Annotated in this window: 48 protein-coding genes; 20 read left to right on the plus strand and 28 right to left on the minus strand. The window is 37.2% G+C overall.

Annotation, left to right across the window (positions count from 1 at the left end; translation table 11 throughout):
* From MM214_RS16675 to MM214_RS16700, 6 genes are all read right to left on the minus strand, one after another.
* The coding region (locus MM214_RS16675; protein WP_241297201.1) for a hypothetical protein at window positions 1-235 on the minus strand (235 nt) is incomplete at its 3' end.
* A 309-nt stretch (window positions 236-544) separates the two neighbouring features.
* Complete coding sequence (locus MM214_RS16680) at window positions 545-691, minus strand: hypothetical protein (RefSeq protein ID WP_241297203.1); 147 nt, start codon at window positions 689-691, stop codon at window positions 545-547.
* A 68-nt stretch (window positions 692-759) separates the two neighbouring features.
* Window positions 760-1,797, minus strand: coding sequence for a hypothetical protein (locus tag MM214_RS16685; protein ID WP_241297205.1), 1,038 nt, complete (start codon window positions 1,795-1,797; stop codon window positions 760-762).
* A 703-nt stretch (window positions 1,798-2,500) separates the two neighbouring features.
* Entirely contained in the window at window positions 2,501-2,950 is a 450-nt protein-coding gene (locus MM214_RS16690) for a type II secretion system protein GspG (RefSeq protein ID WP_241297207.1), read from the minus strand.
* A 480-nt stretch (window positions 2,951-3,430) separates the two neighbouring features.
* On the minus strand, window positions 3,431-4,114 hold the full coding sequence (locus tag MM214_RS16695) for a DUF4166 domain-containing protein (RefSeq protein ID WP_241297209.1): 684 nt from the start codon (window positions 4,112-4,114) through the stop codon (window positions 3,431-3,433).
* The gene (locus tag MM214_RS16700; RefSeq protein WP_241297211.1) at window positions 4,114-5,016 is read right to left on the minus strand and encodes a DoxX-like family protein; all 903 of its coding nucleotides are present in this window, start codon (window positions 5,014-5,016) and stop codon (window positions 4,114-4,116) included. Before MM214_RS16700 ends, MM214_RS16695 begins: the two co-directional genes overlap by 1 nt.
* A gap of 370 nt (window positions 5,017-5,386) precedes the next feature.
* Here MM214_RS16700 and MM214_RS16705 point away from each other — a divergent pair, with 370 nt between their 5' ends.
* Window positions 5,387-5,728, plus strand: a complete 342-nt coding sequence (locus MM214_RS16705) for a single-stranded DNA-binding protein (RefSeq protein WP_241297212.1) — start codon at window positions 5,387-5,389, stop codon at window positions 5,726-5,728.
* 204 nt (window positions 5,729-5,932) lie between these two features.
* On the opposite strand, the gene MM214_RS16710 is transcribed toward MM214_RS16705, so the two are convergent.
* A complete protein-coding gene (locus MM214_RS16710; protein ID WP_241297214.1) occupies window positions 5,933-6,364 on the minus strand; it encodes a response regulator in 432 nt (143 codons plus the stop codon).
* A 242-nt stretch (window positions 6,365-6,606) separates the two neighbouring features.
* On the opposite strand from MM214_RS16710, the gene MM214_RS16715 reads away from it, so the two are divergent.
* The gene (locus MM214_RS16715) at window positions 6,607-7,656 is read left to right on the plus strand and encodes an endonuclease/exonuclease/phosphatase family protein (protein WP_241297216.1); all 1,050 of its coding nucleotides are present in this window, start codon (window positions 6,607-6,609) and stop codon (window positions 7,654-7,656) included.
* A gap of 24 nt (window positions 7,657-7,680) precedes the next feature.
* Here MM214_RS16715 and mnhG read toward each other — a convergent pair whose 3' ends face one another.
* The 7 genes from mnhG to MM214_RS16750 are packed head-to-tail and all read right to left on the minus strand — an operon-like array spanning window position 7,681 to window position 13,384.
* Window positions 7,681-8,046, minus strand: a complete 366-nt coding sequence (gene mnhG / locus MM214_RS16720) for a monovalent cation/H(+) antiporter subunit G (protein WP_241297218.1) — start codon at window positions 8,044-8,046, stop codon at window positions 7,681-7,683.
* Window positions 8,039-8,314, minus strand: coding sequence for a cation:proton antiporter (locus MM214_RS16725; RefSeq protein WP_241297220.1), 276 nt, complete (start codon window positions 8,312-8,314; stop codon window positions 8,039-8,041). The genes mnhG and MM214_RS16725 overlap by 8 nt, the downstream gene beginning before the upstream one ends.
* On the minus strand, window positions 8,311-8,790 hold the full coding sequence (locus MM214_RS16730) for a Na+/H+ antiporter subunit E (protein WP_241297222.1): 480 nt from the start codon (window positions 8,788-8,790) through the stop codon (window positions 8,311-8,313). The genes MM214_RS16725 and MM214_RS16730 overlap by 4 nt, the downstream gene beginning before the upstream one ends.
* The gene (locus MM214_RS16735) at window positions 8,787-10,310 is read right to left on the minus strand and encodes a proton-conducting transporter transmembrane domain-containing protein (RefSeq protein ID WP_241297228.1); all 1,524 of its coding nucleotides are present in this window, start codon (window positions 10,308-10,310) and stop codon (window positions 8,787-8,789) included. Before MM214_RS16735 ends, MM214_RS16730 begins: the two co-directional genes overlap by 4 nt.
* On the minus strand, window positions 10,303-10,659 hold the full coding sequence (locus tag MM214_RS16740) for a Na+/H+ antiporter subunit C (RefSeq protein ID WP_241297235.1): 357 nt from the start codon (window positions 10,657-10,659) through the stop codon (window positions 10,303-10,305). Before MM214_RS16740 ends, MM214_RS16735 begins: the two co-directional genes overlap by 8 nt.
* 1 nt (window position 10,660) lies before the next feature.
* Window positions 10,661-11,071, minus strand: coding sequence for a Na+/H+ antiporter subunit B (locus MM214_RS16745; protein WP_241297242.1), 411 nt, complete (start codon window positions 11,069-11,071; stop codon window positions 10,661-10,663).
* Between the two features lie 6 nt (window positions 11,072-11,077).
* Window positions 11,078-13,384: a putative monovalent cation/H+ antiporter subunit A gene (locus MM214_RS16750; RefSeq protein ID WP_241297248.1), complete on the minus strand. Its 2,307-nt coding sequence runs from the start codon at window positions 13,382-13,384 to the stop codon at window positions 11,078-11,080.
* A gap of 263 nt (window positions 13,385-13,647) precedes the next feature.
* Between MM214_RS16750 and MM214_RS16755 the strand changes: the two genes are divergently transcribed.
* The gene (locus MM214_RS16755) at window positions 13,648-16,203 is read left to right on the plus strand and encodes a phosphoenolpyruvate carboxylase (RefSeq protein ID WP_241297250.1); all 2,556 of its coding nucleotides are present in this window, start codon (window positions 13,648-13,650) and stop codon (window positions 16,201-16,203) included.
* A 115-nt stretch (window positions 16,204-16,318) separates the two neighbouring features.
* Here the strand turns inward: MM214_RS16755 and MM214_RS16760 are convergent, their stop codons facing one another.
* On the minus strand, window positions 16,319-17,806 hold the full coding sequence (locus tag MM214_RS16760) for a potassium/proton antiporter (protein ID WP_241297252.1): 1,488 nt from the start codon (window positions 17,804-17,806) through the stop codon (window positions 16,319-16,321).
* Between the two features lie 328 nt (window positions 17,807-18,134).
* On the opposite strand from MM214_RS16760, the gene MM214_RS16765 reads away from it, so the two are divergent.
* Window positions 18,135-18,821 carry a potassium channel family protein gene (locus MM214_RS16765; protein WP_241297254.1) on the plus strand — a complete coding sequence of 229 codons (687 nt, stop codon included), beginning with the start codon at window positions 18,135-18,137 and terminating at the stop codon, window positions 18,819-18,821.
* A 92-nt stretch (window positions 18,822-18,913) separates the two neighbouring features.
* On the plus strand, window positions 18,914-20,398 hold the full coding sequence (locus tag MM214_RS16770) for a S10 family peptidase (RefSeq protein WP_241297256.1): 1,485 nt from the start codon (window positions 18,914-18,916) through the stop codon (window positions 20,396-20,398).
* Between the two features lie 69 nt (window positions 20,399-20,467).
* On the opposite strand, the gene MM214_RS16775 is transcribed toward MM214_RS16770, so the two are convergent.
* Both MM214_RS16775 and MM214_RS16780 read right to left on the minus strand, forming a co-directional pair.
* The gene (locus tag MM214_RS16775) at window positions 20,468-21,112 is read right to left on the minus strand and encodes a YdeI/OmpD-associated family protein (RefSeq protein ID WP_241297258.1); all 645 of its coding nucleotides are present in this window, start codon (window positions 21,110-21,112) and stop codon (window positions 20,468-20,470) included.
* A gap of 87 nt (window positions 21,113-21,199) precedes the next feature.
* A complete protein-coding gene (locus MM214_RS16780) occupies window positions 21,200-21,538 on the minus strand; it encodes an ArsR/SmtB family transcription factor (protein ID WP_241297267.1) in 339 nt (112 codons plus the stop codon).
* A gap of 324 nt (window positions 21,539-21,862) precedes the next feature.
* On the opposite strand from MM214_RS16780, the gene MM214_RS16785 reads away from it, so the two are divergent.
* The gene (locus MM214_RS16785; protein ID WP_241297269.1) at window positions 21,863-22,687 is read left to right on the plus strand and encodes an endonuclease/exonuclease/phosphatase family protein; all 825 of its coding nucleotides are present in this window, start codon (window positions 21,863-21,865) and stop codon (window positions 22,685-22,687) included.
* Between the two features lie 284 nt (window positions 22,688-22,971).
* Here MM214_RS16785 and MM214_RS16790 read toward each other — a convergent pair whose 3' ends face one another.
* The 5 genes from MM214_RS16790 to MM214_RS16810 all read right to left on the minus strand — a co-directional run bounded on the left by MM214_RS16790 (window position 22,972) and on the right by MM214_RS16810 (window position 29,499).
* Window positions 22,972-23,406 carry a hypothetical protein gene (locus MM214_RS16790; RefSeq protein WP_241297271.1) on the minus strand — a complete coding sequence of 145 codons (435 nt, stop codon included), beginning with the start codon at window positions 23,404-23,406 and terminating at the stop codon, window positions 22,972-22,974.
* 275 nt (window positions 23,407-23,681) lie between these two features.
* Complete coding sequence (locus MM214_RS16795; protein WP_241297272.1) at window positions 23,682-24,989, minus strand: mechanosensitive ion channel family protein; 1,308 nt, start codon at window positions 24,987-24,989, stop codon at window positions 23,682-23,684.
* Between the two features lie 61 nt (window positions 24,990-25,050).
* Window positions 25,051-26,238 carry a class I SAM-dependent rRNA methyltransferase gene (locus MM214_RS16800; protein WP_241297273.1) on the minus strand — a complete coding sequence of 396 codons (1,188 nt, stop codon included), beginning with the start codon at window positions 26,236-26,238 and terminating at the stop codon, window positions 25,051-25,053.
* A complete protein-coding gene (locus MM214_RS16805) occupies window positions 26,238-27,620 on the minus strand; it encodes a sodium:solute symporter family protein (protein WP_241297275.1) in 1,383 nt (460 codons plus the stop codon). The genes MM214_RS16800 and MM214_RS16805 overlap by 1 nt, the downstream gene beginning before the upstream one ends.
* Before the next feature lie 265 nt (window positions 27,621-27,885).
* The gene (locus tag MM214_RS16810) at window positions 27,886-29,499 is read right to left on the minus strand and encodes an ABC-F family ATP-binding cassette domain-containing protein (protein WP_241297277.1); all 1,614 of its coding nucleotides are present in this window, start codon (window positions 29,497-29,499) and stop codon (window positions 27,886-27,888) included.
* 566 nt (window positions 29,500-30,065) lie between these two features.
* Here MM214_RS16810 and MM214_RS16815 point away from each other — a divergent pair.
* Window positions 30,066-31,931, plus strand: coding sequence for a glycoside hydrolase family 2 protein (locus tag MM214_RS16815; RefSeq protein ID WP_376856762.1), 1,866 nt, complete (start codon window positions 30,066-30,068; stop codon window positions 31,929-31,931).
* A 7-nt stretch (window positions 31,932-31,938) separates the two neighbouring features.
* On the opposite strand, the gene MM214_RS16820 is transcribed toward MM214_RS16815, so the two are convergent.
* The 4 genes from MM214_RS16820 to MM214_RS16835 all read right to left on the minus strand — a co-directional run bounded on the left by MM214_RS16820 (window position 31,939) and on the right by MM214_RS16835 (window position 38,081).
* The gene (locus MM214_RS16820; protein ID WP_241297279.1) at window positions 31,939-32,967 is read right to left on the minus strand and encodes a PAS domain S-box protein; all 1,029 of its coding nucleotides are present in this window, start codon (window positions 32,965-32,967) and stop codon (window positions 31,939-31,941) included.
* 6 nt (window positions 32,968-32,973) lie between these two features.
* Window positions 32,974-33,405, minus strand: a complete 432-nt coding sequence (locus MM214_RS16825) for a response regulator (protein WP_241297287.1) — start codon at window positions 33,403-33,405, stop codon at window positions 32,974-32,976.
* Window positions 33,406-33,620: 215 nt separating this feature from the next.
* On the minus strand, window positions 33,621-35,618 hold the full coding sequence (locus tag MM214_RS16830; RefSeq protein ID WP_241297288.1) for an ATP-binding protein: 1,998 nt from the start codon (window positions 35,616-35,618) through the stop codon (window positions 33,621-33,623).
* Window positions 35,619-35,924: 306 nt separating this feature from the next.
* Entirely contained in the window at window positions 35,925-38,081 is a 2,157-nt protein-coding gene (locus MM214_RS16835) for a PAS domain-containing sensor histidine kinase (RefSeq protein ID WP_241297290.1), read from the minus strand.
* A 209-nt stretch (window positions 38,082-38,290) separates the two neighbouring features.
* Here MM214_RS16835 and MM214_RS16840 point away from each other — a divergent pair, with 209 nt between their 5' ends.
* The 5 genes from MM214_RS16840 (at window position 38,291) to MM214_RS16860 (ending at window position 45,436) form a co-directional block, all read left to right on the plus strand.
* Complete coding sequence (locus MM214_RS16840) at window positions 38,291-40,690, plus strand: TonB-dependent receptor (RefSeq protein WP_241297292.1); 2,400 nt, start codon at window positions 38,291-38,293, stop codon at window positions 40,688-40,690.
* Entirely contained in the window at window positions 40,690-41,523 is an 834-nt protein-coding gene (locus MM214_RS16845; protein ID WP_241297296.1) for a DUF4249 family protein, read from the plus strand. The genes MM214_RS16840 and MM214_RS16845 overlap by 1 nt, the downstream gene beginning before the upstream one ends.
* Before the next feature lie 18 nt (window positions 41,524-41,541).
* Entirely contained in the window at window positions 41,542-42,699 is a 1,158-nt protein-coding gene (locus MM214_RS16850) for a THUMP domain-containing class I SAM-dependent RNA methyltransferase (protein WP_241297300.1), read from the plus strand.
* A gap of 113 nt (window positions 42,700-42,812) precedes the next feature.
* Window positions 42,813-44,624 (plus strand): hypothetical protein, encoded by a 1,812-nt coding sequence (locus MM214_RS16855; RefSeq protein ID WP_241297302.1) that lies wholly within the window; start codon window positions 42,813-42,815, stop codon window positions 44,622-44,624.
* A gap of 71 nt (window positions 44,625-44,695) precedes the next feature.
* On the plus strand, window positions 44,696-45,436 hold the full coding sequence (locus tag MM214_RS16860) for a hypothetical protein (protein WP_241297304.1): 741 nt from the start codon (window positions 44,696-44,698) through the stop codon (window positions 45,434-45,436).
* 5 nt (window positions 45,437-45,441) lie between these two features.
* On the opposite strand, the gene MM214_RS16865 is transcribed toward MM214_RS16860, so the two are convergent.
* Window positions 45,442-45,921, minus strand: coding sequence for a DUF4442 domain-containing protein (locus MM214_RS16865; protein ID WP_241297306.1), 480 nt, complete (start codon window positions 45,919-45,921; stop codon window positions 45,442-45,444).
* A gap of 103 nt (window positions 45,922-46,024) precedes the next feature.
* On the opposite strand from MM214_RS16865, the gene MM214_RS16870 reads away from it, so the two are divergent.
* Window positions 46,025-46,831 (plus strand): M48 family metallopeptidase, encoded by an 807-nt coding sequence (locus MM214_RS16870; protein WP_241297308.1) that lies wholly within the window; start codon window positions 46,025-46,027, stop codon window positions 46,829-46,831.
* Window positions 46,832-46,883: 52 nt separating this feature from the next.
* Here MM214_RS16870 and MM214_RS16875 read toward each other — a convergent pair whose 3' ends face one another.
* Window positions 46,884-48,530 carry a UxaA family hydrolase gene (locus MM214_RS16875; protein WP_241297310.1) on the minus strand — a complete coding sequence of 549 codons (1,647 nt, stop codon included), beginning with the start codon at window positions 48,528-48,530 and terminating at the stop codon, window positions 46,884-46,886.
* Between the two features lie 104 nt (window positions 48,531-48,634).
* Between MM214_RS16875 and MM214_RS16880 the strand changes: the two genes are divergently transcribed.
* From MM214_RS16880 to MM214_RS16910, 7 genes are all read left to right on the plus strand, one after another.
* The gene (locus tag MM214_RS16880) at window positions 48,635-49,630 is read left to right on the plus strand and encodes a sugar kinase (protein WP_241297312.1); all 996 of its coding nucleotides are present in this window, start codon (window positions 48,635-48,637) and stop codon (window positions 49,628-49,630) included.
* A gap of 186 nt (window positions 49,631-49,816) precedes the next feature.
* Window positions 49,817-50,476 (plus strand): beta/alpha barrel domain-containing protein, encoded by a 660-nt coding sequence (locus MM214_RS16885; protein WP_241297314.1) that lies wholly within the window; start codon window positions 49,817-49,819, stop codon window positions 50,474-50,476.
* Window positions 50,477-50,500: 24 nt separating this feature from the next.
* A complete protein-coding gene (locus MM214_RS16890) occupies window positions 50,501-51,481 on the plus strand; it encodes a TRAP transporter substrate-binding protein (RefSeq protein ID WP_241297316.1) in 981 nt (326 codons plus the stop codon).
* A gap of 20 nt (window positions 51,482-51,501) precedes the next feature.
* Window positions 51,502-51,990, plus strand: a complete 489-nt coding sequence (locus MM214_RS16895; protein ID WP_241297318.1) for a TRAP transporter small permease — start codon at window positions 51,502-51,504, stop codon at window positions 51,988-51,990.
* 1 nt (window position 51,991) lies between these two features.
* On the plus strand, window positions 51,992-53,287 hold the full coding sequence (locus tag MM214_RS16900) for a TRAP transporter large permease (RefSeq protein ID WP_241297320.1): 1,296 nt from the start codon (window positions 51,992-51,994) through the stop codon (window positions 53,285-53,287).
* 419 nt (window positions 53,288-53,706) lie between these two features.
* Window positions 53,707-54,600, plus strand: coding sequence for a DUF1684 domain-containing protein (locus tag MM214_RS16905; protein ID WP_241297322.1), 894 nt, complete (start codon window positions 53,707-53,709; stop codon window positions 54,598-54,600).
* A 280-nt stretch (window positions 54,601-54,880) separates the two neighbouring features.
* A complete protein-coding gene (locus MM214_RS16910; protein ID WP_241297324.1) occupies window positions 54,881-57,112 on the plus strand; it encodes a sodium-translocating pyrophosphatase in 2,232 nt (743 codons plus the stop codon).
* Window positions 57,113-57,671 lie beyond the last annotated feature (559 nt).

Genomic DNA, 57,671 nt, shown 5'->3' on the forward strand with positions numbered 1-57,671 from the left:
CTCTAACAGGATCAGTTATAGAACAAACTTCGTTTCCATTGTCATAACCTGTTGACATTTGATATTCGTTTCTACCAAATTTCCAACTAATGGATTGTGAATTAAGCTTACCTGTTAAACTTGGTGTACGATTATTAAGAAATACAGAGTAATTTGGTTGTGCATTTTGCGTTTCATCATCGTTAATACAACTTATTAGCGAAATTGTCAGTAATAAAATTAAAATTTTTTTCATAATATTTTGTTTTTAATGTTAAATTCCAGTTTACATATTTTTAAAATTTTGACTAACGCAAAGAAAATCGCTTAATTTGGGCTCAATTCGAGGCCTAAATCCTCATTAGTCAGACCGAATTTATCGATTTTTTTTTATTCTCTTAACTAAGCCCAACTTTTTTTTTAGAAACCTTTCAAACCAAATCCCGAACCTTCTTGATCCAATTACTGAATTAATGAAAACGATGGTTGGATCCAAGACATACCGAAAATTCAAATCCCAACACATAGGGTGGGGGAAGTCATCCTCAAAGCAAACAACCAAAAACTAAAATAACCGATTCCTAAAATCCACCAACCAGCCTACTATTCCACCTAGCAAACCCTTCACCTTGCGCATGTCAGTCAATACACCATAAGCGTACACGGCAGCCACTATTCCGATAGCTATCGGAACTATGATAGATGAATGCATCAATCAAGGATTTTTTGAGGGCTTTTGGCTAGTGGGCTAAATGTTCGCAGCTGCTTTTGGGTCACTTTCTAATCGTCCCACTTCAGCATAACATCTGCAACACTTTGATGAACCTTTTTCAACTCGGCAGTCAGTTCTTCATCGTCTAAATTTGCCTGATTTTCCTGTAAAGTTTTCCATAATTTTACAAAAGTGGAAACACCTCCTGCATCATATATGTCTGCTGCGGCTGAGTGCCAACGACATTGATACCAACCGTAGTTTTGCGGGTGTTTGGTTCCTATTTCATGGTATTTTTCTTCTATGTCTTTTAAAGAAGTGAAGGCTAAGTTATCTGTTCCACTCGAAATTACCATTTGTGGAAAAACGGTAAGTGCAGGTAACTTGTGGGGTTCATTCTCTGCGATATATGTGTGAAGGAATACGTTGCAAAAAAGTTCCCCTAACCACAAGCGTTGCATATTTAAATTGCCTTGAAAGTGAAATGCATGACCAAGTTCGTGAATGGCCAACAGGTCAAAAAATGCCCGCATGGTTAGATTGCCGTTTTTGTCAGAATAGGTATTTTTGATTTGGTCAGACAGTTCCGTAGGTAGTTGGCCAACAGCTGGAATAAAACTTTTCCAAAAATCATTGTCTTCTGAAGCGACTACCAATGTTTGTGTATTAGCGAAATGTGGCATGCCGTAAACAGGAAATGTGGTAAACTTTTCCCAATCTTTCGGCGAAAGTACCAAAATTGTAATGGAAGGGTCTAAATCAATTAGTGGTTTGTAAAAGGCGATTACGTTGTTACAGGTTTCAGTCATTGAAGTTGCCTGATCTTTTGCCCCATCGCTATAGTAGGTCTTTGTTTCTCCAGAACTTTCCAAATGGTTTAGCTCATCATATGATTGCGCCTTAAGACATAACGGCAATGCTAAAATCAAGCAAAATACAGATCTTAAATCCATTGTGAATGACATTTTTATTTTTAGCGATTCCATATTTTTATGTTTATTAGATTGAACCAAATTTGTCAGAGGAGTTGCAGTAAACTTTTGACTAATGCTAAGAAAACCTCTCAAATTTGAGCTGAATTCGAGGCCTAAATCCTGATTAGTCATGCCTAATTTATCGATTTGTTTTTTATTATCTTAACCATAAGCTTAACTTTATTCATAAAACTTATTTTTTAAAATGGTATTCATGAATGCTTTGCATTTGTTTTTCTGGTATCATACTCTTGATTAGAATAGGGTTTAGAGCTAATATAGAACTTTTGGTTTCTGGAAAACTTCTTGTACTCATAAGATAGCTGTCCAAAACTTTCAAAACTGAAAAGCAAAAGCAAAATGATAAGATGTGTTTTCCTGATAGTGGCCATCGAAAAGTGTTTAAGACACAGTCTAACTAAAATAATAACTATAATAAATAGATAATTCAAGATTGGATTTAAACATAGTTGGATTAAGTCGCATCATAGCTATCTTTAATCTTATTTTTTAATCCACTTATAACTTCACAGATTTTTTAAGAATTATCAATTGTTTTATCTGACTCATTGTTTTTTGTTTTCCAGCCATGTGATTAAAGTTAGAGATTTTTTAAAAGTATCCGCTATAAAATCAAAACCATTCATTCGAGGGGTCAACATCCGCCAGAATGTCAGTCGATTCTGGCCATTCAGGACACTTGCTCTGATCAAAATCATTCTGGGTTAGGGGGATCCCGAGAATCGGGACAAGCTATGCTCCAGAATATTCAACAGATTACTAGAGCTCTGTGAGCGATATAGGAAGAGGTTTTTTCTTTGCTTATTCATTTGAATCAGTCTATAATTATAATACGTAAATCATCTTTAGTTCCAAATTGTCGGTCAGAACCAGCAGATATGAGCTCCATAGATTGATCACCTTTTTTAGATAGTTTGTAAGGAGTTTCCCAATAATCTTCTTTCCAATTCTTTTTCAAAGGATTCTTCCTAATGAGTTCCTCTATAGAATCTGGAAAACCCTTGTTGTCCTTTTTAAACTTAATTATAGACTTTTTCATCTCTGACATTTCTTTTTCAGTTCTCTTTTGCTCCATTGGAAAATCATTGCTAAAAAACATCACTATTGCGAAGATTCCCATCAAAAGAAATCCAAAAAAAACGAGAAAATCGCTCGGTAGGATCCAACCAGCGAACCATGGCAAGTCCTTTCCTTTTTTTCTTCGATATTTATACCAAATATCTAGAATGATAAGATTAATTATGAGGATTAGTAAGTACGACATTTTTAATTTGAACTAACGAGGTCAAAAACCCTCAAGTCACTCTAATTTATCATTTCCCTTTTCAATCTCCTCAACAAAAACCAATTTTCTTTCACAAAACCATTCAAACCAAATCCCGCACCTTTCTGATCCACTTATAGAACCTAAAAATCAATCATTAGATTCAACACATACCATATAATCCAATTCCAACACAGAAGCTAGAGACGACCATACGCAAAGCAAAGCAAAACAAAAACTCCTAAATACAACCAAAAACCAAAACAAGCGCTACCTAAAATCCACCAACCAGCCTACTATTCCACCTAGCAAACCCTTCACCCTGCGGATGTCAGTCAATACGCCATAGGCGCACACGGCAGCCACTATTCCGATAGCTATCGGGACCCTGATAGATTTTTTATCCTATCAGGGCTTTTTTGTAAGGGCTTTCGGCTAGTTGGCTAAATGTTATAGGGCGTTTTAATTTCCATTTTCATTTTATTCCCTTATTTCTTCTCTTACTGGCATAACGTCTTTTGGAATGTCCGCTTTTGAATTCACGATTATGTATTCAGTATCAAAAGTTCCTTCATAGCCAAATAATTTCCCCCAAGTTTTGTTACTTACCACTACAGATATTTTAAATTTTTGCTCTTTGTCGTCATACCATTCGCAAACATTCGCTTCGCCTGAAAACAGCATTGGAAATTTAAAACCTAAAAATCCTTCATAAAATCTTTGTTCACCTGACCGTAATTTTATACCACCGTTTTCCGCCACAGTCATTTCAATGTCAACTGCAAGATGTTGATGCGTACCCAAGTAGTCAACAATTCTATTTCTTTGTTCGCTGTATATCATTGTTGCGTCAAATCTTCTCACTCGCTTTGGAAATTGATATTTACGAACCCAAGTAATGGTTTCTCTTCCAAACTTGTCTTTGTAGGCGTAGTTTTCAATAGTAAATGGAATTTCTTTCCCTTTCTGCGGGAACATAATGTTTCTCCACGTCCCCATGTATAGAAACGGAAGTGTATATGGTTTTCCATACCAGACACTTTGCATAACTCCTTTTCCAATCGAGGCAATTTTGTCATTGCTGTTGAAGCCAAAACGCTTCTGAATTTGTGGATGAAGTTTGTTAAAGTCCGAACCTAAAACTTGTCGGTATATTGATTTCATTATTTCTGTTTTGTTATACAATTTGAAGCCTTTGGTAAAAAGCGGAAATTCAAAATTGCTATTATCGAAAGAGCTATCATTGATATGTTTAGCGAAAATGGATTAAATGGAAATGTGAAAATCATCAAGTCGCTAAAAATTGCTCCAACTGTGAGGATACAAAGCCCTAAAATATTTAAATACTGAAGAACTTTTCTATGAATGAAAATCAATGCAACTCCAAAAGCAATTTCCGCAATTCCTATGATGGTCAAAATATTTTCTTCGTTTCCATTAAATAACCCTGATTGTCTTAATATTTCAATTTCCCCTGTGTCAGTAAAAAGTATTTTTGGAATTAGTCCCTGATAAATCCAAATAATTCCTAAAGTTAAATTCACAAGCAAAACAGAAATTTGAGCATTTAAAGCTTGCTTTGGGTGAAGTCCTTTTTCAATCCAATTTTTCAGGCAATCAAAACTCCAAGCAGTTGCCCAAATCATTAATGGTCTGAAAGTAAATTTGTCAATGAGTTTTCCGAAAAGTCCCCAACGTGTTTCATAGTCATAACCTGTAAAAAACTTTATTCCGCCCGATTTTGGGACATATTTCCAATAACCTGAACCTTGTTTGATTAATGAAAATTTACTGTCTGATGAAAATTTTAAAACTGATGTGCTTTCCCCGTTGTCTTTGGTTTTAGTCGCAACACTTTCTCCGATTCCGTCTACCTTAATTCCAAAGCCAACTTTTGTTGAGTAAAGAAATTTTTGCGGGTCTGTCGGGTCATTTTTTGGTAAGTATTCAATCTCTGTAAAACGTAAGTCCCATTGTTGATGAATAGAAGGTTCTTGCGTATTCGTCCACAAAGTGTCAAAGTCACATTTAATTTTCGTTTCAATATATAGAGGTCGTCTTTTCAATTACTGTCGTCTTTTAAAATGCCCTATAACTCAAAAATCTACCTTTAAAACCGGACTTTATTTACTAGTATGAAGAGAGACATGTCGGGTTTTTCTCAAACTTATACAATTCATTTCAAACAAAAAATACCCCGATCAGGGTATTTTTATGCTATTTCATTTTATTTGCTGCTATCTGTAGCATACTATTATTTTGATACGGTATGATGCTAAGATATACCATGAAAGCTGTTAAAACCGTTGTCGATGGCTAATCGATTATAATCGGTTATAAACGAATAGAACCCGACAGTTTAATTACTTTTTGAAGAATTTTGGTTCATGCTAAATAATTAAGCAGTAAAATCTTAAACCAATAATAACATATATTATGAGCGGAATTAGAAACAGGGTTCAGCTAATCGGGAGATTGGCTGCCAAACCAGAACTTACTCAGTTCGAAAGTGGAAAGAAAAAGGCTTCTTTTCGCATGGCCACCAATGAGTATTACAAAAATGCCAATGGTGAAAAGGTAGAGGAGACTACATGGCACAATGTGGTAGCTTGGGACAAAGCTGCAAGTATATTGGAAAAATACACAGATAAAGGATCTGAAATTGGTATTGTAGGCAAATTGACCAATAGATCCTATGATGACAAAGATGGGAATAAAAGATATGTGACTGAAGTGCTAGCTGATGAAATCCTCTTGCTAGGTGAAAAAGCCACTTAAATCAGAAATTTCTTGTCAAAGGTGGGATACTGATAAATAGGCTTATTTAGCTGATTGCATGCATCAAAATACAGTGTTTCCCACGGTGAATTTTGTTACAAATATGCACATGTAACCTTCAGAATATTAAACTCTGAAGGTTACTTTTATTTTTGAAGTATGTGCTTTTTCATGATTTCATTCTTGATCTGCTGATTTTTTCATTTATCTGGCAAACACAAAGAATTTATCGATACTATCGATTGTTTCGATATTTTTAGGTTTGATGATGTAGCCTTGTACATTTTGATTGACATTGATTCTATGTACATCTTCATGGTCTTCGGAGCTACTGAGCACAATGATTTTGAATCTCTCTTTCACCGATTGTTCTAACTCATCAAACATCTCTAAAAATTCATAGCCATTGAAATCAGGCATGTTTAAGTCTAGAATGATGAGAATGGGCTTTTTGTGGTAATATTCTTTTTGCAAAGTCATGAGATGTCCCATGTAGTAAAGTGCCTCTAATCCATTGGTAAATCTCCAAAGTTTATGAAAATAACCTGTTTTACGAAAAAGTTTAGAAACCAAAGTACTGATGACAGGGTCATCATCTACGAGTAACACCGTTTCGTATTGACTTATATTATTCATGGTAATAATACAAAATAAATTGAAAATGAAAAGAGATGATAGTATCGGTTGGGTGATTCGTACTATGACTACTCAAATTACCTAAAATATTAAATCAAATGCAAATCTGCCCAAATAATTCTACTTCTTGTAAAAGATTTTAATAACTTTGATAGGATTTTCAGAATCATCTTATAAAAATCTCTTTTCCATCGCTTAGATCCCAATAATTTATTATTTGACGCTTCCCTATGTATTATTCTATGATGAATACGCTACTGATTATATTATCATCACTTGTAGTCATAGTTGTGGCTTTACCTATGATTAGGCATAGCAATTGGAAATTTAGAGTTTTTGAATATTTGAGGATTCAGAAGCTTATCGCTGTGATTATCCTGGTCGTGATTTGGACAATAGTATATTCAAATGACCAGAAAACAATTTCTTTGATTTATTTAATCACCTTGGTGATTTTAGGGATATTTTTAATTTATCAGATATTTCCATTTACCATATTGGCAAAAAAAATGATTGCTGATAATAGTTGCACAGACCTTCCATCTATCAAGTTGATGGTCATCAATGTATATCAATACAATACGGAGTACCAGCAGACAATTGATTTGATCAAAAAAGTAGATCCAGATATGTTTTTTTTGGTAGAGACAGATCAAAAATGGGCTGATAGCATAAGCATCTTCAAGGAATCTTATACTTATCAGATCGAAAAACCTTTGGATAACACCTACGGTTTGCTTTTTTATTCTAAGCTCGAGATAATAGATCCCAAAATCCATTACCTTATCAAAGAGGAAATTCCATCGATAGAGCTAGATTTAAAACTTTCATCAGGGCAAATGATCAAGGTATACGGGATTCATCCAGAACCTCCAGTACCAAGTGAAAACCCAGATAGTACTGAAAGAGATGCGGAGATCCTAAAAGTAGGAAAAAAAGTAAAAGAACTTTCAAGTCCATGCATTGTCATCGGAGACCTCAATGATGTGGGCTGGTCTTACTCTAGTGAGTTGTTCCTAAAGATAAGTGGAATGCTAGATTTGAGAAGGGGCAGGGGATTATACAATACTTTTCATGCCAAATACTTTTTCTTGCGCTGGCCTTTGGATCATATATTTGTCAGTGAGCACTTCACTCTAGGGGAGATCAAGAGGTATAGAAATGTGGGTTCTGACCATTTTCCGATAGGTTGTACACTTTACTTAGAGAAGAGTAGTAATAATGAGCAACTAGACGTATGCGCTGATGATTTAGAAAAGATGGATGAAAAAATAGCTGACGCAGAAAAGTAATGGACTACTGATTACATCGACAACCTATTGGTTTTCTTCTCCACTTTTAAGTTTGTGAGTCTTTTTATCATACATGCCTTTGAGATCGTCCACTTTGGATTTTTTCCACATTTTTACTCCTGTAAAATAGGACGCTCTACCGATCATGTGTGCTCCCACAGGTGCCGTTAATAGCATAAAGATAATAATCGCCACAACTCTAGCAGTAATAGCCGTATCATTGAAATAGCATGCAGCTGATAACAGAATCAATCCTATCCCTAAGGTAGCAGCCTTGGTAGTGACAGATATCCTTAGGTATAAATCAGGCATTTTTACAATTCCTACAGCAGCCAACAAAATAAAAACTGCTCCTGATGTACTCAATATGTATACTAATAACTCAGTCATTTCTTTCTCTTTTTTCAAGGTAATATGCAAAAGCAACTGTGCCCAAAAAGGCGATCAATGCCATGATCATGGCTATATCTAGGAAAGCAGGCTGATCAGAAAGGATACTGTAGACCGCTATAATCCCTATACCAGTGGTAAGTAATAGATCTAGAGCAACCACCCTGTCAGAAAGCTTTGGGCCAATCAAAAATCTGACAAATATAATCAGGATTGAAATGGACAAAGTCGGGAGGATGATATAGTAAAGGTAGTCGTATATACTCATCTTGTTATTTCTAATAATTTTCTTTCAAAACCATTTTTGATACTGGAAATAAATTCCTCTTTGTCTTTAATATACATTGCATGCACATAGAGTACCTTTCTGTCTTCTGATACATCAAGGCTACATGTTCCAGGAGTAAGAGTTATCAAATTGGCTAGTAAAGTAATTTCTAAGTCAGACTCTGCGTCCAGAGGGATTTTTACTATACCAGGTTCCATATAGTGCCTTGGAGTGATGACATCATATGCCACTTGAATATTTGCTTTTATCAATTCATATAAGAAAAAGAAAATAAAAGAAACAAGTTTAGGTATTCGATTGAAGTACTTATTGTCCCTTCTATCGGTCGCTGATACCCATAACAGAAAGAAGCTTAGTGCAAAACCAAAAAGAAAGTTTTCTACGGTAAATGCACCAGTAATGGCCACCCAAATCAAGGATAAAAGTAAGTTGCTAAGGAATTTAGTTTTGATCATGGTGTTTGAGATTTGATTCCTAAAACTGCATCTAAATAAGCGGTTGGATTGATAAGTTCAGCGGCAATCTGCTTACTTAATACGATGATATGTTCAGCCGCTAGGCCAATATACAGAGATGTACCAGCAAGCAAAATGATAGGGATGACCATGGCCCAGCGCTTGAAGGGTTTGAGTTCATGAAAATACTTTACATTTATTTTTTTTGGAAGATCCACAGCATCTTTCCAAAATACTTCCGACCAAAGTTTTGCAATTACCCACAACGTGAGAAAGCTTCCTAATATGATAAAACCAATAAGCATCCATTCATTTTCCTTATATCCACCTTCTATCAAAAACACTTTTGCCCAAAATCCTGAAAGTGGGGGGATTCCAGCAAGAGAAAATAAAGGAATGGCGATCAGTAAAGAAAACTTTGGGTATTTTTTATATAAACCTCCCAATTTTTCAATATTCAATGTGCCTTTAAGTTTGAAAATCAAGCCTGAAGCCAAAAACAAGTTAGTTTTTACAATAATGTCATGAATTAGGTAAAATATTGCACCCATGATGGCTAGTTCCGTATATATGCCAAGCCCAGCTAGCATGAATCCGATGTGGCAGACGATCAGATAGGAGAAAATTTTCCTCATATTCACCTGTAAGATCGCCCCTAATCCACCTGATAGTATCGTCATACAGGCCAATACAATAAGCAAGTTGCCGAGGAATTCATCTGGTATAAATATCAAAGTAAAAATCCTTAACAGCGCATATACACCAACCTTGGTGAGCAAGCCACCAAACACTGCGGATATGGCGGGTGGTGGAGTATGATATGATGCAGGCAGCCAAAAGTAGAGAGGGAATATGGCTGACTTTATTCCGAACCCTACCAGGAATAGTATGGCCACTACATTGACGAGCCCCCTGTTTTCAATTTCTGCGACTTGTATGGATAAGTCGGCCATGTTCAAGCTTCCAGCGAGTCCATACAAGATGGCAATAGCAGTTAGAAAAATGGCTGATGCCAGTAGGTTCATCGTGACATATTTGATTGCACCTTCAATTTGAGCTTTTTCACCTCCTATAGTAATGAGTACAAAGGAGGCTATGATGATGATCTCAAACCATACATACAAGTTGAATATATCTCCAGTCAGAAAAGCACCATGAAGTCCCATCAATAAGAAATTGAGAATTGGGAAGTACCCAAATTTCAAGCGTGCATTTCGGATACTTCCTGTGGAAAATATTCCTACGGCCATTCCAGAAATGGCAGTCAGCAATACCATCGTGGTACTGAAAAGGTCTGCTACAAAGGTGATTCCAAATGGAGCTTGCCATTCTCCAGCTTGCATGGTCAAGATGCCATTTTGGTAGACTTCTTTGAAAAGCCATGTGGCAATACCTACAGATATGATGCTACAGATAATCGTAATCAATCTTTGGGCATTGACTCGATACCAAAAAAACATCAGTAAGACTGAAGTGAGTAGTTGGAAAATTACTGGTAATACGATGTAAGGGTTATTCATAGATTTCGTCTGTAGTATTCAGTTCGTCTAAGTCGTCCGTTTGTGTGATTTTATAAGCTCTCTTTACCAAAATGATGGCAAAAGACTGCAAGCCAAAGCTAATGACAATGGCTGTAAGTATAAGGGCTTGTGGAACAGGATCCGCATAGATTTCGGTTAGCATTTTTGCGGTAGAATCTATGATAGGAGGTTTTCCTTTGACGATTCTTCCAAGCAAAAATATTAGCATGTTTGCCCCATTTCCTAAAAGGATCAAGCCTATGATGAGCTTTACCATGCTTCTTCTTAGCATCATGTAAATCCCCGAAGCATAGAGTAACCCGATGATGACTACTAAAATTAATTCCATGTTACAGTGTTTCAGATATGGTAAATATGATAGTCAACGTCACGCCTATCACTACTAAATAAACCCCAGCATCAAAAAACAAGGCAGAGCCAACCATTCCTATAACAGGAATAGGATTCTCAAACCATAATCCAGTCATGAAGCTTTGCTCAATAAATAAGGGTGCAGCACCACTGATCAATGCGATACATAGGCCCACTGGCATCAAAAATCCAGGGTGGAATTTGATCAAGTTTTTGGTCTGTTCAAGTCCATTTGCAAAGGAATGAATCACAAATGCAATAGATGCTATCAGTCCACCTACAAATCCTCCTCCAGGTAAATAATGCCCTCTCAAAAGGATGAATACCGAAAACAATACCAAAAGTGGTAAAAGGTAGGTCGAAGCTGTTTTAAATATTAGGGTTTTCATATGTGACTACTCTTTTTCTATGCTTTTCAATCTCAATTTTAAAAGACTAAACACTCCAATGGCAGCTATCACCAATACGGTGATTTCGACCATAGTATCAAAGCCCCTAAAATCCACTAAAATTACATTGACTACATTTTTTCCTTTTGCTAGGAGGTAAGCACTCTCTGCATAAAATATAGAAGTCTCTCTGTTCAAAGGCTCTGAAAGTACTTCTAAAGTCAATATAGCAATCAAACTCCCAAAGAAAACAGATAAAATACCATCTCTTATTCTTACTGCTTTGCTAGAGAAGTTTTTGTATTTGGGTAAATTGTATATCACCAATACGAACAATATCACTGTCAAAGTATCAATGGAAAACTGTGTCATGGCGAGATCTGGTGCAGAATAGAAGAGGAAAATCAAACATATCGTATAGCCCATCACACCAAGTGAAGCCACTGCTACTAGTCTGGATCGAGAAAATACCGTGAAAACAATTGCAACAATCATCATTAGTGCCACGATGACTTCATAGATCGTCAAAGCAGTCAGTTGCTTCGTGTCGATGTATAAATTTACCCCTTGGTATAGCCTATATGCCAAAAGAATCGTCAAGAATCCTAAGATGGTAATTACATAATTTCTCAAATAGCCATTTTGGAATAGTCCTGTCCAAAATCTTGCAAATGCATTGAAAAATTTACCAAATATCTCAAATAGCGTTTGAGGAGCAATCATTTCAAATTTGAGTGTTTTGGAAAATAGCGAAGATGAAGGCTTAACAATCATGTAAAGTATCACCCCAAGTGTCAAAGTAAGTAAACTCAATCCAAGAACTAAATTGAATCCATGCCATAACTTGATATGGACTGGAGCGCCATCTATTACCATACTGCTAAACACTGGCTGAACTATGAGACCTTCTACAAGGCTAGGAAATAGCCCAAATACCAAACCCAACCCTGCTAAAATCAACGGTGGAATCCACATGGTAGGATGTGGTAAATGTAGAGAAGTGAAATTGCTCGGAAGGGAGCCTACGAATGGTTTGACTCCAGCCAATAGACCAGCGAATAGCAAGCATACATTGGTAACAACAGCAGCTATGGTCAGAACCATAGCCCAGTCTCCGTAGGCCAAAGTTGCCTCATATATCAAGTCCTTGCCTATAAAGCCAAAGAAAGGAGGTGCGCCTGCATTAGATAACGCAGCAAGTCCTGCCGCTATGGCTACTGGCATCAATACCTTGCTCAAGCCAGAGAGTACTGTGACATCTCGGGTGCCAGTCTCATGATCTACTATACCAGTGATCAAGAATAGTGTAGCTTTATAAAGTGCATGTACCAAAATGAAAACTCCTGCAGCAAGTAGGGAAGCTTCAGTTCCCAAGCCAATTAAGAAAACCAAAATCCCGAGAGCTGAAATGGTAGAGTAGGCCAATATCCCTTTCATATCAATACGAAGGACGGAATGTATAGCGGCATACACCATCGTAATAGACCCTACAAGGATCAATGTGGTATTCCATTCTGCCGAGCCTCCTAAGAGCGGGGTAAACCTAGCCAATAAATAGATGCCTGCTTTGACCATGGTAGCTGAATGCAGGTAAGTGCTAACAGGTGTAGGTGCTTTCATCGCTCCAGGTAGCCAAAAGTGGAATGGAAATTGTGCTGATTTGGTGAATGCGCCTATAAAAATCAGCCCTACTATCCAGCCATATGAAGTATGTTCTTTGATAAAAGTTGATTGACTTAGCAGTTCTTGAAATTGGTAGCTACCTCCAATGTACCCAAGTAGAACCATACCCGCAAGTAGAAAAAGACCACCCAATCCGGTAATGCTCAAAGCTAACAAGGCAGACTTTCTTGATTTTGGATCATCATTATTGAAGCCTATGAGAAAAAAGGAGCTAATACTTGTAAGTTCCCAGAATATAAAGAGCGTGATAATATTGTCTGAAAGTACCAAGCCAAGCATAGAAGCCATAAACATACTCAAGTATCCATAGAATCTATCCAAATAGTGGTGGCCTTTGAGGTAGCTCGTCGTATAGGTAAAGACCAAAGTGCCTACACCTGTGATCAACAAGGCGAAAAGTATTGCTAATCCGTCAAGGTGAAAACCAAAATTGATCCCATAGCTTGGTACCCAATCATAGTTAAACCTGAATGTCTGACCTTCGCCAATTTCTTTTAAGAAAGAAAAAAAATAAACAAATAGACCAAAAGGAAGTATAGGAAGTAAGAGTGATCCTTTTCCTTTGATAAATTTACTAATAAAAGGTGTGCATCCAGCAAGGACAAAACCTGAAAGTATAGCTAGAATCATGTATGTTCAAGAATTTCTAAATACGATTTAAAAACTCTAAATTACAAAAAAAGCTCAATGTCTCGACTAGTATGTGAAATAAACCTGAAATCAACGAGAAATGAGGGGTTTAAAATATTTTGTATTTATCGAATATATTTTCAATAAATACCCGTAAATGATGAAGAATGTATATAGATTTTGCTCAAACGCTGAAAAAAATGTAAATTTGATTACTTTTACCAGACTTAATTTTAAAAATAACCAAACCTTTAAACCATAAAATGATTAAGAATAACTATCAAACTGAAGTAGCCAAGAGGTTTACTATTTACAATAGTCTCTTCTTGGATCTCCCTTTTAGTGATATCAACAGGACAGGAACATTGTTACCAATATTGGCCTCCAAATGTGAGGAAGGATACCAAAAGGATAAGACTCCCAAGCAAATCATTCAAGGATTTTTTGATGAATTGATGTCTAAAAATTCGAACGATGAGCAACATGATCTTCTTTTCAAAATGGTTCAATATGTTGAAAGACAAGTTGTACTTTTTGATTCCATTGAAGATGCTGCTTTCGATAAGATTCATGATGTCAAAGGTAAGGGAAGCGTAAAAGCACTAATAGCACGAGTAGATAATGATAGGAAAAGAGAAGCGCTGATCGAAAAACTTAAGAATTTTTCTGTGAGACTTACGCTTACAGCCCATCCTACACAATTTTATCCAGGCAATGTATTAGGTATCATTACAGATCTGGAAACTGCGATCAAGAATAATGATTTAGGGAATATCAATCTTTTGCTTCAGCAACTGGGAAAAACTGGTTTTATCAATAAAGAAAAACCAACACCATTGGATGAAGCTGTGAGTTTGATTTGGTTTTTGACTAATGTTTTTTACAAAAGCATTCCAGATATCATGACCAGACTACTTAATAGCCTAGAAATTCCTTTGCATGAATGGGACAATCCGGGGCTACTCAAAGTAGGATTTTGGCCAGGTGGCGATAGGGATGGCAATCCATTTGTGACCCACGATATCACTGTCAAAGTAGCAGAAAGACTTCAGAAGTGGATTTTGAGATGCTATTATAGAGATGTAAGAGTGATCAAAAGAAGGCTTACATTCAAGCACGTAGAGCCAATCATGCAAAAAGTGGAAAATGGATTGTTCGAATCACTTTTTGAAGAGCACAGCTATTACCATACAAAAGATGAGTTGCTTACCGATTTGATGGAGGCTAGAAAGTGCTTAGTAGAGCATCATGATGGACTATTTTTAGAGCAGCTGGATGAATTTATTCTAAAAGTGAAAATCTTTGGATTCCATTTTGCCAACATGGATGTGCGACAAGACAGCCGCAAGCATGATGGATTGTGGGATGAAGTGATTGAGCTTGAAATGGGAAAAGATGCCTTGAAGTCTTATCATGAACTTTCAGAGGCAGAGAAAATATCTTACCTGTTTGATTTTGAAAAGCTACCTGATCTATCTCAAATTCAGGATGATTTTCATAAGGAAATGTTAAAAAGTTTTGATGCCATTCAGACTGTTCAAAAGGAAAATGGGGAAGATGGACTGCACCGATACATTATCTCAAATTGTCAATCGGCTCTGCACATGCTTGAGGTATTCAAGCTTGCTCAGCTCAACTTGAAGCATGAGGAAGGAGAGTTGCCTTTGGATATTGTTCCGCTTTTTGAGACCATCGACGATTTGGCAGAGGCTCCTAAAATCATGGAGCAACTGTATAAAAATCCCCTATATGCTAAGCATTTGAAATTCAGAAAAAATAAGCAAACTATCATGCTTGGTTTCTCTGATGGAACAAAAGATGGTGGATATATTAGGGCTAATTGGTCCATCTTGCAAGCAAAGGAAGAATTGACGAGGGTATCTAAGCAATATGATGTGAGCGTCGTATTCTTTGATGGAAGAGGAGGGCCTCCAGCTAGAGGAGGAGGACAGATGCATAATTTTTATGCTTCATTAGGTCCGAAAGTAGAAAATAGTGAAATCCAGATCACAATCCAAGGACAGACGATTTCTGCGAACTACGGAAAGCCGATCTCTTGTACCTATAACTTAGAGCAGCTTCTGTGTGCAGGAATAGAGAATGAATTATATCCTTCTTCTGAGAAAAATCTGACAGAAGAACAGAGGGCATTGATCAACCGTATGGCGGATGTGTCTTATCAGTTTTATAAAGATTTCAAAAGCCACCCTCAGTTCTTGCCTTACCTGGAGCATGTCACTCCACTGAAGTATTTCGGTAAGGTCAATATCGGTTCTAGACCTTTGAAAAGAGGAAAAGACACAGGATTGAAGTTTGATGATTTGCGTGCTATTCCTTTTGTAGGATCATGGGCACAGATGAAGCAAAATATCCCGGGATTCTTTGGTGTAGGTGCAGCTCTCGAAGCATTGAAAAAAGAAGGAAGATTTGAAGAAGTAAAGGCATTGTACAATGATTCCCTGTTTTTCAGGTCATTACTAGGTAATAGTATGCAGTCTTTAGCTAAGTCGTTCTACAAGTCTACAGCTTACCTCAAAGAGGATAAAAGATATGCAGAGCTTTGGGAACTGATGTTTTCTGAGTATTCTAGAACGATGAAGTATATTCTTGAGGTGTCAGAGATGGATGAGTTACTCCAAGATAACCCAACTTCAAAGGATTCGATTGCAATACGAGAAAAAATCGTATTGCCATTGATCACCATTCAGCAATATGCTATTCAGACTATGCTAGAGACAGGTGAAGATGATCCTGTTTTACAAAAACTCATCTTGCGTACCATGTTTGGTATCATCAATGCAGCCAGAAATGCCGCTTAATATAGCATTTGGCTAAAAGTTTAAAACCCTCCCTAAGAACCTCTTTTATTGATTCTAGGGAGGGATTCTTTTGTCTAAAGCTTTTGTAATTAGAAATTACTAACATACGGCATACTTATTCCTCATCTAATTCTTCTTCAATCAACTTTACACCTAATACTTCATGGACTTTTTGTAATGCTTCCTTGTTTTCTGAAAGAATTAGCAATTGATCCCAAGCCATAATTTCAGTAGTGCCTTTAGGAGTGATGTATTCACCCTCTCTTCTTAGCATGGCAATGATGGCGTTTTTAGGAAATCCAATTTCTAGAATCTTTTTACCAACGATTTCATTTTCTTCCGAAATCACAATTTCAGACATTTCAGTCTTAGGGGATTCATTCATGATGTAATCTATCGGCGTCCTAGGCTTAAGTTTTTCAGGAAGAGCTACTTTAAGCCATTTCGCCACCACTGACAAGGTGGTTCCTTGGAGAAGTACAGAAGATAGAGAAATAAAAAATACCAGATTGAAAATCATGTTGGCTTTGTCTATGCCTGCAATCAGTGGATAAGTAGCAAATACAATAGGAACGGCACCTCGTAGACCTACCCAAGATACATACCATCGGCTCCTATTTTTCATTTTGAAAGGGAGTAAGGTAAGAAATACCCCAAGCGGTCGAGATACAAAAATGAGAAACAAGGATAAAGAAACCCCCAAACCCAAAAGCGGAATAATCTCTGTGGGATTCACCAGCAGGCCCAAGGTTAAGAACAGCACAATCTGCATCAGCCAAGCTAATCCATCAAACATTTTCAAGATGGAGTTTTTGTGTACCAATTCCTGTTGTCCTAAGTAAACTGCACAAAGATATACAGCTAGGAAACCATTGCCTCCCACAAAATCTGTCAGTGAAAAAGTGATAAACATCAAAGCTATCACCAAAACAGGATATAAGCCTTCAAAACCTAAATTGATCTTATTGATAGCCTGTTTACTAAGCCATCCTAGCAAAAGCCCAAGGGCTGCTCCTAGGATCATCTGTTGTAAAAAAAGTATTACTATAGAAGCAAATCCCTGATTTGGATTGATCACCAAGCCAAGAAATGCTATTGTCAATACATATGCCATAGGATCATTACTTCCACTTTCCAACTCGAGTACAGATCGAAGTCTATATTTCAGAGCCAAGCTTTTGGAGCGCAATATGGAAAATACCGCCGCGGCATCTGTAGATGATACAATAGCTCCTAAAAGTAAACCTTCCAAGATGGAAAAATCAGTAACATAACAAACAAACAAGCCAACTGAAGTAGCTGTCAAAAGCACACCAAGAGTAGAAAGTGCAATCCCTTTTGCCAATACTGGTTTTATAGATTTCCAGTTGGTATCTAGACCACCAGAAAAAAGGATGAAATTCAGTGAAACTATCCCAATGAATTGAGCAATCTCTGGATTGTCAAAGTGAATGCCTAATCCGTCAGAACCAGAAATCATCCCTACCATTAAGAATAAAACCAACGTAGGTACACCGAACTTATAAGAAGTCTTGCCTGCAAGTATACTTAAGAAAAGCAAGGTGGAGCCAATAAGAAGGATGTTTTCAATAGTCAGATTCATGAGGGAACTGTTTTGTCAAAGAAATCAATTCGAGTTGAATTTTCACGAAATTAATCAATATTATTGCAAATGCCGATTTGAAGAATGTTACATTGCACTATGTTTATCAAATTTTTGATGGTATCTTAAGAATGGCATTGGCTATTGTTAATGATTAAAGTTTCCGCTAGTTCGTTGTAGTTTAAGGGTTTAACGGTATTCAAGTCTTTCAGAGTTCATGTATTATCCCCAGAATTAATTGTTTTACTAGAATATTTCTCAAAATCGAATACCAATTTATTTGAAGTGTATTTGAAGATAAAAATTATAGTATTTAATATAAGAAGAAATGAAAAATGTACTAAAAAGAATAAATAAGTTTTGGGTGTCAGATGTTAGCTTTCTTTTGCTTTTGGGAATGCTTGTTTTTACTGTTTTTATCTTACCTGTATTTATAGAATATCAAAACGATGCTACATTTTTTTTGAATGCCATGCTAATCTTACTTTTTTTCGTTGGCGTCTTTTCTTCTATGGAAAAATCCTTCATTGTATTATCTGCTGTACTTTTTTTGATCCATGTTTCACTTAGGCTGATTAGGTTTGGTGACAATCCTTTTGATTTCTATCTGTTTGAAAGAATAGCCGCAATACTGAACTTGATTGCATTGACAGTGGTGAATTTGAGGTTGCTATTTAGAGATGATGAGGTGAATTTTTACCGTATCATTGGCTCAATCAATGTTTACCTTTTGGTATCTATTATCGGAGCGATAGGATTTGAAGTGATTCAGATACTTGCAGGAACTTCTATAGTAGGTCAGGACTTTGAACTTTCTGGAACTGATGTGGACTTTGGATATTATATTTATTATAGCCTTACCTGCGTCAGTACACTTGGTTTTGGTGATATGTATCCTGTCAATTTTGCAGCAAAAATGCTATCCACATTCTTGTCTGCCTTGGGTATTTTATATCCAGCGGTAATCATATCAAAATTAGTCTCTTATGCTTCATCAGGCAAATATTCTTCATAAACCCTTTCAAATGGCTGGTTAACCTTTCAAAGATTCAATATTTTTAAAACAGGAGTAGTTTCTTATTTTGCTTAGAATTTAATCCAAATATTATGATAAAGAAATACTTATTGGCTCTTTTGCTTTTGATCATGGCACTTGAAAATATTCAAGCTCAGGAGACAAGACAAATTGAAATTGAATCTGCTGTAGTGACAAATGATGAAGTCACCATCAATGGAAAGAGAGTTCCTTACAAAGCAACCGCTGGAACTATGCCTGTGTGGAATGATGAAGGCAAGCCGATTGCTTCCTTGTTTTATACATACTATGAGCGTTCGGATGTATCAGACAAAGCAAATAGACCTTTGGTGATATCATTTAATGGAGGTCCTGGATCAGCTTCTATTTGGATGCACTTGGCGTACACTGGCCCATACAAGCTCAATATAGACGATGAAGGCTACCCAGTGCAGCCTTATGGATATAGCAAAAATACTCATTCTATCTTGGATGTGGCTGATATCGTATACATCGATCCTGTCAATACAGGCTATTCAAGGATTGTAGATAAAGATGTCTCAAGATCGACATTTTTTGGAGTCAATGCAGATATCAAGTATTTAGCGGATTGGGTAAATACTTTTGTGACAAGACAAAATAGATGGGCATCGCCTAAATACCTTATTGGTGAAAGCTATGGAACTACAAGAGTTTCTGGTTTAGTATCACAGCTTCAGAACTCCCACTGGATGTATTTCAATGGAGTGGTATTAGTATCTCCTACAGATCTTGGGCTGAGCAGAAGTGGTCCTGTGGCGGCAGCTAACTATTTACCATATTATGCAGCTACTGCTTGGTATCATGGTGTATTGACACCAGAGCTTCAAGGAAGGGATTTGGATGAGATTTTGCCTGAAGTGGAGCAGTACACCTTAGATGTAGTACTTCCCGCAGTGGCACGAGGGGGCTCACTGGATAAGGCCAAAAGAAATGAAATTGCTAAGAAAATGGCATATTATTCAGGGATGAAAGAAAAAGTCTTTATTGAACATAATTTGGCGGTTCCCACAAGTTTCTTTTGGAAAGAGTTACTTAGAGAGCAAGGCTTGACTATAGGTCGATTAGATAGCAGATATAAAGGTATAGATAGAAGTGATGCAGGAGATAGATATGATTTTGACCCTGCATTGACCTCTTGGAATCATGCCTTTGCTCCAGCCTTCAATATGTATGCTAAAAATGTGCTTAAATACAATACAGATCTTACTTATAACTTATTTGGGCCTGTGCATCCATGGGATAGAGGCAATGACAACACAGGAGAGCAATTGGCAGGTGCCATGCGTCAAAATCCCTATTTACAGGTATTGACTCAATCTGGATATTTTGATGGTGGGACGGATTATTTCAATGCCAAGTTCAATATGTGGCAAATGGATCAAAATGGAAAACTTCAAGATAGATTGTCATTTAAAGGCTACAGGTCGGGTCATATGATGTATCTCAGAGCAGAAGATCTCAAAACCTCGAATGATGATATCAGAGAATTCATCAAGAAAACCATCCCAGAAAAAGGCACTCCTGCAAAATATTGATAAAAAAATAAGAAGTAGGGTACTTGGTTACCTTACTTCTTTTTTAGACAAAAAAGATAGACCCCGTGATTACTTTTTGTAGTGGTCATGCAAACCAATACCTTCTAGGATTTGGCTTTTGTATTTTTGAATCCTTGACTTTCTGGTAGCGCTTTGTTTTGGCTGGGAAAAATGGATGATATACCCCCTTTGTCTTCCAAGTGTCAGAGATTCAAAAGCATTTTTGAAAAGTTCATCTTCTTCAAATGCCTGTGACAATTCTCCAGGAATGGGTTCAGGGTTTTTGACAGTTTCTACTTTTTTTCCTTGTTTTTCTAGACTTATGGCTTCTTGGATATATGTTTCTAGCACATGTTTTACCTTCTCGATTTCACCTACATTAGCAAACCTTACAATTCTTGCTGCCTGAATATTACCTTGTTGCTCCAATATCTGAGCTTCATCTTTAAGAATCGCTCCTTTATAAAATCCAATATTTGCAGAGTCTTTGAGGGCATTTATAGTTATAATATTTTTCCCTTCAAGGGTGTATACGGGTACTCCCCATTTGATCTCTTCTCTTAGCCCAGTTTCTAGTGCCAATTGCCGCAGTGTCTCTAACTCACTGGTCCACTTCAGAACTTTACAATGAGCTGTACCACCATACTTACAACGCATACATCCATCTATCAAATACTTATCAACCAATGGGTTGATCTTTATTTCTTCTTTCATACTCGTGAGGTTTTACGGTCTTCAGGTCTAGTGTACCAAGATACCAATATCAAAGCGAGCAGCAAAATGCCTATATATACTTTTGTTTTAGGGTCCATTATTCGGCTTGTTTGATTGGTAGTTTTTCATCACTTGCTCAAGTTTGTCAAATCTCTCTTCCCAAATTTTCCTGAAGGGTTCTATAAAGTCTTCTATTTCCTTCATTTTTTCAATATTGAGTTGGTAGTAGATTTCTCGACCTTTTTGCTCCTGGGTGAGAAGCTCACAGGAAGTTAGAATCTGAAGGTGCTTAGATACTTTAGGTCGGGCGGTGTCAAAATTTGCAGCTATCGCTTCTGCTGACAGTGATTGAGTTGCCAAAAGAAGTAAGATAGTTCTTCTTGTCGGGTCCGCTATTGCCTGAAATATGTCTCTTCGTAAATTCATGGCGTAGCTATTTGACTACAATTCTATATGAAGTTATTTGGCTACGCAATAGGGATGTGGTAAATGTATTTAAGTCAATATGGATATACGGAACTTTGCCAATAACATTACAAAATTCCGGATTATCTAACTTCCGATATAAATTGATATTGGATATTTATGGATATTGACCATTAACAACCTGTTGAGCCAATGAATTGAAGTTACTGGCAAAAAAGCGTATAATCAGATAAGTCAAATTATAAAAACATTAATTATCCTTTCTTTGGCTGGTCAATTTATGAGGAATTTATAACTTCACGATTCAATCATAAATAGGAATCAATGAAGACTACCACCCTAAGCATTTTAATTTGTCTATTGCTGTTCAATGTGCCAGTGTATGCACAGCTAACTGTAAGTACCTTTAATATCCGTTTTGATAATCCTGGTGATGGAGTACATCAATGGAGTAACAGAAAAGATCAAGTCCTCAATTTCATTCAAGTTGAAGAGATTGATGTGTTAGGTATGCAGGAAGCCCTTTATAATCAAATACAGTTTTTAGACGACAACTTGGAAGATTATTCCTATCAAGGAGTTGGGCGTGATGATGGGGATAAGGCTGGTGAATTCTCACCTATTTTGTATAACCATAAGAAGTTTGACCTGTTGGATGGTGGAACTTTCTGGCTTTCTACAGATACTTCTAAGCCAAACAAAGCTTGGGACGCAGCACTTCCAAGAATTTGTACTTGGGTTCATTTGAAGGAAAAAGGTACGGAAGAGACTTATCTGATTCTCAATACGCATTTTGACCATGTAGGGAAAGTAGCAAGGGTAGAAAGCGTGGGTGTGATTTTAGAAAAAATGAAAGAGTTTGACAATACAGACAAAGTCATCATCATGGGAGATTTCAATTTAGAACCAGAAAATGAACCAATCAAAAGGGTAATAAATGCAGGATTCTCAGATTCATATCATGAAGCAAAAATCAAAATAGGTCCTGTGGGTACATTCAATGCTTTCAAGATTGATACAAACTACGATAGAAGGATTGATTATGTGTTTTATCAAAACATGGATGTCAAACTATACAAAAATTACAGCCTACGTATTGACGACACCTTTCTATCGGATCACTTTCCAGTAGTGGTTCAGTTCAAGTAATCGTTTTACATTTTAAAAACTAAAGGTGAGTTTGAAAGTATATTGAAGCTTTCAAACTCACCTTTTTTATTTAATTTTTCGCCAAAAGGCATTTTTTTCTTTAAACCAGTTAGATTCTAAAATCTAAAACCAAGGTCGTTTGGTTAAGCTGAGAAGACCTGCCAGGTTTGACTTATGTATCTAGGAAGGGCAATTATTTTGCACATGTGCTATTTGATGGGAAACCTGAAAGGTTTAAACTACTCGACATTGATTCTAAGATCCAATCCCGATAGCTATCCGGATTATCCCAACCAACTTGACCAAGGAATTCTACTTAGAATCAAAAGTAGGCCAATACCATAAGTCATGTATATCGTTCTGAACCTAGCTTTGCTGTCGGTCATTTTTTTTGCTTTCGAATAGCCAATGGTAATGATTACGATTGCTATGATATTGATCACTGGGTGCTCGAGTGCTGTCAGTCTCGCTACTTTATCACCCATGGCACCGCCTCCAGTCAGCAAGGAGAAGCCGATTGGGCTTACAAAATACAAGATCAGACCTACAAGTAGTTGAATATGAGAAATGATAAATCCAATTAAGGCTATTTTTCTATGCTTTTCGGTAAATGTAGTACCACTCAATGCACCGATTAATGCGATGATCATAATGATGGCAAGTGCACCTAAAGCCAAATAAGCTATGCCAGAGTGGGCATGTTGTAGTCCTGTATACATGTTGCTGAATTAAGTTTTTATTGGTGAAATTTATTAAGAACGTATTAAGCGTTGAACTTAGCTACTAAGTATATGATTAGCGTGCCAAAATTAAGCATTCATTCCCGAATAATGTTTGTTCTGATCTCAAATTATAAATTTTAATTTTTCCTTAAAAAACGCAGACATTTCAGGTTTTCATCGACGATCAATCATTTTTTAGAAATAGTTGAGTGATACCTTGAAGGTCTTTTGCTGTTATAGATCAGCCGTTTACAATATTTTCTTGCGGATTTTTAGACATTCAACGAAGCATTCTCTGTCGATCTGTAGGAATTGTACGCATTGGCAGCTTGGATAATGTCTTTTCCACTAGGTACTTGGAATATTTCCAAGTCAAAATAGGCAGCAGCCGCAAGCAAATGATCAAATATATCTGCCTGTATAGATTCATATTCAAGCCATGCCGTGGTATCCGTAAAGCAATAAATCTCGATAGGTATACCCCGATCCTCTATGGCTAATTGACGAACCATTATGGTCATGTTTTTTTTGATTTTTGGGTGGTTTTGAAGATATAGTTCTACATATTTTCTAAACACACCGATATTTGTCATCCTTCTACCATTGATCAGGATAGAAGTATCTATCTGATTGTCTTGGTTATGCTTATCAATTTCCTCTTGTCTTGACGTAACATAATTTGTCAATAGATTGAATTTCTTAAATATTTCTCGCTTCTCTGGATCTACAAAATTGATGCTGTGAGAGTTGATGTGTAAGGATCTTTTGATTCTTCTGCCACCACTTTCTACCATTCCCCTCCAGTTTTTGAAACTATCTGTAATGAAGTAGTAAGTTGGAATAGTTGTGATAGTTCTATCCCAGTTTTGCACTTTCACAGTATTCAAATTGATGGCTATTACATCACCATCAGCATTGAACTTGGGCATTTCGACCCAGTCACCCACGCGGACCATGTCATTGGAAGACATCTGCACACTGGCTACAAGCCCAAGAATAGTATCCTTGAAAATCAATAAGAGGATAGCTGTCATTGCTCCAAATGCGCTCAAAAAATAGAGTGGTGATTTCCCAAGCAAAATGGATAGCACAAAGATCCCTGTACCTATGTAAAGAATAATTCTTACAAGTTGAAAATAGCTTGTCAATGGCTTGTCTTTGAATGCAGGATGCCGTGTCAAGGCAAATTCTGACACCTTGAGCAAAGCAAAAAACACCGTCATCCCTACGATAATCAGATATGTGTCCGTAAGTTTGATAACAAAGGGTAAGATGTCTGGGAAATCAGAGAAAATGGCTGGCGCAAGAGCTCTGACAAACAATGCTGGAACAAAATGCGCTACATTGTTGAATACTTGATGATCTGCCAAGATATCATCCCAAGTGATGGGAGACTTTCTCACCAGCTTGTAAATATAATTTATGATTACCTTTTTGGTGACAAAAAAGACGATGACGGCTATAATGGCTAACAGAGAAATTGAGATCAGCAATTTCCAATAAGCGACACTTCCTGTACTTACACCTGCTGATATTAAAATCTGTTCAATCCAGTTTTCTACCTGATCAAATTCAGTCATAATTTATTATTCTTGCTTATACTATTGAGTTGATACTTGTTTCAATCATATCCAAGGAAGTCTATTCTACATGGACTACAAGTCCTTTGAGGTAGGCTGTTTCTTGGTGGTAAATGTTGATAGGATGATCAGGTGGCTGGGAAAGGAAGTGCAAAATCCTGATATTACGACCACTTTCCATTGCGGCTGCTGTTATGGTATTGGTAAATAATTGCTTGTCCACCACTTGGGAGCAAGAGAATGTGAATAAAATTCCTCCTGACTTGATGTGTTTGAATGCTTCTGCATTTAATCTCTTGTACGCTTGAACGGCGTTGTGTCGTGATTTCATGTTTTTGGCAAATGCAGGTGGATCGAGAACGATTACGTCATAGTCCTGTTCGATTTCTTTGATGTATTTTACCACATCAGCTACAATAGATTCATGCTTTCCACTGATTGATCCTGCGTTTAGTGCTACATTTTTATCAGTGAGTTCTATAGCCTTGGCCGAAATATCGATGGAGTGCACTTCTTTTGCTCCAGCTTTCAGGGCAGAAACAGAAAAGCCACCACTGTAGCAAAAAGTATTTAGGACTTTTTTATTTTTACTATATTGACCAAAGAGTTGTCTATTGTCTCTCTGATCTACAAAAAAACCTGTTTTCTGACCTTTTTCCCAATCAATTTCATAAATACAGCCATTCTCTTTGACCAAATTTGTTTTAGGTTCACCAAATATCAATTTGTTTTCTAAGTTTGGTAAGTTTTTGGGCAGTGTCTCGGCAGATTTGTCATACACCGCAGCTAATTGATTACCATATGCATTTTGCAAAGCATTGGAAATCTCTTCGATATGATGGTGCATACCAATGGAATGTGCCTGTATCACAGCTGTACCATTGTAAAAGTCAATGATCAAACCTGGAAGCCCGTCACCTTCTCCGTGGATCAATCTGTAGACATCAGTGTTTTCATGATCAATAAGTCCCATTTGATTTCTCACAGCTAGTGCCGATTGGATTTTTGCATTCCAAAAAATCTGATCTATAGGTTTTTCTTCAAAAGATATGATACGAACCATGATCGATCCATTTTGAAAGTGACCGATTCCTAGAAAAGCATCCTTGGCACTGTATACTTGGACAAGCTGTCCATTTTCGAGATCCTTGTCTCTTTTGGCTATTGCACCAGAAAAAATCCAGTGATGTTTTCTCAAAATTGAGATTTCTTTGTTCTTTGCTAAGCTAATTTTAGGATATTGAAGCATTATGTTTTGTTTAATTTTGGGAAAGCCCATGTCCCTAAGATCATCAATGACAGGCTGATCAATAGAGCGGGCAAATGTGCATAGATAGGCAAATCCATCGATGATAATATCAAATAAGCAAGCATTCCACCTATCAAAGATGCCAAAGCGCCTATTTCAGAGGCTTTTTTCCAATATATTCCAGCTGTCAAAGGTACAAATAAACTTACCAACATCAGCATAGAAGCCTCAGCAACGAGCTCATAGATGTTGGTTTTCCATTGTGCCATGATTGTAGCGACCAGAGCGACTAGGATAATATTTGTCCTCAAAATCCATAGAAAGTGCTTGTCATTGAGACTCTTGCCAAAATGAGGTCGGATGAGGTTTTCTGAAATGATCGCTGCTGGAGCAAGTAGTCCTGAACTGGTAGTACTCATTATGGCTGATATCAAAGCACCAAAGAAAAGGATCTGCACATGAATGCCACCATGTCTTAAGACCATTTCGGGGAGTAGCAATTGTTTATTTTCAAGGTAAATTTCTGGATAGAGGTATTTGGCACCCAAAGCAATGAAAAGTGGTAATAGTCCAATGGTAACATAAAATCCTCCAGCGAGATACGTGGATCGAATAGCAATTTTTTCTGACTTGGCTGACATGACTCTTTGATAAATGTCTTGACTGGGAATACTTCCGAGTCCTAAAATCATCCACGCCCCTAAGTAATTCAGCCAAGCGGTGGGATTAGCTTCTGGGAAAAACTGAAAGCTGCCCTTTGGTGCTGATTCCAAAATAGGGGCAATTCCTCCCGCTTGTCGCGAAACCATTACCGATACCCAGACAAGACCCACTACGATCAAGGTTGTCTGGATAAAGTCAGTAATAGAGATGGCCCACATACCACCCAGAAAGGTGTAAAAAACTACGATACCTGCACTTATTACAATAGCATTGGCTATAGAAATATCAGCTATGGAGTTGAAAATCAATGCCAGGGCTACCAATTGAGCTGCCACATAACCGAAGTATGCTGGGATCATAAATAATGATGCCATGAACTCAACTTTATTCCCAAAAATCCTTTTATAAACATCTCCTATGGTAAGCACATTCATCCGGTACATGGGGCGTAAATAGAACATGCCAAAAAGTACAAGGCAAAGTGCACCACCAAATGGATCTTCTATCACTCCTTGCAAGCCAGAATCCAAGTATTCAGATGAAGCACCAAAAATAGTTTCTGACCCAAACCAAGTGGCGAATAGGGCAGAGGCAGATAGGAAAAGTGGTAGTTGTCTTCCTGCAAGTACAAAGTCACTAGAATTTTTGACCAGTTTGGAAGACCATGCACCGATAGCTACCGTAATGATCAGGTAAATGATTATAGCTGTTAGTAGCAATTTTTTAGCTTGTTTTTGGTTTTATATCAATTTGAGCCATTTGCTGAAAAAAGAAAAGTCTCATTCGCAATTTTTAATTCCCCTTAAATTATCTACTCAAGTGATTACAAATAGCTTTTGAGTAGAGAATGTATGAAATGCATTTATGTTGAAATTCTTAAAATGCTAATTTCTACGCTGCAATTCAAGATTACTGTAGAAACACAAAATTCCCCAAGAAAATAACTTGGGGAATGTGATGTGCTGCGGTTTTTTATACACTACGTTAAGAATACATTTCTGCTCTTAACGCTTTGATCTCTTCACTTTCTAGATAATCATCATAAGGCATTCTTCGGTCAATAGTACCTTTGGGGGTGAACTCTATGATTCTATTGGCTGTGGACTGTACGAAAGCATGATCGTAAGAAGTCATCAGTACCGTTCCATTGAATTCGATGATGGCGTTGTTAAATGCTGTAATTGATTCCAAATCCAAGTGGTTGGTAGGTTCATCCATTACCAATAGATTTGGGTTTTGGAGCATCATCTTAGAAACCATACAACGTACTTTTTCACCTCCAGATAGGACAGAACATTTCTTCAGTGATTCTTCTCCAGTGAATAGCATTCTTCCCAAAAAAGTCCTTACATGAGCTTCTTCTTGGTTTGAAGAATACTGTCTCAACCAATCAATCAGACTCAGTTCAGACTGGAAATATTTAGAGTTATCATTTGGCAAATAAGCCTTATTGATAGTTACTCCCCATTTGAATGTGCCTTTTTGGGTTGGGATTTCTTCCATGATGGTTTGGAAAAACTTAGTAACAGCCTGTTTTGTCTTCGAGATGAAGGCAATTTTATCACCTTTGTCTACCATAAGATTGACATCAGTGAAATACACCGCATTGTCATCTTTCAATGCTAGACTTTCCGTCATGAATATTTGGTCTCCAGCTTCTCTTTCAGGCTTGAAGATGATTCCTGGATACTTTCTTGTAGATGGCTGAATATCATCTACATTCAGTTTTTCAAGCATCTTCTTTCTTGCTGTTGCCTGTTTTGATTTTGCAACGTTGGCAGAGAATCTAGCGATGAAATCCTGGAGTTCTTTTCTTTTCTCTTCTACTTTCTTGTTTTGATCAGACTTCTGCTTAGCTGCAAGCTGGGAAGATTCATACCAGAAGGTGTAGTTACCAGAGTATATTTTTATTTTGCTAAAGTCAATATCTACGATGTGTGTAGAAACAGCATCTAAGAAGTGTCTGTCGTGAGATACTACGATCACAAGGTTTCTGAAATTGACCAAAAAGTCCTCTAACCAGTTGATCGTATCAGAATCGAGGTCATTGGTAGGCTCATCGAGGATAAGGATGTCTGGATTTCCAAATAGTGCCTGAGCAAGCAAAACCCTTACCTTTTGATTTCCAGCTAACTCCTTCATGGGTAAGTAATGCAAGTCTTCAGATATGCCCAGTCCTGAAAGCATAGAAGCTGCATCTGATTCCGCATTCCATCCGTCCATTTCTGCGAATTCTGCCTCAAGCTCTGATGCACGTATTCCATCTGCTTCGGTGAAGTCTTCCTTCATGTAAATGGCATCTTTCTCGGACATGATCTCATAGAGCTTCTTGTGTCCCATGATCACTGTCTTCAAGACTTCGTATTCATCAAACTCAAAGTGATTCTGCTTCAAGACAGCCATTCTTTGACCTGGGGTGATATTGACCAGTCCAGTGGTGCTATCTATGTCCCCAGCTAAGATTTTCAAAAAGGTCGATTTACCAGCACCATTGGCACCAATTACACCATAACAGTTCCCTGGAGTGAATTTTAGATTTACATCTTCAAAAAGGGTTCTCTTACCAAACTTGAGAGATAAATTATCTACAGATATCATTGAATTTCATTTTTTTTCGAAGGTGCAAAGATAATACAAATATTGTGAAGGGATAAATACATTTTTGGAAACTAGGTGCATTCAGTTTTTTCAATTCCTGAGTTTGAAAAAAAATCTGCATTAAATAGCACATTTTCTTCATTTACCCTTTTTCTAATTTTTTAGAGGTATTTTTAAATACTATTGATTTCACTCTTGAATGCTCGAATCTGATACCGTATACAATGTTTGTGATAAGCTGAATTTACTTGATCCAAGATTTTAGTAAATGATACACGATATTTTGAGGTATAGAATTAAAGTTAAGATATGATCTCACCAAGATGCTTCATATAAATAAAGCTGATAAGAATTTTATGATTATCAACTTTTTCACCAGAGTCTGAAATTCATACAAATAGGTGTTTAGTATCAGTCTGATTACCTCTGAAAATTCGACTGGGACTGACTCATAATCTACAAATAGATACGTTCTAAAATCGTTTGTATGGTACAGTAAGCGGAAGCATTTCAAATATACTAGTTAAACTATATTTCTACTCATTCAATAAACCAATTTAATTACAATGACAAAATTAAACCTAAAAAACCTAAGCTTGGTATTTTTGATGGCGATCCTCACGATGGCGTCTACCAAAGCACAAGAGAAACTAAGTAAACCACCTATTTCTACTCCGTGGGCAGAAAAAGTAAATCCTGTCGCACCTCATCAAGAATATCCGAGACCTCAGATGTCTAGAGAAAACTGGGTCAACCTCAATGGGCAATGGGACTTTGCTATTGTAAGCAAAGGATCAAGCTCACCCACTATTTATGATGGGAAGATAACTGTACCGTTTCCGATAGAATCTCAACTTTCTGGAGTGGGTCGAAGTGTGGGAAGTGAGCATGAGCTTTGGTACGCTAAGGAAATTTCTCTAAAATCTAGCCAAAGAAGAGGTAAAGTTTACCTACATTTTGGCGCTGTCGACTGGGAAGCAGAGGTTTTTGTCAATGGCAAATCAGTGGGGATTCACCATGGAGGATTTGATCCATTCTACTTTGAGATCAACGAAGCGCTGGTGAAAGGAGAGAAGCAAGAAGTGAAAGTCAGGGTATGGGATCCTTCGGATGACGGACCACAGCCACGGGGAAAGCAAATCAAAAACCCACATGGGATTTGGTATACTCCAGTCACTGGAATATGGCAGACCGTATGGATGGAAACAGTACCTGAATCTCATATAGCGCATATCAAAAACACTCCTGATTATGATAATGGAACGATCTCAGTACTTCCTACGGTGAAAGGAGCTAGTGGCAATACCAAAGTAAAAGTAGTAGCTCTCGCAGACGGCAAAGAAGTAGCCTCTCAAGAAGGGAGTATAGGAAATGTCATAGATCTCAAAATACCTTCTCCAAAGCATTGGAGTCCAGATAGCCCATTTCTTTATGACCTAGAGGTAAGTTTGATGTCAGGAAATAAGGTTATTGACAAAGTAAAGAGTTATGCAGCATTGAGAAAGATCAGCATGGGTTACGATGCCAATGGGGTCAAACGCATGCTGTTGAATGATAAATTTGTATTCCAATATGGTCCACTTGACCAAGGATGGTGGCCAGATGGACTCTATACAGCCCCAAATGAGGAAGCTTTGGTGTTTGATATCATCAAAACACAGGAGATGGGATTCAATATGATCAGAAAGCATGTGAAAGTAGAGCCAGCAAGATGGTATTACCATTGTGACAAGATGGGAATGCTTGTATGGCAAGACATGCCCAATGGCGACCATGGAAATGAATGGGAAATGCGACCAGGTATCATAGGAAAGGGAACTGATCGAGACAGATCAGCAGCATCAGAAGCTATATTCAAAAAAGAATGGAAAGCCATCATAGATGCGAATTATAACTTTCCTTCCATAGTAGTCTGGGTTCCATTCAATGAAGCTTGGGGGCAGTTTAAGACTAAAGAGATCACAGAATGGACGCAAGATTATGATCCTAGCAGGCTAGTCAATTCAGCAAGTGGGGGTAATTTTGAGATGGAGGGAGCGAAGATCACTGGAGATATCATCGATTTACACAATTATCCAGCGGCTACCATGCCAGATCCAGGGATCTACGGTAAAGACAATGTGATAGTACTAGGGGAGTTTGGAGGATTGGGACTTCCAGTCTATGGACATACTTGGCAAGACAAGGACAACTGGGGATATCAAAGCTTCAAAGACAAAGAAGCCTTGGCTAATAGATATGGGGAGTTTATGAAAACACTTGAGAACTTAATCACTGCTGGACTATCAGCCGCAGTATACACTCAGACTACAGATGTAGAGGTGGAGACTAATGGCCTGATGACTTACGATAGAAAAATAATCAAATTTGATGAATCATGGCTGAAAGCTGCCCATAGAAATCTCTATAGCGTCCAAGTCAAAATGCAGTAAAAAATGCTTATTTAAATGAATCAATATTAATTTGTTCAGTTTTGTTGGAAATCTCTCTTATGATGTTGTCCAACTCTTGCGTGGATTCAATAATATGTTGAAGCATTTCTTTGAGTTCACTTCTTTGCTGATCATCATCAGCCGAATTGAGAAGATTGACTAACCCCATGAGCCTAGCGAGAGGTGCTCTCACTACATGAGATTGGATCCATGCAATTTCTTTAAGTTTAGCATTTTGTTTTTCTATAGCTTCTATGTATTGATACTTTAAAGTCACATCATTGGCTAAAACTAGAATAGCATTTTGACTTTGGTACTCTAGGTCATTGTAGCTTATTTCTACGTCTATCACTTCTCCATTTTTTTTGATATGCTTAAATAGGCCGGAGACATTAGATGACTTATAGGCAGGATTCGAAGAGGAGATTTTAGAAATAATCTCATAGACTCTTTCTTTTTCTCCTTCTGGCCTTATATCCAAAACAGTCATACTCAAAAATTCTTCTTTGCTATAGCCATAATGAGAAATAGCAGCTTTATTGACGTCTAAAAATTTAAAATTCTCTTTGTTAAACACATACATAGGCAAAGGACTTAGATGAAAAAGTTCTCTGTATCTTTTTTCTGATAATTCCAGCTGACTGAACACTTTTTTACGCTCCATGGCATAAATGATGCTCATATGCAAAATATCTGGCTTCAATTCATCTTTTAGTAAGTAATCAGCAGTTCCAAGACCTATCGATTTGATGGCAAAATTCTTATCTGTATAACCCGTGAGCACTATTACGGGCGTATGCTTTGCGGCTTTCAAAACAGTGGTGACCAATTCAACTCCACTTCTATCGGGTAGACTAAGGTCTAACAATACAACATCAAAATTCTCAATTTTTTTTAATATTGCTTCTTTACATGTTTTTGTTTGGTCTATTTCACAATCTAAAAATACTTCCTTCAAATATTCAGATATCAAGACGAAATCTCCGGGATTGTCTTCAATTACTAAAATCTTTATGTTCTTGTACTTTTCTTTCATAAAAGATCATTCTTTGTTTGGTAATGTAATCAAAGAAAACCAAAAAGTTTCAATTGTTCTTACAGCAGCTATAAAATCTTCAGCGGTCATCGGTTTTGTGATAAAATAATCTACATGATTTTCATGAGATGCCATAATATCAATTTGAGAGGACGATGTCGTCAGCATGATTACAGGGATATGACTATGTTCTTCATGGGATTTTAATTTATCCAATACTTCATGTCCATTTAGCTTTGGCAGATTTACATCTAAAATAATTAGATCTGGCGATGTAGAATCTTTATGTTTACCTATTTTATTCACATAATTGATTGCATCTTCACCATCTTTTACTACACTGATGGAGTTTTTGATCCTAGCATCTTCTAAAGCTTCCAGCGTCAAAAGAATATCTCCTTCATTGTCTTCAACTAATAAAATATGGACATTTTTCATGATTTAGGGTATCTTCTTCTATGCTTTTAACTTGAAATAAGCTAAAATTGATTCGTGTGAATATACAAAAAAGATTGCGTAGTTGATTTAAACAGGGTAATAATACTTTTAAATCATAGTGTTAATATTAAATTTTTTAGTAAAAATTATTGATTCAAACCATTTTAACAGCCTATTATTTGGTTTATTTAGTTTTTAAGAAAAGTAAGAATTTTTCAATTTAATTTTTTGGGGATAGTAAAAATAAATTTACTTCCGTGATTTACTTTTGATTCCACCCATATTTTTCCACCAAATCTATCAATGATTTTTTTGCATATGGCTAGACCTATTCCAGATCCTTCGTACTCAGATTTGGGATGGAGCTTTTGAAAAATGATAAAGATTTTTTCTAAATAATCTTCTTCAATGCCAATCCCATTGTCTGCAACTTCAAAAATCCATTCCAGTTCATTTTCATAGCTTGCGATATGTATTTCTGGATTTAATTCTGATCTTCTATATTTGATAGCATTTCCGATTAAGTTTTGCAGCAGTTGCACAAAAGGTGTTTCTTGAATTTTGATTTTTGGTAATTCATTCCATGAGATTTGAGCAGAAGTTTCATCTATCAAACTTTTGTTGAGTTTTATCACTTCTCGGATAGCTTGCTCGACTACGATGACTTTGGATTCCTCTGTGGAAGTGCCTATTCTTGAGTAGGTAAGTAAATCAAGGATCACTTGTCTCATTCTTTTTGCACCATCAGTAGCATAGTAGATATACTCTTTTGCTTTTTCATCTAGAACATTTGAATATTTCATTTCAAGCCTATTCAAAAATCCAGTGACCATTCTGAGTGGTTCTTGCAAATCATGGGAAGCGATATAGGCAAATTGTTCAAGCTCTTCATTAGAAACTTCAAGTTTTTTGGCTCGATTTGCCAATTCCTCACTCAAATGGATAAGTTTCATTTCGGCGACCTTACTTTCAGTGACATCTACTACCGCACCAATAAGTCTCAGCGGTTTTGATTCTTTGTCTCTGATCACTATTCCTTTTTCTAATACATAGGCAAATTTACCTTCGGCGGTCCTCACTTTGTACTGGGCCTCCCAATTTTGTTGATTGCTTTGGAAGAAATTATTCAATTCTTGCTGAAGTTTTTTCAACTCATCCAGCTCCAATAGACTCCACCAAAACTTCATGGAATCTTGGTACATCTCTAGTCTATATCCAAAAAGTCTTTCAAATATAGGTGTCCTATACACTTTTCCTGTTTGTAAGTCCCAATCCCAAATACCATCTGAGGTGGCTTGGGTTACATATTCAAACCTTTCATTACTTTCTTTGATCTCTCTTGACCTTTCTTCCAAGAGTTTTGTTAATATGGAGGGAGTTCTTGCAATATGATAGGTCATATAACCTAGGATAATAGAGAGGAAAATCCTTATGAATAGAAAAGGATATACTTCTTGAAATGCAGTAGACTTTTTGAGCTGTATGGATAGTTTCCAGTCTCCATCTCGCATAAAGACTGTCTTTTTGTAGCCGTCATATGATTTTGGAGATTTTGGAAGAAAAAACTCTTCTTCTCCTGTTTCTTTGTTTATCGACGATAATTGTACATAAAAATTGGAACGGTCTGGATTATCAAACTTTTGTGCCAAAAGGAAAGAGTCAAGTTTTATAATCACAGCAGCGAATCCCCAAAAAACATCATTTTTGAAAATAGGTCTCCTTCCTATGATACCTAGACCACCTTGTTTAAGATGTATCGGTCCAGCAAAATAAAGTTTTTTTCTTTCTATCGTCATTAAAGCTCCGCCTTTTGCGACAGGGTCATTTAAAATATCAAAACCAATGGCTGCTTCGTTTCCTTCAAGAGGATATGTAAATTTTATCCTTCCTTGTTCTACTAATTGAATGGCATCTATAAAAGTATTAGTCTCTAAGAAATCCTTAGAAACTATTACAAATTCATCGAATGTGACGCTATCTTTTTTCTCTAAAAACTCCAATACCCTTGTGATCGCAATGCTGTTAGACAATGCTGCATTTATTTGCTTCTCTATAAGTAAAGAATATTCATTGACATATTGCTCCTCATTTCTTTTCTTGAGCTCGTAGTCTTTTACCGTGAAATATTGTAATCCACTGATTACTAAAAACACAAAAATTCCCAAAGCAATAGGATATTTATGCAGTAAGCTAGTCTTAGAAATCCGTTTCAATTTTAAATCAATTCAAATGGTGGGAGCAGATATAAAAAGACATCCTTCATTTTATCAATTCTCCACTGATGAAAATAGTATGTCTTCTTATAATCAATTTTAATTCTTTCAGAATCATGCTTGTAGCTAGACAATCAATTATAATTCAATCATGCTATTTAGTAAGCGTTGAGTTGCAGAGGGTGATCTTTTACTCTGGGTTTAAATGTTATTTTTGGGTGATAATGTACGGTTATAACATCGGAGTGTTAATGTACAAAAAAATGTATTGAAAAAGCGAAATGATTTGAATAAAAAATACCAGAACTATTTACTTTTTGGTATAGTAAAATAGAATTTGGAGCCCCTTCCTACTGCTGATTCTAAATAGATATCTCCTCCTATTAAATTAGCGATTTTTTTACAGATTGCTAGACCAATTCCAGTTCCTGAATAAGTTGTTTTGTCATGTAATCTTTGAAAAACATTGAATATTTTTGAATGATATTCTGGTGAAATACCTATCCCATTGTCTTCAATCGAAAACTCCCAAAAGCTACCTAAGTCCTTAGATTCTATATGAATCACTGGCGTGATGTCATTGTAAGTGTACTTTAAGGAATTAGAAAGAAGATTTTGAATCAATTGCTTGAAAGCACTTTTGTTAGTTTGTATTATTGGTAAGTTGCCTAAAGTTATTTTAGCATTAGACTCCAAGATTTTGCTGGCAAGTAAGTCACATGTTTCATTGACTGCTGATTTAGCTTCAAATTTTGAAATCTCAAAATTTGACTTTGAACCTACTCGCGAAAATTCTAAAAGATCCAAGATGATTTGTTTCATCTGGAATGCTCCATCTACGGCATACTTGATATACAGCTTACCTTTATCATCTATTTGATTAGAATATTTCTTTTCTAGAAGAGTTAAAAAACTTGTGATCATCCTTAAAGGCTCTTGCAAATCATGAGAGGCTACAAATGCAAATTGCTCTAACTCACTGTTTGAAATTTCAAGTTCCTTGTTACTATCTTTTAATTGATTATTTAACTTTTGAAGAGATAATTCAAAGTCTTCTTTTTCTATAGCATTACCAAAATTATTTGCTATCGTTTGTAAAAATGAAATCAAATCCTTGGTCCATTCTCTTTCTTTTGTGCATGAGTCAAATCCCAAAAAGCCGTATAACGTATTTTTAGAATGTATGGGTATCAATAATATGGAAACAATCTGATTTGCTTCCATATAATCCCACAAATTTTGAGTTTTTACTGAACTTTTATGCGTATAAAAAGGTGCTTTTTCTAATGCATTTCTATACAATACTGGGTTTTCATCTAGACTTAATAAAGTTTCGGTATTTAAATTATCATCTATCTCATCATCAGATTTACACCATACATAAAGTTTTTTGGTACAAAGCTTAGAGGAATGCTTCATGGTATGATTTGCCAATAAATATGCTCTATCTACATCTGCTGATTCACCAATTACTTTTAAGTTTCTAGCCAATACACTTTCCCAGCTTTCATAAGTGAGCATTGCTTCTACTAGATTTGCAATTATTTTGAGAAACTTTGATTTTTGAACAATTGATTTTTCGGATTTTTTGCGCCTAGTGATATCCTGAAGTGCACCTATCATTCTGATAGCTTTTCCATTTTTGTCCCTCAAAATCAAAGAATGTTCCGAAACATAGGCATAAGTCCCATCACTTTTCCTAAAGCGATAGGTCGAATTCCACTTCAATTGGTTTGGATTACTTTTGGCAGTATCCAAACTTGCTTTTATTTTTAAATAATCCTTGGGGTGGATGTTTTCTTCCCAAACATCCTCTTTTTCTTGGCGAAGACCAGGCTTGTGACCAAAAAGAGTATAGTATCCTGAACTCCAAAATACCTCACCTTTACTTATATTCCAATCCCAAATAGCGTCTGATATAGCTTGCGAAGCATATATAAATCTCTCGTTGCTCTGCTGCAAAGCAATGTTATTTTTATGCTCAATAGAATTGACCGTTTTGGTGATGTCTTCGGTAGAGACCAATACCTTAGAAAGACAAGATTCATATCCTGTCAAAACTTTACTCTTTACAAGGACGATAATTGGTTCATTTGTCAAGGTTTTGACGATAGCTTTCCCTTCATAAGAGTATTTTTCTTTACAAATATAGACCAACTGATCTATAAAGGCATCTAGGGATTCTAATGAAAAAATATTGTGAATATTTTCAAGCAAATCGTCTTTTGATTTTGCTTTGTGAAGTTCTACACAGGCATGATTTAAGGAGAGTATCCTAAATTTCGATATGCAATTGTTTACTATTTTTAAATTGTCCTGCAAATACATCCTTATTTCTTCCTCTGATAAACCAACCAATCCCAGTGATATCAAATAGGATTTTACTTCTGAAAAATCCTCCACCCATATAGGTATTGGAATTATATCAAATATGGATTGGTATTTTTCAGGTTCTTCAAACATTAATTTAAAAGTTTATCTTCTAAGATGAATCATATTCAATTAATGAAATAGTATCCACAAGGTCGAAAAAAATACAGTAATTCGAAAGGAAAAATATAGGTAAGTTTTTGTTTTTTAATTGTTACTATTTCAGTATCTCTTCACAATATTTTTGATTTCAGCAATCAAAAATGCTTATTTACCGTTAAGCTTTAAAATCAATTTCATTTATGAGACTTTTCCAGCGGTGTATCACCTTGGCAATATGCTTTATCCCCATGTTTTCTCACCTCGCCATTGCTCAAGAAGAAAGCTATATCGAAGGCTTGGTTGTTGATTTCAAGAGTAATCAATCTGTACCTGGTGCGAATGTATATTGGAAAAATAATCCAACTGAAGGAGTTACTACTTCTCCAGAAGGTACTTTCAAGTTGCCATACAAAAAGCTTCCAGCTTTTTTAATTGTATCATTCATAGGTTATGAACAAATAGAACGAGAAATAACTAGCAGAGATCTTGGAAAGAATTTAAAAATCTACCTAAGAGAAGATCAGCTAGATCTTCAGGAGGTTACGGTCAATAGTACAAGGCCAGATCAAAATGTAAAAAGTCTAGATATGGGTAAATCAGTCGTCCCCATCGAGACAATCAAGAATATTCCTGCACTCTTTGGAGAGGTTGATTTACTGAGGAGCTTACAGTTGTTGCCTGGTGTACAGACGGCAGGGGAAGGCACCACGGGCTTATTTGTACGAGGTGGATCTGCCGATCAGAACTTATTGCAGATTGATGGAGCACCCATTTATAACCCTTCTCATTTTTTTGGTTTCTTTTCTGTTTTTAACCCTGACGCAATACATGGAGTAGATTTTTACAAAGGAAATATTCCAGCCAACTATGGAGGAAGAATTTCAAGTCTAATCGATATTTCGCTCAAGGAGGGTAATTTCGATAAAATCAAAGGAGAAGGGGGAATAGGAACTATAAGCTCGAGGTTGACTGTAGATGGGCCACTGTTTTCAGACAAATCAAGTTTCGTGGTTTCTGCACGAAGGACTTATGCTGATTTGTTTTTAAGGTTGTCATCAGACCCGAACATCAACAATAACGATCTTTATTTTTATGATTTAAGTGGAAAGGCCGTTTTCAAAATTGGTGATAAAGATAAACTTACTGTTTCTTCTTATTTTGGTTCTGATTTTTTAGGATTGTCTGGTCAGTTTGGCTTTGGTTGGTCCAATTGGATGGGGGCAGCCACTTGGAACAGAAACATTTCTGATAGGATGTTTTTTGATTTAAATGCTTACTCCAGCAGATACAATTATAAAGTCTCCTTTGATGATGCAGATAATGGATTTGAATGGGGCAATGCCTTGGGGGAGACAGGAGTAAAAGCTACGTGGAATTATCATTTTTCAGAGCAGACAAAAGTCAATTGGGGAAGCCATCTTCAATTTTATCATTTTGCATCAATTGACTTGAATCCAGCTCCAAACAGTGCAATCCAACCTTTGGCATCCAATCCTTTCAATGGTTTACAAATAAATCCATTTGTCTCTCTGAATCACGAAATATCAGATAAAATTGGTGTAGAAGCTGGACTGAGGTGGTCGATTTATCAGCAGCATGGTAGGGGGACGAGCTACACATATGAAGGCAATGAACCAACACCTGAAGCCGAAATAATTGATTCTTTGATATTCAATAGGTTTGAAAGGATGAAGGTGTACCAAGGCCTTGAGCCTAGGATAGCTTTTAGATACCTGATAAGAGAAGATCTGTCGTTGAAAATTGCAGCCAATAGGGCCTTTCAATACCTACAAGTTGCATCGAACAGTTCTGCCGGTCTACCCTTAGATAGATGGATTCTGGCGGGAACTTATATTCCTCCCATCAGAGGAGACCAATTTTCAGTCGGCTTATTCAAAAACTTCAATAAAGATACCTGGGAGGTTTCCTTAGAGGGTTACTACAAAGACATGAAAAATCTAATTGATCTTCGTCAAGGTGCGAGTGTTTTGTTTACTGACCGTGTTGAGACAGAAATCTTGGTCGGAGATGGATATGCTTATGGAGTCGAATTCCTATTGAGAAAGAATGTTGGAAAAACCACTGGATGGTTTAGTTATGCTTATGCTAGGACTTGGAGAAAAATTGAAGGAATTAGTTTTGATAGATGGTACAATCCAAGATTTGATAGACCACATGACCTAAATTTGGTCTTGAATCATCAGTTTGATAAGCAATGGTCAGCTAATTTGACTTTTGTATATACAACTGGTCAAGCCGTAACCTTCCCAGCGGGAAGCTACGTGGTGGATAGTCAGAGGTTACCTTTGTATACAGGGGAAAGAAATGCGGATCGATTCCCTGACTATCACCGAATGGATGCCTCAGTCACTTGGAAAAATGTGAACCGAGGAAAGAAATGGAGAGGTAGCTGGAATTTTAGCATTTACAATCTATATGGTAGAAAAAACCCTTTTTCTTATCAGTTTACAGAAATCTTCAACGAGCAGATCAATTTCACCCCAACTTCAAATGATCCGATTACTTCTAGAAGACCAGGTACAGTCATGACTTATCTCTTTACATTTCTCCCATCCTTAACCTACAATTTTGAATTCTAATGAAAAGGATATTCATAGCCATATTTATCGCTATATGCTTCTCTTCATGCCAAGAGGAAGTGGTTCTTGATCTTAATACCCTAGAACCCATACCAGTCATTGAAGCTATTTGGACAAATGTCCCAAATTTCAACCAAGTGACCATCACCACATCTAGAGAATATTATGATGATTCTCCTAATGAGGTAATTGAAGATGCACAAGTGTCCGTGAGAAATTTGCAGACTGGTAGATCAGCAAATTTTATATACAATGAACAATTGAAAAAATACTTGCCTTCAAACAATCAAATCGGTCAAATCGGACAAGAGTATGAGCTTAGTGTGATTATCAAAGACAAAGCTTATGTTTCCAAAGGTGTATTATTAGCCCCACCAATTTTGGATTCGATCACTTATGAATTCAAAGATCAACGTGTCTTCAGAGATGAAGGCTATTACATAACTTTGTTCGGGGATATTCCATTTGATAAAGACAATTATTATAGGTTACGTGTTGTGAAAAATGACACTTTACTGAACAGGAGATCAGATTATTTGCTTTTTGACGATACATTTGGGACTCAAATTTTGAATAGGGGGTTTGAATTGGGAGGATTTACTTTTGCTGCTGGAGATAGGGTGAGACTTGAGTTATTCAGACTCAATAAAAATGCTTACGATTACCTTTCTCAATTGGTAAGTCTTCTGTTCAATGATGGAGGACTATTCAGTCCACCACCTCAAAATCCTGTTTCAAATATTTTTCCTTTGGAGCATGATGGTAATGTTTTGGGTTATTTTATGGTGAGTCCCTATATCGGAGCATCAGTTTTGATAGAAGAAGAGGATTAGATTACTTACTTTTGCAACATGTTAGATTTTACAAGAAAAGGGAAAGTTGTTATTACTTTCAAAGATAGATTTGCACCGTACGTAGCAATGGAACTTGATGAGCTTGGTTTCAAGCCAAAACTGGTGAATAGGACATATATTGAAATAGATGCCTCGATGGAGGATTGTATTTATTTAAACTTGCACCTTAGAATCGCGAGTCATGTTTTGTTTGAGATCAAATCATTTTATCTTCATCATGCAGACGATATTTACCGCCGTGTGAAGTCTATACCTTGGGAGGAGTATATCAATGAGTCTACATATTTTTCTGTCAACTCACACGTAGAGCATGAAAGTGTAGACAATCCTCTTTTTGTAAATGTTCGTGTAAAGGATGCAATAGTAGATAGATTTCGGGATCAGACTGGAGTAAGGCCTGATACTGGGTCAAATTACGATGGTGCTGTGTTTCAATTGTTTTGGAAGGATACGCAGGCAACTTTGTATATCAATACTTCTGGAGAGACTTTAGCCAAACACGGTTATAGAAAAATACCAGGTAAAGCACCTATGCTAGAAGCTTTGGCGGCAGCCACGATATATGCCAGCGAATGGGATAGAAAAAGTCCATTCCTCAACCCAATGTGTGGTTCTGGTACTCTAGCCATAGAAGCAGCTTTGATTGCTACAAATAGATATCCTGGTCTATACCGTGACCATTATTCTTTTCAGTATTTCCTAGGCTATGAAGATCAAGTGTATCAAAAACTAAAGACAGAACTAGAAGAAAAGGTTGATCATCAAAAGGAATTAAACATCATAGCATCTGATATCTCTGAGCAAGCCGTGCTGTTTTCGAAAGAAAATGCAAGCACTGCGGGCGTAGAAGAATTGATCAAATTTCAAGTGTGTGATTTTGAAGAAAGTGATGTTCCCGAGGCTGATACTGGCATATTGATGATCAATCCAGAATATGGAGAGAGACTAGGAGAAGAAGAAGATCTGCTTGAGACCTACCAGCGTATGGGCGATTTTATGAAAAAGAAGTGTGCTGGGTATACAGGTTTTATTTTTACGGGCAATTTGCCTTTGGGAAAAAGAGTTGGGCTGAGGCCTTCAAGGAAGATTGAGTTCTATAATGGGACTATAGATTGTAGGTTAATGAAGTTTGAGCTCTACAAAGGCAAAAAATGAAAGTAGTCATGGTCATCTAAAAACCATGACTTTTATCATCTTTGATGCTGATATTGCTCACGATTTTAATGCATTTGCTTTTCTAAGTTTGAAACTTAATTCCTTTGAGTTTCATGAAAAAAGTAAATCAGCCACATAGCTTTCATATCCCAGTGATGGGTTTAGGGTACACTTTAGAGACACCTCTCAAAGTTGCGAAGTTTGGAATATCATCTGTAGTATCTATTATGGATGATAAATTGTGTGAAGACCTGCGAAGGGTGAAAAGTAGGATGCTAAATGTACCCTTTATACCCATCACGGATAAAGAGCCTGACGCTAGAGCTAAGCGCATTACCGCTTATTTGGATTTTTTGGCGGACCAGGTTGCATTACAAATTGATAACATCAAAAAGCAATCTTTTCATACAGGAAGTGAATTAGACATGTATATTGAATTGCTTCCGACTTCACATGTTTTGAAAAAAATGTATGACGAAGCCATGATTTTTGATGGAACTCTGAGGAGTGAAATGCTAGAGAAAATCAAATCTATGATTACTCTTGGTAAGATTGATGTGAACATCATGACCAAAGTAGATAAGCAAAATTATGATAAAGAAGGAAATTTGCTGCCGCGAGAGTATTCAGATGCTCTAGCAGCACTGAGAGGATATGTGAATAGCAAATTAGAATCATCAGTAGTGTTTTCGGCTGGTTTGAACCCTGCTTTATACAATTACGCTGCATCTTTTGATTCATTTTTCCCAAATATCAATGGGAAGATTTCCAAAAGAATTATCCTGAAAGTAAGTGATTACAGGTCAGCATTGATCCAAGGGAAATTTTTCGCCAAAAAGGGTCTATGGGTTTCGGAATTTAGGATTGAATCTGGGTTGAATTGTGGTGGACATGCCTTTGCTACAGAAGGAATACTCCTTGGTCCCATATTGGAAGAATTCAAAAGTAATAGAAATGAGCTCCAAGAAACTTTATGGAATGCATGCAACCAAGTATTATTAGATCAAGGCAAAAATTCTTTACTCCCTACCGAAAGAATCAAAATTACAGTGCAAGGGGGGATTGGCACTTCACAGGAGGATGAATTCCTTATCGATCATTATAACTTAGACGGAACGGGTTGGGGTAGTCCATTTTTGATGGTACCTGAAGCTACAAATGTAGATGCTCATACACTTGAAAAGCTCGTCAATGCAAAAAAATCGGACTATTACCTAAGTGAAGCCTCTCCACTGGGAGTAAAATTCAACAACTTAAGAACAAGTAGTGGTGAGTCACAGCGTCAAGAAAGAATAGCGAAAGATAGACCAGGTAGTCCCTGTTATAAGAAATTCCTATCCTTCAGTACTGAGTTCACCGATAAGCCAATCTGTACAGCATCAAGACAATATCTTAATTTAAAATTAAAGCAACTCCAAAGTCAAAATTTGGATCAAAAAGAATTTGAAAAGAAATCCCAAGAAATTTTAGTAAAGGATTGTCTTTGTGAGGGATTGGGAGCAGCTGTTTTAATTTCCAATGGACAGACTCCTGCTCGAAATTTGAAAGCTGTAACGATTTGTCCAGGACCCAATCTAGCATATTTTTCTGGCATATATAGTCTGAAAGAAATGGTGGGACATATCTATGGTAAAATCAATATCATGAAAGATCCAAATAGACCACACATGTTTGTAAAAGAACTACAACTTTATATTGACTATTTAAAAGAAGAAGTGTCAAAGTACCTTGGAGATCAGCCCTCAAAATTTGAAGCGTACGTGGATAGGTTCAAGTCGAATCTGAATCAAGGGGTGAATTATTATTTTGACATGATCAACAAGTTTCCTGTAGATACATTGGAGATGATGGATAAGATGAAGAATCAATTTAAGGAAGCATTGACAGAGATTAATCAAATTGAAACTTCGGTTATGGTCAAATGATCATCCTCGGCCTTAAAGTTTTTTAACAAAGCAAATTTTCCAATTTCTATTTATGCTCCTAATTTTATGCTGTGATAAAATCAGGACTCATATTTATGGTATTCCTTGGACTAGCTTTGGAATCTTTTGCTCAGAATATTACAGGCAATGTAGTAGATGGCTTGGACAAAGAGTATTTAGAAGACGTATGGGTCATCAACTTTCGCACACGTGACAGTGTGTCCACCAATAATAGAGGGTATTTTCGAATTCCAGGTATAGCAGGAGATTCTATACTATTTAGAAGATCCTACTATATTCCAACTGCGATGAAGATTCAGGATCAATTTCATGTATTGGTTGAAATCCACATGAATGCCCGCATGCTTCCACAGGTCAATGTGTATGGTAGAGATGAGAGAGTTCCTTTTCAGATAGGAGAGCATGGGAATGGCTCGGGATTGAGACCTTTGACTGATAGGTCAGCAGGTCCAGGGAAAATTTACGCTGGACTTAATAATAATGAAGCCTTGGTTCCTGCCCTTACTATTGATGGATTATTTTCATATTTTATGAAAAGTGAAAGGCAAAAGCGACAATATGCGCAAAGACTTGCCGAAATCGCGAGACAACAGGACTATTTGGATTTGATTCAGTCCGACTCAGTCATGCAATCACTCAAAAAGAACTATGAACTTTCAGATCAAGACTTAGATGACTTGATCATTGAGTTCAACTTGAACAATATGCATCATCAATTCAAAGACATGCCGCGGAAAATTGTAGAACAGCGATTGATAGATTTCTTTGATCGAAGAACAGGAAAGAAATAGCGCCATCAAGCTTTTCTTTTGAATGACCAAGTGATATAAAACCGAGCCACAGGCTCTCCTGATTTATTTGTTCCTGTAGAGATCATAGTTAATTTCCCTGTTTCACCTACTTTCATGTGATCAATTATTTGCGTCAACTCACTACCTTGATCACAAGAGAAAATGATTTTTTCATTAGCTTTTTTTAAAAATTCTGCCTTAAAATCAACCACAAGCATGCTAAATTTTCCTTTCCCCGCCATGGCAAGGTGGCAAAGTGCGCCAGTAGTCAATTCACCAGCTCCAGCCAATGCTGCAAAGTAAATTGATCGGAATGGATTCTGACTTCTCCAGAAGAAAGGAATACTCAATTTGCACGTTTGAAGATTGAGCTCTATGATTCTCAATCTCCAAAAAACTGCGGATGGTAATTTGAAAAACATGGCCCACCAAAATACAAATGGGTTCGTCATTTTACTTTGGTAGGATTTGGCTTCTTTATTCATGGTTAAGTTGGTGTAAGTCTAAGGGCAAATTAAAAGAAATAAAATAATTTTTTTTTGAAATGGCATCTTTTTTGGTGAATTTCGTGCAAAATATGAAGAGCATATGATTAGGAAAATTTCCATTTTGTTTTTAATTGGGTTGATCACTTATTCTTGCGCCAAAGTGCCATTAAGTGGTAGAAGTCAACTCAGCCTGGTAGGTAATTCAGAAATCCTACCCATGTCTTATGAGCAATACTCACAAGTTTTAGCTGAAAGTAAAGTTGTGACCAATACCGCAGAGGGTCAAATGGTCGCGAGGGTAGGTAGAAGGATAGCCGATGCAGTCTCCAAGTACATGACAGAAAGAGGTTATGCTGATGCCCTAGAAGGTTTCAAGTGGGAGTTCAATCTCCTAGAAAGTGAACAAATAAATGCATGGTGTATGCCTGGAGGTAAAGTAGCTTTTTACACTGGTATCATGCCGATATGTAAGGATGAAACAGGTGTAGCAGTAGTAATGGGTCATGAAGTAGCTCACGCAGTTGCGAGCCACGCCCGTGAAAGAATGTCAAATGGCCTAGTACTCAATGGACTTATTGGTGGTGTTCAAGTAGCAATGGGGCAGAATCCTTCTTTGACCCAAAATATTTTCTTACAAGCTGTAGGCTATGGAGGTCAACTTGGCATGCTGAGTTTTTCCCGAAGACATGAGTTGGAAGCAGATCAGTTGGGTCTCGATTTTATGGCTTTAGCAGGATACGATCCTAGAAAAGCTCCAGCATTTTGGGAAAGAATGAACGCCGGAGCAAGTGGAAACAGGCCACCTGATTTTCTGTCAACTCACCCTGGTCCAAATAGGCGTATCGAAGAGCTGAATAAGCAGATGCCAAAATCAATGGAATATTACGAGAAAAGTAATAAGCAATAGTTTTTTAGAATCTTAAAAAGAAGTGCCCGAGATTGATCTCGGGCATTTACTTTTATAAGGAAACTCCTCTTTTCCAAGGAATAAAGTCATCTTGTTCCAATAGCTGCGCTTTGGTTTTCATCTCCCCACTTGCTACCTTGATGATGTGTTCTAGCATTTCTTCACCCATTTCTGGAATTGATTTTTCTCCTGAGATAATGCCCCCAGTGTTCACATCAATGATGTCAGGCATTTTTTCTGCAAGTTTGCTATTGGATGATACCTTGATCACTGGCGTGATGGGATTACCAGTAGGAGTCCCTAGACCAGTGGTAAATAAGATAATGTTAGCGCCAGAACCTGCCATTGCTGTAGTACTTTCTACATCATTACCGGGAGTACATAGCAAGTTCAATCCAGCTTTGGTAGCATATTCTGTATAATCTAAGACATCTACCACTGGTGAATTACCTCCTTTTTTTGCTGCTCCGGATGACTTCATGGCATCAGTAATCAGTCCATCCTTGATGTTGCCAGGTGATGGATTCATGTCAAACCCTGATCCTACAGCTTCCGCAGAAGCTGCATAAGCAATCATCAATTTGCTGAATTTTTTGGCGATGGTATCATCCACGCATCTATTGATTAGTTCTTGCTCTACACCGCACAGTTCTGGGAATTCAGATAGTATGGATTTACCACCCAACGCAACAATCAGATCTGATACATGACCTACAGCTGGGTTTGCAGAAATTCCAGAAAATCCATCTGAACCGCCACATTCTAAACCAATAGTTAGTTTGCTCAATGGCGCTGGCTTTCTTTGGATTTGGTCAGCTTCTGTCATAGCAAGGAAGGTTTGCTTTATGGCTAAAGATAGCAATTGTTGCTCCGTGCCTTCCTTTTGTTGTTCAAGTATAATAACTGGCTTGGTCAGTTTTGAATTCAGTTTATTAATTTTTTCTTGTAGTATAGCTGGTTGTGCATTTTGACAGCCCAAACTAAGGATGGTAGCACCTGCTACATTGGGGTTGTGGATATAGCCTGCTATCAAAGCGCAAAGTGCATCAGAGTCTTGTCGAATTCCTCCACAGCCACCTTGGTGGGTCAAAAATTTAATTCCATCGATATTATGGAATAGCTTTTGATCTTTTTTTTCTAATACCTGTGTCACTTCTAAAGCTTCAATAGCTTCTTTTTTACCACGCTTGTACAACTCAGCCATTTGTTGCACAAGACTTTTGAAAGGGTTTGGTTTGCTGAATCCGAGTTCTTCTACGAATGCTTGTTTGATTATCTCTACGTTTCGGTTTTCGCAAAAAACAAGCGGTACCACAATCCAGTAATTGGCTGTTCCTACTTGGCCGTCTTCTCTATAAAATCCATCAAAAGTTCTATTTTTGAACTTGCTGATATCGGGTTTTTCCCAGTCAGTGGTTTCGGTTTTTTCACTAAATGTATTGGCTTCATGATGTACATTAGAAGTAGTGAGAACAGCACCTTGGGGGATTTCGTGAACTGCTTTTCCCACCATAGAACCATACATATAAATTATTCCACCTTTGGGGATATATTCTAAAGCGAATTTGTGTTTTGCAGCTATATGGTTCTTTAAAATGATGTTTTTATCTTGAAATTGAATATTTTCGCCTGAGTCTAAATCCGTCAAGGCTACCAAGACATTGTCTAGTGGATGAATTTGTAAAAACCTATGGTTCATTGATAATTTTGTTTATATTGCGCAATCGATTGCACAATTTATGCAAAAGTTTAGGAAACAAAAAAATAATAAAGCATTAATTTAAGCTCAGCAATAATAAAAAGATGAAAGTAAAGGTAATTACCCTTGGAGAAGTCATGATGAGGCTTAGTACGCCAGGTCATGAGCGCTTTCTTCAATCAGATCAGTTCAATATAGTGTATGGAGGAGCAGAAGCTAATGTTTCCGTATCTCTTGCTCAATGGGGCATAGATACTCAGCATGTGACAGTGTTTCCGCCTCATGATCTTGGCAAGGCTGCCACTCAATACCTTAGACAGATGGGGGTGGGTATAGATCATGTTTATACTGCTCCAGGAAGATTGGGGCTCTATTTTCTAGAGAACGGCTCTATGCAGCGGTCTTCCAAAATCATCTATGATAGATTCGATTCGGCTTTTGCCAATTTTGATGCAAGGCAAGTAGATTGGGACCTAATATTTGATGGCGCAAGCTGGTTTCATTGGACTGGAATTACTCCAGCACTCTCACAATACGCAGCTGACATGACTTTGGCTGCACTTCAAGCTGCTAGTAGTAAAGGTTTGATGATCAGTGGAGATATAAACTATAGGAGGAATCTTTGGCAATATGGTAAAGGTCCACTAGATATAATGCCTGAACTTATTAAATATACGCAGGTGATCGTCGCTGGATTAGCAGATTTTGAAAACTGTATGGAAATCAATTCTTCAAGTTATGAAGAGGCTTGTGTAGCTGCGAAAAAAGCATTTCCTCAGATCAAATACATCACTTCCACAGAAAGAGACGCTGTGTCAGCCTCAGAAAATGGACTTCACGCACTATTATGGAACGGAGAAAAATTGCTCAAGTCAAAAACATACCAAATGACTCATATAATAGACAGAGTAGGTGGAGGTGATGCCTACATGGCTGGTTTGATCTATGGTCTTTTACATCATAAAGATCAAGAAGCACTTGAATTTGCCGTTGCAGCTTCTGTGCTCAAGCACAGTATACCGGGTGATGCTAACTTGGTTAGTCTTGAGGAAGTTCAAGCCTTAGTAAGAGGAGAGCATGTTGGGAAGCTTCTGAGGTAAAGGCAGGGTAAAAAAACGAATTCTTGTATAAAGTATGATGTACCAAGTACAAAGTACCATGAGGTAATTCTTAAACCTGAGCAAGGTTTTTCAATCTAATCCAGTTAGCATTTCAGGACTAAAGTAAAATCTACAATCTACAATCTAATCCCAATAGTTATAGGGACTACAATCATAATCATAACAATGAATCAACAGAAAAACATTCTTCAAGCTATGCAGGAAACGGGTATGATACCTGTATTCAATCATCCAGACATTGAAGTTGCAAAATCAGTATTGAAATCAGCATATGAAGCTGGAGTAAGAGTTTTTGAGTTTACTAATAGGGAGACCAATGCATTTGAAGTATTCAAAGCTTTGAAAATCTATAGTGAATCATTTGAGGGGCTATATTTGGGAATAGGTACCATTTTTACTGTAAAAGATGCCCAGCAGTTCCTATTTGCTGGAGCTGATTTTATAGTTTCTCCAGCATTGATCCCAGAGGTGATTCATTATTGCAATATGAAAAGTGTACTCTGGATTCCTGGATGTGCGACCATATCTGAAGTATTTCAAGCCAAAACTTTAGGGGCACAGCTGGTCAAGGCATTTCCTGGGAATTTGATTGGAGCTGGATTCGTCAAGGCTGTAAAATCTGTAATGCCTGATGTCAATATCATGCCTACAGGTGGTGTAGAACCTTCTTCAGACAATCTCATCACATGGTTTGACGCGGGTGTATATTGTGTAGGGATGGGTTCTCAGCTATTCGAGAAGCAAGTCATCAGTTCGGGGCAATATCAAGTACTTGAAGAAAAAATAAGTGCTACACTTACATTAATTCGAAAGATTAGATCTTAAAATTCAACCCAAAATACAGTTTTAATGAAATTTAAGCTTAGTGTTTTAATCTTTATCATGGTCTTTGTGATCACAGCTTGCAAGGGTCCAGGCGGAGTAAGGGTCATCAAGCTGGGGCATGGGCTAGGAGTGACTCATCCAGTGCACGAAGCCATGGTTTTTATGGCGGACAAGCTCAAGGAAAAGTCAAATGGTGAAATGATCATCAAGATTTATCCAAATCAACAGCTTGGATCAGAGCGAGAATTGGTTGAGCTTCTACAAATAGGAAGTCTTGGGATGACTAAGGTCTCATCAGCTGTAATGGAGAGTTTTGCTCCCAAGCTTCAAGTGCTCAGTATGCCTTATTTGTTCACTGATGATGCGCATAGGGACATAATCCTTAAAGGACCTATTGGAAAGCAATTACTTTTGGATGGAGAAGACTTTTGGTTAAGAGGATTGTGCTACTACGATGCTGGCAAAAGGAGCTTTTATACTAAAAGTAAACCCGTATCAAGCCCAGAAGACTTGAAAGGCCTAAAGATTAGGGTAATGGAAAGTAATACAGCCATCAATATGGTAAAGAATTTTGGTGGTTCACCAACTCCAGTATCCTATGGCGAACTCTATACAGCCTTGCAACAAGGGATAGTAGATGGTGCGGAGAACAATCCTCCAAGTCTTTTCACTTCTAGACACTATGAAGTGTGCAAATACTACTCTATCAATGAGCATACGGCGATCCCTGATATCATGATCATCAGCACCAAGGTCTGGAATCTACTTTCTGATCAAGAGAAACAGTGGCTACAAGAAGCAGCAGATGAGTCAGCCACTTACCAATATAAAATCTGGGCAGAATCAGTAGAAGAGTCTTTGACCGAAATGGAAAAAGCTGGTGTAGAAATCATCTATCCAAAGCACGATGGATTTAGAGAGGCTGTGGAGAGTATGTATGAAGCCCTTAAAGTCTCAGATCCTCAGCTATATGCTGTAGTAGATCAAATTAGAAAAACCCAATAATATTCCAAAATATAGGTTACATGTTTAGTGAAAAAATGAAAATATTTACAGACAAAATCATGTCATCAGCATTGATCATGTTGATGGGCTTGATGGTTTTGAATGTAACTTGGCAAGTATTGTCTAGGTATTTGCTACAAAGTCCAAGTTCTTTTACAGATGAACTTTCAAGATATATGCTCATTTGGCTAGGTATGCTTGGGGCAGCATATGTAGCAGGTCAAAATCAACACCTTGCCATAGACATTGTATTGCGTAGATTGGAAGGTCAGGCAAAAGCTCGGTTGCAGTTATTGATCAATGTTTTGATAATCTTTTTTGCATTGATTGCTATGGTTTTTGGGGGGAGCAATTTGGTCTATATCACGATGATGCTAGGTCAGAAGTCAGCCACTTTGCAGATCCCACTTGCCATTGTTTATGGAATTATTCCTTTCAGTGGATTATTGGTAATTTATTATCAATTGGTCTTTATTTTTCAAATGATGAGAACTTCTAAAGGAATTTAAAATGGAGTACATAAGCATTATCATTCTCGTTTTGACATTTGTCACGCTGATGGGGATTGGCGTTCCTGTAGCTTGGAGTTTAGGGCTTTCAAGTTTATTGACGCTTTTGGTTTCTGTGACATTTATGCCCTCTGCTACCACCATAGCTCAGCGAATGGGGACAGGATTAGATAGTTTTTCTTTATTAGCTATACCTTTCTTCGTACTTGCAGGGGAGATAATGAATAGAGGAGGGATTGCCAATAGGTTGATAGAATTGGCGAAAGCAATCACAGGAAGACTTCCTGGAGGACTATTATATGTCAATGTGATAGCTGCCATGCTTTTCGGTGCCATCGCTGGATCAGCCGCAGCAGCAGCCTCAGCCATTGGTGGTATACTTGGCAAAAGAATGGAAAAGGAAGGCTATCCTAAAGAACTTGGTGCAGCTGTCAATATCACTTCATCAACTACAGGTTTGATCATTCCTCCATCGAATATCCTTATTGTATATTCATTGGCTTCGGGGGGTGTTTCGATTGCAGCCCTGTTTATAGCAGGCTATATTCCAGGTATTTTTATAGGACTTTTGCTCATGCTCACTGCTGCAATTTTTGTAAAAAGAAAAAATTTACCTGGTGGTGATGTCACTTCGGTCAAGGATTTGATTAGTAAATTTCTCAAGGCTTTTCCAAGCTTGATGCTGTTGGTAGTAGTCATGGGAGGGATCGTTGGTGGGGTTTTTACCGCAACTGAAGCTTCTGCAATTGCAGTGATATATACCTTAGGGCTCTCGTTTTTTTACAAAGAATTGAAGTGGAAAGAACTACCCGCTATACTTTTAAAGTCCTCAGAGACTACAGCGGTAGTGATGTTATTGATTGCGACTTCGATGAGTATGTCTTGGGTGATGTCTAGTGAAGACATTCCACAGTCTATTTCTTCTGCATTATTGTCTATGAGTGATAACATCTGGGTGATTTTATTACTCATTAATATTCTCTTGCTATTTGTCGGCATCTTTATGGATATGACTCCAGCGGTCTTGATATTTACACCGATATTTCTTCCCATAGTGACTGCATTAGGGATTGACCCTGTTCACTTTGGTATTATCATGATCCTCAACCTATGTATTGGCTTGTGTACGCCACCTGTAGGGTCAGTCTTGTTCATTGGTGTGGGGGTTGCTCAAACAAGTATAGAAAAAGTTGTCAAACCATTGGTGCCTTTTTTTATTGCTATGATCTTAGGACTTATTGTGATTACCGTTTGGCCTAGTTTGACACTTTGGTTGCCAAGAATGTTTGGCTTATAAAAGAACTCGTTAATTTAATGGTTAATAATTTGAGGAAAAGGGCTGACCGGTGGTTGGCCTTTTTTTATTTCCTAAAGTCCTCAATAAATTTGTAATAGATTATGATGAAAAATATTAATATGTATATTCGGAACTTTGCCAGTAACATTGAGAAAATCTGATTTACCTAATTACCGATATTAATTGATATTGGATACTTATGGATATTGATCATTAACAACCTGTTGAGCCATTGAATTGAAGTTGCTGGCAAAAAAGCGTATAATCAGATTATGTTTAGCTAATGAAAGTATTTGGTGAATTTTCTTTCAAAATCTTGATGGTTCTGGAGTTGTTTATTTTGTAGCTTTGAATAGACAATAAGCTGGTATATCTTGAGAAAGTTTACCTCTTTTCTTTACTCTCACTTTCCTTCATCTATGCTCAATTTAAATCGATATTTTACCATAATCAGCCTGAGTGTTGTTTTTGCATGTACTTCTTCAGAAGTAAGTCATTATGCAATAGAAGAGACTGATCACCAAAAAGAGATTTCTACTTGGTATAGTGATAGGATGAGCTCATTGAAGTCTGAGAATGGATGGCTCAACTTGGTAGGTCTACATTGGTTTGAAGAGGACACCCTTCAAGCATCGGAATTGGATGTACCTGATTTTCCAATGATGGGCATTTGGTACACCTCTGCTGGCAAAGTCTACTTTGAGCCAGCACTGGATAATGTGAAAATTGGTAATGAAGTGATCCATAATCAAGTGTTGATTTTTGATCCAGAACTAGATTTGGCTTCTACTTTGATTTATGAAGACTTTCGTATCACTCCTCTGCAACGTGGAGAATTGACAGGTTTGAGAATAAGGGATTTGTCAGCGAATCAGGTTCAAGAATTCACAGGGATTGAGAGGTTTCCTGTTTCTTTAGATTGGAGGATGATAGCAGAGTTTGTACCTTATGTTCCTGTAAAAGAAATCCCCATATCCAATGTCTTGGGTCAAACATACCCAGCAAAGGCTTTGGGGTATTTGAGATTTGATTATGAAGGCAAAGCGTATCAATTGGATGCGCTGGAAGAGGGAGATCAGCTATTTTTAATTTTTGCAGATGGTACAAGTGGAGCTGAGACGTATGGAGGTGGTAGATACTTGTATGTAAATAAGGCAGATTCTTCTGGCAAAGTAGTTCTAGATTTCAATAAAGCCTTTAATCCACCATGTGTGTTTACACCATTTGCAACATGTCCATTACCACCTAGGCAAAACATACTAACCTTAGCAATAGAGGCAGGTGAGAAGTATTGGGAAAAGGTAAAGGATTGAAATCAAGAGCATTAATTTTTTTATGAATCGCTTCCAGTAAACTAAGTGATAACCAATTTTTCACTGTATGATCTTGTTTTTAAGGAAGTATAAAATTATTTTTAGTTTGAGCGTTTTCGATTGTCAATAGATCAAATGGAGTATGTTTTCAAACTATTACATGGTTATATTGAAATGATTTTGGTTACACAGCCAAAGATTATTTGCTATTTATTGCTTGCTAGCTGAATAATAATATATTTGTTAGAAAGTCACTATAACAATAAACCAAAATAATCTTATGGAACAAATGTTTATCTATTTAGTCCCTGTACTAGGGATCGTTGGCCTGATTATCATGGCTATAAAATCAGCTTGGGTCACCAAACAAGATGCTGGAGATGCTACAATGCAAGAGTTAGCAGGCCACATAGCACGTGGAGCCATGGCATTTTTGAGAGCTGAATGGAAGGTGCTTTTTTACTTTGTAGTGATTGCAGGAATTGTTTTGGGTTGGTCGGGAACATTAGTCGAAAACTCCAGCTGGATCATCGCTATATCATTTGTGATAGGAGCTGTTTTGTCGGCTTTTGCAGGTTACTTGGGGATGAATATAGCTACCAAAGCCAATGTCAGGACTACAGAGGCAGCAAGGACAAGTTTAGCCCAAGCCTTAAAAGTATCTTTTACTGGCGGCTCAGTGATGGGGATAGGTGTGGCAGGATTGGCGGTTTTAGGAATGGGTTCCCTATTTATCCTTTTCTACAATATGTTTGTAGTCTCTACAGGAGGTGATGTCAATGGTGATGCCATGGCTACAGCTTTAGAAGTTTTGGCAGGGTTTTCTTTGGGTGCAGAATCCATAGCACTTTTTGCTAGAGTAGGAGGAGGGATTTATACCAAGGCAGCTGATGTGGGTGCAGATTTGGTGGGAAAAGTAGAAGCAGGTATTCCAGAAGATGATGTGAGGAACCCAGCAACTATAGCTGATAATGTAGGAGATAATGTAGGAGATGTGGCAGGTATGGGCGCAGATTTGTTTGGCTCTTATGTGGCCACTATATTGGCCTCCATGGTATTGGGTAGAGAGATTGTGTCAGTAGATAATTTTGGTGGAATTGCTCCCGTCTTGTTACCATTGATCATTGCTGGACTTGGGTTGATGTTTTCTATCATTGGGACTTTGTTTGTTAAGATTTCTAGCGAAACCGCTTCCGTGCAATCGGCCTTAAATAGAGGTAATTGGATTTCTATAATTCTTACTGTAGCAGCTTCCTATTTTGTGATCATGTATATGCTGCCAGAAGGTGACCTGATGCTGTCAAGGGGTGGTTCTATTGCATTTACCAAAATGGGTGTATTTGGTGCAGTGGTGATTGGTCTCATTGTAGGAGCTTTGATGTCTATCATTACAGAGTACTACACAGCCATGGGTAAGCGACCAGTGAATTCCATCATCAAGCAGTCTTCCACTGGCCATGCTACCAATATCATCGGAGGAATATCAGTGGGTATGGAATCTACAGTTTTGCCAATTCTAGTGCTTGCGGGTGGTATTTATGGTTCGTTTTTAGCAGCAGGCTTATACGGAGTAGCTATCGCAGCAGCAGGTATGATGGCTACTACAGCCATGCAGCTAGCAATCGACGCTTTTGGACCTATAGCAGATAATGCTGGAGGTATTGCAGAGATGTCTGGGTTACCGAAAGAGGTCAGAGAAAGAACTGATATTTTGGATGCAGTCGGCAATACTACCGCAGCAGCTGGAAAAGGCTTTGCCATTGCATCAGCAGCACTTACTGCATTGGCCTTGTTTGCAGCGTATGTTGGTTTAGCAGGTATCAATTCGATTGATATATACAAGGCAGATGTCTTGTCAGGGTTATTTGTAGGTGCTATGATTCCATTTATATTTTCATCTTTAGCAATTGCAGCAGTGGGAAGGGCAGCGATGGATATGGTCAATGAAGTAAGACGACAGTTCAGGGAGATACCAGGCATCATGGAATACAAAGCCAAGCCAGAGTATGAAAAGTGTGTAGAAATTTCTACACAAGCATCAATCAGGGAAATGGTTGCTCCAGGAGCTATTGCTTTGCTAGCGCCTATCATTGTGGGCTTTGCTTTTGGGCCAGAGGTGTTGGGTGGTCTGTTGGCTGGTATTACTGTGTCAGGTGTTTTGATGGGGATTTTTCAAAACAATGCAGGAGGAGCATGGGACAATGCGAAAAAGTCATTTGAAAAAGGCGTAGAGATAGATGGAAAAATGGAATTCAAGGGCTCAGAAGCTCACAAAGCTTCTGTAACTGGAGACACAGTAGGAGATCCATTCAAAGATACATCAGGACCTTCTATGAATATTTTGATCAAACTTACCTCTATTGTGGCTTTGATTATCGCACCTCATATATCAGAGGTACCTCATGGTACGGTTTCTCATTTAAAGAATTTGGAGGATTCAAAAGAAATTACTTTAGTGGAAGAGATTAGTGAAAGTAATTTAGAAGAGGTTGAAAGTTTAAAAATGCAATAGTTGCTAATTTGGGCTGCTACTAATTCGTTCGAACTGTAGGAACTTTCAAATATGAAGAACAGTGGAAGCCTTTAAGGTGTAGATGAAGCATTCATCTACACCTTAATGCCTTTATATTATTACTATTGATTTCATTTTTTTCAATCTTTTTATCACTTGGAAATTGATAATATTTTGAATTTTTTTTAAAAAATAATTTTTTCTGAAAAAAATCTTCTATTTTTTTTCATTGTGTAAATAAAATTAAATTTTGTGTTATTTCTAATAAAAAAACGAAAGTGTTTTTAAGTAATTTGAAAAACATTATTTTGTATCTAAAAATTAATCAGTTTGATCTGATTAAACTAAGCTATTTACGATTATTTGTTGAATTAAAAAATACCTAGAACTAGGTATTTTTTAATAATTTTAAATTTATAATATTTGCCGAGAGTAGATTAGTTTTAAAAATGTAAATGTTGTGATAAGCTCATTTTTGGATTTGCTTATTTTACAAGCTAGGTATTGAAGATTGGTTTGGCTAGTAGTGAATGATTCACTTCAATACATTTTGCTACAT

Source organism: Belliella kenyensis (genome assembly GCF_022549675.1).
Taxonomy (GTDB): domain Bacteria; phylum Bacteroidota; class Bacteroidia; order Cytophagales; family Cyclobacteriaceae; genus Belliella; species Belliella kenyensis.

What these genes read in the sequence shown, in the direction of transcription:
- MM214_RS16895 (WP_241297318.1), top strand. Translation starts at nt 51,502, where the DNA reads ATGTTTAGTGAAAAAATGAAAATATTTACAGACAAAATCATGTCATCA.
- MM214_RS16835 (WP_241297290.1), bottom strand. Translation starts at nt 38,081, where the DNA reads ATGTTTGAAGAACCTGAAAAATACCAATCCATATTTGATATAATTCCA.
- MM214_RS16885 (WP_241297314.1), top strand. Translation starts at nt 49,817, where the DNA reads ATGAATCAACAGAAAAACATTCTTCAAGCTATGCAGGAAACGGGTATG.
- MM214_RS16750 (WP_241297248.1), bottom strand. Translation starts at nt 13,384, where the DNA reads ATGATTCTAGCTATACTTTCAGGTTTTGTCCTTGCTGGATGCACACCT.
- MM214_RS16875 (WP_241297310.1), bottom strand. Translation starts at nt 48,530, where the DNA reads ATGAACCATAGGTTTTTACAAATTCATCCACTAGACAATGTCTTGGTA.
- MM214_RS16810 (WP_241297277.1), bottom strand. Translation starts at nt 29,499, where the DNA reads ATGATATCTGTAGATAATTTATCTCTCAAGTTTGGTAAGAGAACCCTT.
- MM214_RS16790 (WP_241297271.1), bottom strand. Translation starts at nt 23,406, where the DNA reads ATGTATACAGGACTACAACATGCCCACTCTGGCATAGCTTATTTGGCT.
- MM214_RS16775 (WP_241297258.1), bottom strand. Translation starts at nt 21,112, where the DNA reads ATGAAAGAAGAAATAAAGATCAACCCATTGGTTGATAAGTATTTGATA.
- MM214_RS16850 (WP_241297300.1), top strand. Translation starts at nt 41,542, where the DNA reads ATGTTAGATTTTACAAGAAAAGGGAAAGTTGTTATTACTTTCAAAGAT.
- MM214_RS16740 (WP_241297235.1), bottom strand. Translation starts at nt 10,659, where the DNA reads ATGGAATTAATTTTAGTAGTCATCATCGGGTTACTCTATGCTTCGGGG.
- MM214_RS16870 (WP_241297308.1), top strand. Translation starts at nt 46,025, where the DNA reads ATGATTAGGAAAATTTCCATTTTGTTTTTAATTGGGTTGATCACTTAT.
- MM214_RS16845 (WP_241297296.1), top strand. Translation starts at nt 40,690, where the DNA reads ATGAAAAGGATATTCATAGCCATATTTATCGCTATATGCTTCTCTTCA.
- MM214_RS16880 (WP_241297312.1), top strand. Translation starts at nt 48,635, where the DNA reads ATGAAAGTAAAGGTAATTACCCTTGGAGAAGTCATGATGAGGCTTAGT.
- MM214_RS16730 (WP_241297222.1), bottom strand. Translation starts at nt 8,790, where the DNA reads ATGATCAAAACTAAATTCCTTAGCAACTTACTTTTATCCTTGATTTGG.
- MM214_RS16825 (WP_241297287.1), bottom strand. Translation starts at nt 33,405, where the DNA reads ATGAAAAATGTCCATATTTTATTAGTTGAAGACAATGAAGGAGATATT.
- MM214_RS16725 (WP_241297220.1), bottom strand. Translation starts at nt 8,314, where the DNA reads ATGAGTATATACGACTACCTTTACTATATCATCCTCCCGACTTTGTCC.
- MM214_RS16900 (WP_241297320.1), top strand. Translation starts at nt 51,992, where the DNA reads ATGGAGTACATAAGCATTATCATTCTCGTTTTGACATTTGTCACGCTG.
- MM214_RS16705 (WP_241297212.1), top strand. Translation starts at nt 5,387, where the DNA reads ATGAGCGGAATTAGAAACAGGGTTCAGCTAATCGGGAGATTGGCTGCC.
- mnhG (WP_241297218.1), bottom strand. Translation starts at nt 8,046, where the DNA reads ATGACTGAGTTATTAGTATACATATTGAGTACATCAGGAGCAGTTTTT.
- MM214_RS16910 (WP_241297324.1), top strand. Translation starts at nt 54,881, where the DNA reads ATGGAACAAATGTTTATCTATTTAGTCCCTGTACTAGGGATCGTTGGC.
- MM214_RS16785 (WP_241297269.1), top strand. Translation starts at nt 21,863, where the DNA reads ATGAAGACTACCACCCTAAGCATTTTAATTTGTCTATTGCTGTTCAAT.
- MM214_RS16855 (WP_241297302.1), top strand. Translation starts at nt 42,813, where the DNA reads ATGAAAAAAGTAAATCAGCCACATAGCTTTCATATCCCAGTGATGGGT.
- MM214_RS16905 (WP_241297322.1), top strand. Translation starts at nt 53,707, where the DNA reads ATGCTCAATTTAAATCGATATTTTACCATAATCAGCCTGAGTGTTGTT.
- MM214_RS16815 (WP_376856762.1), top strand. Translation starts at nt 30,066, where the DNA reads ATGACAAAATTAAACCTAAAAAACCTAAGCTTGGTATTTTTGATGGCG.
- MM214_RS16695 (WP_241297209.1), bottom strand. Translation starts at nt 4,114, where the DNA reads ATGAAATCAATATACCGACAAGTTTTAGGTTCGGACTTTAACAAACTT.
- MM214_RS16710 (WP_241297214.1), bottom strand. Translation starts at nt 6,364, where the DNA reads ATGAATAATATAAGTCAATACGAAACGGTGTTACTCGTAGATGATGAC.
- MM214_RS16800 (WP_241297273.1), bottom strand. Translation starts at nt 26,238, where the DNA reads ATGCTTCAATATCCTAAAATTAGCTTAGCAAAGAACAAAGAAATCTCA.
- MM214_RS16755 (WP_241297250.1), top strand. Translation starts at nt 13,648, where the DNA reads ATGATTAAGAATAACTATCAAACTGAAGTAGCCAAGAGGTTTACTATT.
- MM214_RS16820 (WP_241297279.1), bottom strand. Translation starts at nt 32,967, where the DNA reads ATGAAAGAAAAGTACAAGAACATAAAGATTTTAGTAATTGAAGACAAT.
- MM214_RS16745 (WP_241297242.1), bottom strand. Translation starts at nt 11,071, where the DNA reads ATGAAAACCCTAATATTTAAAACAGCTTCGACCTACCTTTTACCACTT.
- MM214_RS16865 (WP_241297306.1), bottom strand. Translation starts at nt 45,921, where the DNA reads ATGAATAAAGAAGCCAAATCCTACCAAAGTAAAATGACGAACCCATTT.
- MM214_RS16715 (WP_241297216.1), top strand. Translation starts at nt 6,607, where the DNA reads ATGATGAATACGCTACTGATTATATTATCATCACTTGTAGTCATAGTT.
- MM214_RS16780 (WP_241297267.1), bottom strand. Translation starts at nt 21,538, where the DNA reads ATGAATTTACGAAGAGACATATTTCAGGCAATAGCGGACCCGACAAGA.
- MM214_RS16735 (WP_241297228.1), bottom strand. Translation starts at nt 10,310, where the DNA reads ATGAATAACCCTTACATCGTATTACCAGTAATTTTCCAACTACTCACT.
- MM214_RS16795 (WP_241297272.1), bottom strand. Translation starts at nt 24,989, where the DNA reads ATGACTGAATTTGATCAGGTAGAAAACTGGATTGAACAGATTTTAATA.
- MM214_RS16765 (WP_241297254.1), top strand. Translation starts at nt 18,135, where the DNA reads ATGAAAAATGTACTAAAAAGAATAAATAAGTTTTGGGTGTCAGATGTT.
- MM214_RS16680 (WP_241297203.1), bottom strand. Translation starts at nt 691, where the DNA reads ATGCATTCATCTATCATAGTTCCGATAGCTATCGGAATAGTGGCTGCC.
- MM214_RS16685 (WP_241297205.1), bottom strand. Translation starts at nt 1,797, where the DNA reads ATGACTAATCAGGATTTAGGCCTCGAATTCAGCTCAAATTTGAGAGGT.
- MM214_RS16890 (WP_241297316.1), top strand. Translation starts at nt 50,501, where the DNA reads ATGAAATTTAAGCTTAGTGTTTTAATCTTTATCATGGTCTTTGTGATC.
- MM214_RS16760 (WP_241297252.1), bottom strand. Translation starts at nt 17,806, where the DNA reads ATGAATCTGACTATTGAAAACATCCTTCTTATTGGCTCCACCTTGCTT.
- MM214_RS16840 (WP_241297292.1), top strand. Translation starts at nt 38,291, where the DNA reads ATGAGACTTTTCCAGCGGTGTATCACCTTGGCAATATGCTTTATCCCC.
- MM214_RS16690 (WP_241297207.1), bottom strand. Translation starts at nt 2,950, where the DNA reads ATGTCGTACTTACTAATCCTCATAATTAATCTTATCATTCTAGATATT.
- MM214_RS16770 (WP_241297256.1), top strand. Translation starts at nt 18,914, where the DNA reads ATGATAAAGAAATACTTATTGGCTCTTTTGCTTTTGATCATGGCACTT.